Raw genomic sequence first — 57,232 nt, 5'->3', positions numbered from 1 at the left:
TCGGCGAGCGCGATCGCGTCGAGCCCGGACAGACACACCTTGTTGACGGTGAGCGCGGGAACGTTCATCGGAATGCCCGCCTTGACCGCGGCCTGGCGTGCCGGGATCTGGCCCGCACCGGCCTGCAGCACCTGGCCCATGATCACGTACTCGACCTGGTCGCCGCCGATACCGGCCCGGTCCAGCGCGGCCTTGATGGCGATACCGCCGAGGTCGGCCCCGGAGAAGCTCTTCAGCGAGCCGAGGAGGCGGCCCATGGGCGTACGCGCGCCCGCGACGATCACTGAGGTGGTACCGGTCGTTCCTGACATGAGGGGCAGCCCCTTGGGATGAGGAGTGAACGAGGGTTTACATGAATGTACTGAGCGGTACCCCACCCGTCATCCGGCAGCGGGTGTGATGGCGCGCACGTTGCGTAACCATCGGCGGGGCGCTGCACTGGTTCCATGCTGACGCGAATCGACCACATCGGGATCGCCTGTTCCGACCTCGACGCGACCGTCGAGTTCTACCGATCGACCTACGGGTTCGAGGTGTTCCATTCCGAGATCAACGAGGAGCAGGGCGTGCGGGAGGCCATGCTCAAGATCAACGATACGTCCGACGGCGGCGCTTCCTACCTCCAGCTCCTGGAGCCGACACGGGAGGACTCGGCCGTGGGCAAGTGGCTGGCGAAGAACGGGGAGGGCGTCCACCACATCGCCTTCGGCACCGCGGACGTCGACGCCGACGCCGCGGACATCCGGGAGAAGGGGGTCAGGGTGCTCTACGACGAGCCCAGGACCGGGTCCATGGGGTCACGCATCACCTTTCTGCACCCCAAGGACTGCCACGGCGTCCTCACCGAACTGGTCACGTCCGCAGCTGAGCACTGACCACCGGATACCCGGCCCGGTAGAGTGGGCCGTTCCGGGCCGGGGCCGGGTCGGGGCCGCGCCGCGTCCCCAGCCGTTGATCTGTCACCATTCCCCGGGGGACCGCTCGCCGGCGAACGGTACTCGTTGGAGAGTTGCGACCAGGGTTGGGGTCTCCCCTGCTCAGTGGGGCATCCCCTGCTCGAACGAAGTTGAGAGTTTGGGGAAGAAGTTGAGAGCTCGGGGAAGGATGGGACCGCGCAGTGCGGGGCTACGAACGCCAGGAGAGCCACCGAGCTGACGACGACCATCTCTCGCGGTTCGAGGCCGAGATGGACCGGCTGAAGACCGACCGGGAGAAGGCCGTCCAGCACGCCGAGGACCTCGGTTACCAGGTCGAGGTCTTGCGCGCCAAGCTGCACGAGGCTCGGCGCAATCTCGCGACCCGTCCCGCCTACGACAGCGCGGACATCGGTTACCAGGCCGAGCAGTTGCTCCGTAATGCCCAGATCCAGGCCGAGCAGCTGCGGACCGACGCCGAGCGGGAGCTCCGCGACGCCCGTGCGCAGACGCAGCGGATCCTGCAGGAACACGCCGAGCACCAGGCGCGGCTCCAGGCCGAGCTGCACAACGAGGCCGTGCAGCGGCGCCAGCAACTGGACCAGGAGCTGGCCGAGCGCCGCCAGACCGTCGAGTCCCATGTCAACGAGAACGTCGCCTGGGCCGAGCAGCTCAGGGCCCGGACGGAGTCCCAGGCGCGCCGGCTGCTGGAGGAGTCCAGGGCCGAGGCCGAGCAGTCCCTGACGGCCGCGCGCGCCGAGGCGGGCCGGCTGGCCGACGAGACCCGGCAGCGGCTGGGCTCCGAGGCGGAAACCGCCCGTGCCGAGGCGGAGTCGATCCTGCTGCGCGCCCGCAAGGACGCCGAGCGGCTGCTGAGCGCCGCCTCCAGCCAGGCGCAGGAGGCCACCAGCCATGCCGAGCGGCTGCGTTCGTCGACGACGGCCGAGACCGAGCAGACCCGGCAGCAGACCGCCGAGCTGAACCGGGCCGCCGAGCAGCGCATGCAGGAGGCCGAGACCCGGCTGCGGGAGGCCCGGCTGGAGGCCGAGAAGGTCACCGCAGAGGCGAAGGAGGCCGCCGTCAAGCGGCTGGCCGCCGCCGAGTCGCAGAACGAGCAGCGCACCCGTACCGCCAAGTCGGAGATCGCCCGGCTGGTCGGCGAGGCCACCAAGGACACCGAGAACCTCAAGGCGGAGGCCGAGCAGGCGCTCGCCGATGCCCGCGCCGAGGCGGACCGGCTGAAGTCCGAGGCGGCCGAGAAGGCCCGCACGGCCGCCGCCGAGGACGCCGCGGCCCAGCTCGCCAAGGCCGCCAGGGCCGCCGAGGAGGTGCTGACCAAGGCGTCCGAGGACGCGAAGTCCACCACCGGCGCGGCGAGCGAGGAGGCCGACCGGATCCGCCGTGAGGCGGAGGCCGAGGCGGACCGGCTGCGCGGCGAGGCCGCCGAGCAGGCCGATCAGCTCAAGGGCGCGGCCAAGGACGACACCAAGGAGTACCGGGCCAAGACGGTCGAGCTGCAGGAGGAGGCGCGCAGGCTGCGCGGCGAGGCCGAGCAGCTGCGCTCCGAGGCCGTCGCCGAGGGCGAGCGGATCCGCGGCGAGGCCCGTCGCGAGGCCCTGCAGCAGATCGAGGAGGGCGCGAAGTCCGCCGAGGAGCTGCTGTCCAAGGCGAAGACGGACGCGGAGGAGCTGCGCGGCACCGCGTCCACCGAGAGCGAGCGGGTCCGCAACGAGGCGGCCGAGCGGGCGGGCGCGCTGCGCAAGCAGGCCGAGGAGGCGCTGGAACGCGCCCGTGCCGAGGCCGAGGAGCTGCGCGGCGAGTCCGAGGAGCAGGCCCGGTCCACCACCTCCGGGGCCGAGCAGGCCGCGCAGGAGCTGCGCGAGGAGACCGAGCGTGCGGTCGCGGCCCGGCAGGCGGAGGCGGCCGAGGAGCTTGCCCGGCTGCATTCCGAGGCCGAGACCAGGGTCACCACCGCCGAGCAGGCGCTCACCGACGCGCGCGCCGAGGCGGAGCGCATCCGGCGTGAGACGAACGAGGAGTCCGAGCGGCTGCGCGCGGAGGCCGCGGAGCGGCTGCGGGCGCTGCGGGAGCAGGCCGAGACCGAGGCGGAGCGGCTGCGCGACGAGGCCGCGGCGGACGCGGCGCAGTCGCGGGCGGAGGGCGAGTCCACCGCCGTGCGGCTGCGCGGCGAGGCGGCCGCCGAGGCGGAGCGGCTCAAGTCCGAGGCGCAGGAGACCGCCGACCGGGTGCGGTCCGAGGCCGCCGCGGCCGCGGAGCGCGTGGGCGCGGAGGCTGCCGAGGCACTGGCCGCCGCCCAGGAGGAGGCCAACCGCCGCCGCCGGGAGGCCGAGGAGACCCTCGACGGAGCACGCACCGAGGCGAACCAGGAGCGCGAGCGCGCCCGCGAACAGAGCGAGGAGCTCCTCGCCTCCGCCCGCAAGCGGGTCGAGGAGGCGCAGGCCGAGGCGCAGCGCCTGGTGGAGGAGGCGGACAGCCGGGCGACGGAGCTGGTCTCCACGGCCGAGCAGACCGCTCAGCAGGTACGGGATTCGGTCAGCGGGCTGCAGGAGCAGGCCGAGGAGGAGATCGCCGGGCTGCGCTCCACCGCCGAGCATGTCGCGGAACGGACGAAGTCCGAGGCGCAGGAGGAGGCGGACCGGGTCCGCGCCGACGCGCACGCGGAGCGGGAGCGGGCCGGCGAGGACGCGTCCCGGGTGCGCCAGGAGGCGCAGGAGGAGTCCGAGGCCGCGAAGGCGATGGCCGAGCGGACCGTCGCCGACGCGATCAGCGAGTCGGAGCGGCTGCGCGCGGACACCGCGGAGTACAGCCAGCGGATGCGCACCGAGGCGTCCGACGCGCTGGCCTCGGCCGAGCAGGACGCGGCGCGCAGCCGGGCCGAGGCCCGCGAGGACGCCAATCGGATGCGTTCCGACGCGGCGACCCAGGCCGACCGGCTGGTGGGCGAGGCGACGAGCGAGGGCGAGCGGATCCGCACGGAGTCGACGCAGCAGGCCGGCCGGCTCGTCGAGGAGGCGACGCAGCAGGCGGCCCGGGTGGCGGACGAGGCCGCGGACGCGGCCGAGCGGATGCGCGCGGAGGCGGCGGCCACCGTCGGTTCGGCGCAGGAGCACGCGGCCCGTACCCGCGAGGAGTCGGAGCGGGTGCGTGCCGAGGCGGAGGCCGCGGCCGAGCAGATGCGGGCCGAGGCCCGTCAGGAGGCGGACCGGCTGCTGGACGAGGCGCGCGAGGCCGCGGCGAAGCGCCGTGCCGATGCCGCCGAGCAGGCCGACCAACTCGTCGACAAGGCCCAGGAGGAGGCGCTGCGCGCTGCCACCGAGGCCGAGGAGCAGGCCGACACGATGGTCGGCGCGGCCCGCAAGGAGGCCGTGCGGATCACCTCGGAGGCGACCGTCGAGGGCAACTCCCTGGTGGAGCGCGCCCGTACGGACGCGGACGAACTGCTGGTCGGCGCGCGTCGGGACGCCACGGCCATCCGGGAACGGACCGAGGAGCTCAGGGCCCGGATCGAGGGCGAGATCGAGGAGCTGCACGACCGGGCCCGACGGGAGACCTCCGAGCAGATGAAGACGGCGGGCGAGCGCGTCGACAATCTGATGAAGGCGGCGACCGAGCAGCGCGACGAGGCGGCGGCCAAGGCCAAGGAGCTGCTGGCGGAAGCGAATTCGGAGGCGAGCAAGGTCCGGATCGCGGCGGTGAAGCGGGCCGAGTCACTGCTGAAGGAGGCCGAGCAGAAGAAGGCCACGCTGGTCCGCGAGGCCGAGAAGCTGCGGGCCGACGCCGAGGCGGAGGCGAAGCGCACGGTCGACGAGGGCAAGCGCGAGCTCGATCTGCTGGTGCGTCGGCGCGAGGACATCAACACCGAGATCTCCCGAGTCCAGGACGTACTGGAGGCGTTGGAGTCGTTCGAGACGCCGACCAGCGGCAAGGGCTCGGGCAGCGGCGCCGCAGGTGGCGTCAGAGCCGGGGCCGCGGCCGGAACTCGTTCGAGTGGCAAGTCGTCCGAGGGGTAGTCGTCCTGTCATCTCCCGTGCTTCGTCAAGGACGTTCAACCCCGAGAGTGGCAAGAGTTGCGGGGGTCAGCCACTCAAAAGGGGTGTCATTCTCCAGATCAAACGGGCATCCACTCGATGACACGCCGTCCGGGCCCCTAGGATTCCCCCTAACACCTCACCGGTCTCATTCGACAGGAACCTCATGAGCGACCCTTCCTCCCCCTTCGGCTTCGAGCTCGTGCGACGTGGATACGACCGCGGTCAGGTGGACGACCGCATTACCAAGCTCGTCGCCGATCGTGATAGTGCTCTCACCCGCATCACTTCTCTGGAAAAGCGCATCGAGGAGCTCCACCTCGAGACGCAGAACGCCCAGGCCCAGGTGAACGACGCGGAGCCGTCGTACGCCGGCCTCGGCGCACGTGTGGAGAAGATTCTCCGCCTGGCCGAGGAGGAGGCGAAGGACCTGCGCGAGGAGGCCCGTCGCGCCGCCGAGCAGCACCGTGAGCTCGCCGAGTCGGCCGCCCAGCAGGTGCGCAACGACGCCGAGTCGTTCGCCGCCGAGCGCAAGGCGAAGGCCGAGGACGAGGGCGTGCGCATCGTCGAGAAGGCCAAGGGTGAGGCCGGCGCGCTGCGTACGGAAGCCCAGAAGGACGCCGCGCAGAAGCGCGAGGAGGCTGACGCCCTCTTCGAGGAGACCCGTGCCAAGGCCGCCCAGGCCGCCGCGGACTTCGAGACCAACCTGGCCAAGCGCCGCGACCAGTCGGAGCGCGACCTCGCGTCCCGTCAGGCCAAGGCCGAGAAGCGCCTCGCCGAGATCGAGCACCGCGCCGAGCAGCTCCGCCTGGAGGCCGAGAAGCTCCGTACGGACGCCGAGCGTCGGGCCCGTCAGACGGTGGAGACCGCGCAGCGCCAGTCCGAGGACATCGTGGCGGACGCGAACGCGAAGGCCGACCGGATCCGCAGCGAGTCGGAGCGCGAGCTGGCGGCGCTCACCAACCGCCGCGACTCGATCAACGCCCAGCTCACCAACGTCCGCGAGATGCTGGCGACGCTGACCGGTGCGGCGGTGGCCGCCGCCGGTGCCCCGGCCGACGACGAGCCGGCCACCCGCGGCGTCCCGGCCCAGCAGACCCGCTGAGCCACCCGGCGCGGACTCGCTGACCTCTCAGCAGTCCGGCCGACTCCGCAGTACCGCACTTGTACTCCTTGCGCGCCCGGTTCCGCCCTTGTGGTGGCGCCGGGCGCGCGGCCGTTCTAGCGTGAACGCATGATCGAGCTCGATGGTCTCACCAAGCGCTTCGGCAACAAGGTCGCCGTCGACCGGCTCTCGTGCCGGGTCAGGCCAGGAATGGTGACGGGCTTTCTGGGCCCCAACGGGGCGGGCAAATCCACGACGATGCGGATGATGCTCGATCTCGACAACCCGACCAGTGGTTCGGTGCGCATCGACGGCAAGCACTACCGCGACCTGGCGGAGCCCCTCAAGTACATCGGTGCGCTGCTCGACGCCAAGTCGATGCACGGCGGGCGCAGCGCGTACAACAATCTGCTCTGTCTCGCGCAGAGCAACCGCATCCCGGAGAGCCGGGTCGCGGAGGTGCTGGACACCGTGGGTCTGAGCGCGGTGGCGAAGAAGAAGTCCAAGGGCTTCTCGCTCGGCATGGGCCAGCGGCTGGGCATCGCGGCGGCACTGCTCGGCGACCCGCAGGTGCTGCTCTTCGACGAACCCGTCAACGGCCTCGACCCCGAGGGCATCCACTGGATCCGCAATCTGATGAAGGCGCTCGCCGCGGAAGGCCGGACGATCTTCGTCTCTTCGCATCTGATGAGCGAAATGGCACTCACCGCGGACCACTTGATCGTGATCGGCCAGGGCCGGCTGCTCGCCGACACCTCGATGGCCGATTTCATCCACCGGAACTCGCGCAGCTACGTGCGGCTGCGCTCCCCGCAGCAGGAACGGCTGCGCGATGTGCTGCACGAGGAGGGCATGGTCGTGGTGGAGGCGGGCGGCGGCACGTTGGAGATCGACGGCGCCACCACCGAGGCGCTGGGCGAACTCGCCGCCCGGCATCAGATCGTGCTCCACGAGCTCAGCTCCCAGCGGGCTTCGCTGGAGGAGGCGTTCATGCAGATGACGGCGGATTCCGTGGAGTACCACGCGCACTCGGACCTCAGCGAGGCAGCGCCCGTGGGCCCGCACTGGGGCGATCAGTACGACCGGCGGACGGCCGACGGAGGTGCCGGGCACGTCGCGCCGGGCGCACCCGGCACCTCCGGCACCGGCAAGGGAGTGTGACGACGATGGCATCGGTACCCGCGGTCCTCACCTCCGAATGGACCAAGATCCGCACGGTCTCCTCGACCGTCTGGACCCTGATCTCGGCGTTCGTGGTCACCGTCGCGATGAGTGCGGCGCTGTGTGCCCTGATGAACGCACAGTTCAAGGACCTTCCCCCGGCGGAGAGGGCCACCTTCGACCCGACGCTCATCAGCTTCTCCGGGATGGTCCTCGGCCAGCTGGCCATGGTCGTCTTCGGTGTGCTGGTGGTCGGTACGGAGTACAGCTCGGGCATGATCCGCACCTCGCTGGCCGCCGTGCCGCAGCGCGGCTCGTTCCTCTTCAGCAAGGTCGCCGTGGCCGGGGTGCTGGCCCTGGTGGTCGGCATCGTCACCAGCTTCGTCTCGTTCTTTCTCGGACAGGCGCTCCTCGGCGATCACCGCACGGACATCGGTGCGGAACACGTGCTGCGCGCGGTCGTCGGCGGTGGCCTCTACATGGGCCTGATCGGGATCTTCTCGATGGGCGTGGCGGCGATGCTGCGCAGCTCCATGCTGTCGCTCGGCATTCTGATGCCGTTCTTCTTCCTGGTCTCCCAGATCCTGTCGGCGGTACCGGGCGCGAAGAAGGTGGCCCGCTACTTCCCCGACCAGGCCGGGTCCAAGATCATGCAGGTGGTGCCCGACGCCATGAACAGCAATCCGGCCCCGTACGGGCCATGGGGCGGTTTCGGCATTCTGCTCGCCTGGGTGGCGGCGGCACTGGTCGGCGGCTATCTCGTACTGAAGACGCGGGACGCATGACAGGTGCGGGCGGGACGCACCGCCGGTGAGAGCCTCGCACGCCGCGGTCGGAAGCGTCCCGTCCGCTCCGACGCGGAACGATGCGCTCCTGTAACGACTTGGCCGGAACCGTCAAGGCCTGGATATCCTCCTAACTCTTACGGGGGGCGTGCGGCCGAACGGCCTGGGCCCCGACGACGGACAAGAGTCGATGGGGCTGGAGCATGATCGAGGCAGTCGGCCTGACCAAGCGCTATGGCGCGAAGACGGCCGTGTACAACCTTTCCTTCCAGGTGCGGCCGGGTGCCGTCACCGGATTCCTCGGTCCCAACGGGTCGGGCAAGTCCACCACCATGCGCATGATGCTGGGCCTGGACCAACCGACGGCCGGCCATGTCACGATCGGTGGCCACCCCTTCCGCAGCCTGCCGAACGCCCCGCGGCAGGTGGGTGCGCTGCTGGACGCGAAGGCGGTGCACGGCGGCCGCAGCGCCCGTAACCACCTCCTCTCGCTCGCCCAGCTCGCCGGCATCCCGGCCGCCCGGGTCGACGAGGTGCTCGGTGTCGTCGGTCTGCACGAGGTGGCGCGGAAGCGCTCCAAGGGCTTCTCGCTCGGCATGGGCCAGCGGCTCGGCATCGCGGCGGCACTGCTCGGCGACCCGCAGGTGCTGCTCTTCGACGAGCCCGTCAACGGCCTCGACCCCGAGGGCATCCTCTGGGTCCGCAACCTGATGAAGACGCTGGCGTCCGAGGGCCGTACGGTCTTCGTCTCCAGCCATCTGATGAGCGAGATGGCGCTCACCGCCGACCATCTGATCGTGATCGGCCGCGGACAACTGCTCGCCGACATGAGTGTCAAGGACTTCATTTCCGCCAATTCGGCGGACTTCGCCCGGGTGCGGGTCGCGGACGGCGTGCCGGAGCAGCGGGAGAAGCTGACGGCCTCGCTCACCGAGGCGGGCGGCCAGGTCATGCCGGAGCCGGACGGGGCGCTGCGGATCACGGGGCTCGCCCTGCCGCGGATCAGCGATCTGGCCCACGAGTCGGATGTCCGGCTGTGGGAGCTCTCGCCGCACCAGGCCTCGCTGGAGGAGGCGTACATGCGGATGACGCAGGGCGCCGTGGACTACCGCTCGACGGAGGACCAGAAGGCCGGGCTGCAGCAGCCCGTGCACGGCGGCTACGGACCGCAGCCCGGTTACGGGGCGCCGCCCCAGCAGCCGGTCCCGGAGATGCCGCAGCAGGGCTGGTACGCCCCTCCGCCGCCCGGACAGAACCCGTACGCGGGGGCCCCGGCCGCCCCCGAGGCCGCCGCAGCCCCCGCAGACCTGACCAAGAGCGAGACCAGCGAGGACGCCCGATGACCACACCGCCGACCCCGCAGGCGCCGTACCAGCAGCCCCCCGCGCCGCAGGAGAACATGCACGGGCTCTACGCGTCCCCGATCCCGGTGCGCGCGGCCACCCTCGGCGACGCGCTCGCCTCCGAGTGGACCAAGATCCGTTCCGTGCGCTCGACGATGTGGACGCTCGGCGTCCTGGTCGTGCTGCTCCTCGGTTTCGGCATCATGGCGGCGGTCCTGCTGAGCATGACCGACGCCGTCATCGGCGATGTCCCCGAGCTCAGCTTCGGCTTCTTCGGCGTGCTCCTGGGCTCGATCTGTGTGATCACGCTCGGCGTGCTGACCATCGCCTCGGAGTACAGCACGGGCCTGATCCGCACGACGCTGACGGCCTGCCCCAGCCGGAGCCGGGTGCTCACCGCCAAGGCGATCGTCTTCTTCCTGCTCACCTTCACCATCACGACCGTGGTGACCGCCGTGGTCGGTGCGGTGCAGGTGGCCATGCTGGACGGCAAGGAGCCCAGCGGCGACGACTGGCTGCGCGCCACGGTGGGCGTCGGCCTCTACATCGCGCTGCTGGGCCTGCTGTCGCTGGCGATCGGTGCGCTCATCCGGCATTCCGCGGGCGCGATCACGATCATGATCGGGGTGGTGCTGCTGCCGCTCGTGCTGGCGATGTTCATGTTCTCGGACTCGCTGGCCGATCTGCGCCAGGCACTCTTCGAGTACTCGATCCCCAGCCAGCTCAGCGCGTTCTACGACACTTCGGTGACCGGGTCGGGGCCGTCCGGCTGGGACCCGCTGTGGATCATGCTCGGGCTGACGGCCGCTGCCATGGTCGCCGCCTACGCGACGCTGGACCAGCGCGACGTGTGACCGGTCGCCGGCCGGGCCGGCCGCCGAACCTCAGTAGCGAGGCGCGTTCCTGGACCGCTGCACCTGTGTGGTGCGGCGGTCCTTCGCGTTCCAGCAGGCCTTGTGCCAGTGCCTGCGGTCGTCGATGCCGCCGTACTCGGACCAGGCCACCAGGTGCGGGACGCCGGACGGGATCTCCTGGTCGCAGCCCGGACAGCGGTAGCGCTTTCCGGCCGCGCTCGCGCCACTCACCGGGCGGACCGACCACTCCTCGCCCCGCCACTCCTCCGTCCGCCCGCCACCCCCGTACCGGGCACCCGGCTCCACTGCGCTGTCGTGGGGACTCTCGCCGCCTCGGGGGCGGTTGCGGCGCGGGGACACGTGACACCTCACACGGGGCGGGCTGGGCAGTTCCCGTCCAGCGTAGGGCCATTTGGCCGATGCGGGCGTCCCGTACCGTCCGGGGCGGCCTCCCGGAGGGAGTGGGTTACCGGAAAATCGCAACAACCTGTCACCGGACCGTGCCTTTGGCACGTGTCAGACGTTGTTGCCGGTAGGGGAGAGCCGCGTCGGCCGTAAGGAGGCAATTGGCCATGCGTGTGGGAACGTTCGTACTGGCAGCCCAGTTTCCGGGGCAGGGACCCGGAGAAGCGCTGTATCGCGCGATCCGGTCCACCGAGGTCGCGGAGGAATCCGGCCTCGACTCGGCCTGGCTGGCGGAACATCACTTCGTGCCGTACGGGGTCTGTCCGTCCGCCGTCACACTGGCCGCGCTGCTGCTCGGCCGCACCCGGAGGATCCGGGTGGGTACGGCGGTGAGCGTGCTGCCGACCCAGCACCCGGTCGCGCTGGGCGAACAGGCCGCGCTGCTCCATCTCACCAGCGGCGGCAGATTCACGCTCGGCGTCGGCCGGGGCGGCCCCTGGGTGGACCTGGAGGTGTTCGGAGGAGGCCTGGAGGCGTACGAGAAGGGCTTCCCGGAGGACCTGGCGCTGTTGCTGGACTGGCTGCGCGAAGCACGGGTCGCCGGCAACGGCGAGCGCTACGGCTTCCGCGAGGTGGCGGTGGTCCCCCGGGCCGACGAACTGCTCGAACGGGACGGCGGCGAGGGCCCCGGCGGCCCCGAGGTCGTCGTCGCCTGCACCTCCGCGAAGACGGTACGGCTCGCCGCTGAGAACGGTCTGCCGATGCTGCTCGGGATGCACTGCGGTGACGAGGAGAAGGCCGAGATGGTCGCTCTGTGGCGCTCCGCGGCCCTCGCCGCGGGCCGTTCCCCCGAGAGCGTCCGCGAGGCCGGACACGTGTCCGCGGGGGTGGCCCAGATCGCCGACCGTTCCGAGGAGGCCGCGGAGACGCTCGTGAAGGCGATGCCCGGCTGGCTGCGGCAGGGTCTGGACGCCCATGTGACGGTCGACGGCCGGCACCGGGTGATGCGCGACCCGGTCGCCTACACGGAGTTGCTCTGCGGCATTCATCCGGTGGGCCCGCCCCGGCTGGCGGCCGACCGGCTCGCCGCCACGGCCGAGCGGACAGGCATCACCCGCTTCGCGCTCCTGACGGAGGGTTCGGGAGATCTGGCGGCCACGGAGGAGAACGTAGCGCGGCTGGGCACCGAAGTGCTGCCGCTGCTCACATGAGAACTCGTCAGGGGTACGGGGGCCGCCGCCCCGGAGCCGGTCGCGCCTCCCACGCCCCAAAACGGCGCCGGCGGCGTTCGCACATGTCCGGCGGCTCATGGCCGGGGGCGCGACGCCGGGCACGGCATCCCGCGGCCTTGCCGGAACATCCGAACGGGCACCCCGAACTCACGACCTCGTTCGAGCAGGCGTGACTCCGTCCGGGAGTTCCGGCATCGCGCGACGCGCCGCGCGGGACGCCGCGCCCCGTCCGACCCTGATCCGCCGGACAGGCGCGGGAACGCCCCCCTAGGACGACACGGCCTAGCAGTCCCGGAGTTCGGGCGACTGGTTGAGCAACTGGCCCCTCACCGAGGTGAAGCGGGCCAGACGCTCGTCGACCGAGGCGTCCAGCGGGAACACCGCGACGCGGTGGCAGTTCTGGAATGCCAGGCGCACCCCGAAGTGCCGCTGCAGCGCGCCGCGTATCGCATCACTCGCGAGCGCGCGCAGCAGCTGACCACGTGCCTGCTCGTCCGGCGGCGGCGTCTGGTTGTCGGCGAACTCTCCGCCGTCGACCTTCAGCTGAGCCACCAGAGAGCTGATCATCTCCCATGCGTAGGGCAGGGAGGTCCGGACGCAGTCGACGAAGTCGGCTTCGTCGACCTCGCCTCGCTCGGCCTGTTCCAACAGCGCCGGTGAGACGTCGAGCGACATGGGTTCTCCTCTCGCGACCCCGACGCGGGCCGGGGCCTTACGGGCAGGGCAGGAGGACGGCGACGCAGCGTGCACACACGGCGACCTCCCGCTTACACGGTAAGGGCGCAGTCCTGGCCGCACCAGGAGATTGGGAACACAACCGGCCAATAACGAAGGGGAGCAAAGAGGGGCAAGCCCGGAACGCCCCGGTCCGGGGGCGATGGCGGGCGACGGAGGGAGAATCGCGTGGAGCCCCCGTCGTCGAGTAGCGTTGCCGACCATGCGTCTCGTCATCGCCCGCTGCTCCGTGGACTACGCCGGCCGGCTCACGGCCCACCTGCCCTCCGCTCCCCGTCTGATCCTGGTGAAGGCGGACGGGAGTGTTTCGATCCACGCCGACGACAGGGCGTACAAACCGCTCAACTGGATGTCACCGCCGTGCACGCTCAAGGAGGGCACGGACGACACCGCCGGTGTGTGGACCGTGGTGAACAAGGCGGGAGAGAAACTGATCATCACGATGGAGGAGATCCTCCATGACTCGTCCCATGAGCTGGGCGTCGACCCGGGGCTGATCAAGGACGGCGTCGAGGCGCATCTGCAGGAACTCCTCGCTGACCGGATCGAGACACTCGGCGAGGGCTACACCCTGATCCGCCGCGAGTACTTCACCGCCATCGGACCGGTCGACATCCTGTGCCGGGACGCCGACGGGCAGACCGTGGCCGTGGAACTGAAGCGGCGCGGCGACATCGACGGCGTGGAGCAGCTGACCCGCTATCTGGAGCTGCTCAACCGCGACCCCCATCTCGCCCCCGTGAAGGGGATCTTCGCCGCGCAGGAGATCAAGCCGCAGGCCCGGGTGCTGGCGACGGACCGCGGGATCGGCTGTGTGGTGCTCGACTACGACGCGTTGCGCGGCATCGAGGACGACAAGCTTCGCCTGTTCTGACCTTCCGGTCCCTGTCGACGCCGGACGGGCCCGGCCCGTCCGGCGTCCGGCGTTCTTGGGGTGGTTCAGGCCGCCGCCGGACCGCTGTCCGGGCCCGCCGCCGGGGACGAGGCGGCGGGGCCGCTCGCCGAGTCGGAGGTGTCCGGCGAGGTCGGCGGGGGCTCGCTGACCGATTCCGTCGGGTCCGGGGAGTCGGGGTCCGACGGGCTCGGGCTCGGCTTGCCCGGCTTCGTCGGCGTGGGCGACTTCGTCGGGCCGGACGATCCGGTCGGCCTGCCGGACGACGGCTTGCCGCTGGACGGCGTGGACGACGACGGGGTGTCGTCCGGCCCCGTCGGGTCCGTGGACGGCGTGGCGCTCCCGCTCGGCGTCGTCCGGACGTCCGAGGGGCTCGGCGTCCCCGCGCTGTCACCGGTCGTCGCGTCCGCGGGGGCCGGGCCGTCCGTGGAGCCGTCGGCCGGGGCTCCGTCCCCGGTGTCGTCCCGGCCCACCGATTCCTCGGTCGTGACACGGGGATTCCGCGGGGTGTCGCGGTCGCCCGTCATCCCCAGCGCCACCACCGTGCCGAGCACGCCGACGAGGAGCACGCCCGCGCCCGCCGCGGCCAGATTGCGCCGGGCCCCGCGCAGCGCCGCGAACCGACCGCGCCGCGCGCCTTCGGGGGCCGCGGGGGCGTTCTGCCGCGACATCACCGCGGTGACGTCCTCGTACGGCCGCGACAACGCCTGTGTCACGGCCGTCGCGGGACCGGCGACGGGCGGCACGGTCGCTTCGTACGGTGCGACCGGCGTGTCCTCGACGCCCGGGGTGCGGCCGCCGGGCAGCAGACTGCCGGAGAGGTCGGCGACCAGCGCGAGCGCGCGTCGTCCGGCCACCGCGCCCGACTTGTCGGCGAGCACCCCGCGCATGCTGATCGATGTCTCCAGCTCCGCCCTGGCCCGGTCCGGGTTGCCGTCGCAGAGCGCCAGAACACCCAACTCGTGGTGGAAGTACGCCTCTTCGGCGACCTCTCCGGCGATCCTGGCCGCCTCCTGACCGATCCTCAGCGCCCTCTCCCAGGCGCCCCAGTGCAGTCCTGCCGCGAAGGCCGGGGAGGCGCTGCGGGCCAGCAGCACGGCCACGCTGGTCTGTCCCGCCCCGTCGCCCGGGACGAGTCGCGTCATGGCCGCGATGACGGCGTCGGCCTCGGCGGTCACCCGTGCGGGGGTGACCGAGGGGTGGCCGGCCCACCAGGTGTAGTGCTGGGCCGCCGTCCGTGCCCGGTCGGTGCTGTCGTCCCCGTATCCGGCGGCCTCCAGCTGGGTCACGACTCCTGCGGCCAGCCGGTAGCGCGGGCCGGCCGGGGAGAGCAGCCCGCAGCCGGCCAGTTCGCCGAGCGCGGCGTCGGCGTGGGTGTCCCCCACGAGCGCGGGCAGATGTGCCTGGTGCGGTACCTCGCCGCCCAGTGCGACCGCGAAGCGCAGGGTGTCCCGGGCGGGGCCGCTCAGCCGTGAGGCGAGCAGCGCGGCGGGCGCCGCGCCCTCGCCGAGGCTGGGCAGCGGGATGTGGACGCCGTCGACGGCCTCGTCGTGTCCGAAGGGCGCCTCGGCGCTCCGGCCGTCGAGGCCCTCGTAGGCCTCCGGGTCGGCGCGCAGCATGTCGCGCTGGCGCAGCAGGGCACCGGCCTGGACGAAGCGCAGCGGCAGCCCCTCGGACTCGAACCAGAGGTCTCCCGCCCAGTTCGCCTCCTCGTCGGTGAGCGGACGCTCGACGACCCGCTCCAGCAGCTCGAGCGAGGAACCGCGGCCCAGACCCGCGAGGAAGACCTCTTCGAGGTACGAGTCGGCGGTGGGAGCGGCGACATCCGGATCCGTCGCGAACAGGAACGCGCACTCCGGTGTGGCGTCGAGCAGCTCCTCCAGGGCGCCGCCGCCGACCTCCAGGTCGTCGAGTACGACGACGGCGCCGATGCGCCGCACCCCGTCGAGGAGACCGGCGCGGTCGGGCCGGTGCAGCGGTGCGTCATGGACGGCCTCGTAGAGCCCGTACAGCAGGTCGGTGACGGTCCGCTTGCAGCCGGAGAGCCGTACGACTCCGTCGGGCGCGAGGTCCGCGCAGTCGTCGGCGACGGCGTTCAGCAGCGCCGTGCGGCCGGATCCGGCCGGTCCGGTGAGCCGTACCGAGCGGCCGCGGGCCAGCAGGCGCACCAGCCGTTCGCGTTCCTCGGCACGTTCGAGGAGCGGCAGCCGGGGGGCGGGCGGTCCCGGCGGCACGGGCGGCGCGGTGGCGCGTTCGCGGTCGGCGCGCTGGGCCGCGGTGCGCCGGGCCGGGGGCTCGGGCTCCTCCCCCGGCGGGCACAGCTCGACCTCGCTGCCGTCGACCGGGTTGACGGTGAGCAGGTGGGCACCCGATACGAGCCGGACGACACGTGCCTGTTGCGGCGTTTGCTGACCGAAATCCGGACTCATGGGGCCTCCGCCGCCCGGACGGAGCTGGGAGCCCGGGACGGGGCCTCCCCTGCTCGAACGGAGCTGAGAGCTCGGGGAAGGATCGCCGGACGGTCGTCGGCGGTCGGCCTCCTCGCCGAAGCCGTCGTTGTCCCGGCCGTACTCTTCCGGCCCCCGAGGTGTCGGGTCCATCACCAAAGCCCCCAGACGCGTCGCGCACGATTGCCCCTCCCGGCCTCGCACGCCCCGCTGTCGCCTCCGGTCCGGTGTCCGCCCGGTGGGTTCCCGTCAATCGGCGGACGGCCGAACCCTAGACCGTCGTACCGTCTCCGCGCACAGTCGGGGGTCCACGCCGCCCGAAGCGCACGTTCTCGTACGGAATGTGCACCTTCGGCCGACCGTACGGCCGGGGCCGGGCCGCTTCGGGCGGGCCCTCAGACGCGCGGCAGGGAGTCCGCGGCGATTCCGCCCTCGATCGCCAGGATGCGGTGCAGCCGGGTCGCCACGAGCAGGCGCTGCATCTGCGGCGGCACGCCGCGGAGCACCAGTCGTCGTCCGGCCCGTCCGGCCCGGCGGTGCGCGCCCATGATGACGCCGAGCCCGGTGGCGTCCCAGGAATCCAGCTCGGTCAGGTCGAGCACCAGGTCGCCGACTCCGTCGTCGAGGGCCGAGTGCAGGGCCGTACGGGCGTCCGCCGCGCTTCGGACGTCGAGGCGGCCCCCGACGACCAGCTCGGCGTGGTCGCCCCTGATGTGCATATGCGCTCCCCGGGAATTCTCCGTAGAAAGGTTCGTCCGTCTGTTCTGTCTCTCCCACAACTGACTGTGACGGAGACAGGGAAGTTGCCGTCTGTAAGCGAACCGATACCGAATTCACTCCGTGGAGTGACCAAGGCCCGGCAAGGACCCGAGCGGGCCCACCGGATCCGAAAGACGCCCCCCGGACCTCCGGGCCCGACCGACGGCGGATCGGGCGACCGGAGGACCGAAAACGATCAGTACGTGTAGAAGCCCTGCCCGCTCTTGCGGCCGATGTCACCTGCGTCCACCATCCGGCGCATCAGCTCCGGGGCGGCGAACTTCTCGTCCTGCGACTCGGTGTAGATGTTGCTCGTGGCGTGCAGCAGGATGTCGACGCCGGTCAGGTCCGCCGTGGCGAGGGGCCCCATGGCGTGGCCGAAGCCCAGCTTGCACGCGATGTCGATGTCCTCGGCCGAGGCGACGCCCGACTCGTACAGCTTGGCGGCCTCGACGACGAGCGCCGAGATCAGCCGGGTGGTGACGAAGCCGGCCACGTCACGGTTGACGACGATGCAGGTCTTGCCGACGGACTCGGCGAACTCCCGTGCGGCGGCGAGGGTTTCGTCACTGGTTTTGTAGCCGCGGACGAGTTCGCAGAGCTGCATCATCGGGACCGGCGAGAAGAAGTGCACACCGACGACGCGCTCGGGACGCTCCGTCACGGCCGCGATCTTGGTGATCGGGATGGCGGAGGTGTTGGACGCGAGGACGGTGTCGTCCCGGACGATCTTGTCGAGGGCCCGGAAGATCTCGTGCTTCACTTCGAGCTTCTCGAAGACGGCCTCGACGACGACATCCGCGTCGGCGACCGCGTCGAGGTCGGTGGTGGTGGTGATGCGGGCCAGCGCGGCGTCGGCGTCGGCCGCCTCCAGCTTCCCCTTGGAGACGAACTTGTCGTAGGAGGCCTTGATGCCGTCACGACCACGGGTCAGGGCCTCGTCGGTGACGTCCCGCAGCACGACGTCCCAGCCCGCCTGGGCGGAGACCTGCGCGATGCCGGATCCCATGAGTCCGGCTCCGATGACGGCGAGCTTCCTGGCCACGTGTGCACCCCTTGGTTTCTGTTCGCCCCTGCAGCTGGTCCCTGCACGGCCCGGTCCTGACGGTTGTTCGCATGCTCTTCGGCGGAGATTAGTACCCGCGAGGGGCCCTGTGGCCGTGAAGAGATGCGCGTCACGTCTCACATGACGGACATCACACCGGCATGCGTCATTCGGCGGCGCGCCGGGCGTAGTTGAGGACCTTCTCGCCGAGGAGGTCCTCGATCTCGTCGAGCAGGACGAGCGCGTCGCGGGACACCTCGGCGGCCCCGCGGCCCGCCACCATCTCACGGCCGATGTACCCCATGAGCGTGCTCTGCACCCAGGAGAGCTGACCCGCCACCAGGACCGGGGTCGGGTCGCCGGCCTCGGCTCCGGATTCCTCCTGGAGCGTCGTCTCCAGATGCAGCAGCGCCTCCTGCTGCACCTGCCAGAGGCGGGCCTTGAGCCCGTCGGCACCCTCGACGACCCGCGCGAAGTGCGCGTACCCCTCCATCAGACCGACGGCGGGCGACACGCCCTCCACCTGGATGCGCAGTTCGCGCAGGACGGCGTCGGCCGCGGACTCGCCCTTGTCGCGGCCCCGGACGTAGCGGGAGAGGCGGTCGACGATGCCGCGACTGCGGTCCAGGAAGAGGTCCTCCTTGGCCGGGAAGTAGTTGTAGACCGTGTTCACCGAGACGTCGGCGGCGCGGGCGATCTCGGCGATCGTGACCGCATCGAAGCCCCGTTCCAGGAAGAGACCGGTCGCCACGTCCGAGAGGTGCTGCCTGGTCTGGCGCTTCTTGCGCTCCCTGAGTCCCTCAGCCATGGGCCCATCGTAGAGCCCTCATGGGGTCCATGAATATTTGGAGTCATTGCATTTTTTCATTGACTCTGTTTTTGTAGTCGCTATGTCAATCATCAGCACGGCCGGCCTCGCCCGGACCTTCGACACCAGGAGCGGCCCGGTGACGGCCGTACGCTCCATCGATCTGAAGGTCGCGAGCGGTGAGATCGTCGGCCTCCTCGGTCCCAACGGAGCGGGCAAGACCACCACCCTCCGCATGCTCACCACGCTGCTCGCCCCCACCGGTGGCGCGGCCACCGTCGCCGGCTGCGACCTGCTCGAAGATCCGGCGGGCGTGCGGGAGAAGTGCGGCTACGTCGCCCAGTCCGGCGGCGTCGATCCCCACATCACCGTGCGGGAGGAACTGGTCACCCAGGGCCGGATGTACCGGCTCGGAAAGTCCGCCGCGGCGGACCGCGCCGGAGAACTCGCCGACGGCCTGGGCCTGACGGAGCTGCTCGACCGGCGGACGGCCACGCTCTCCGGGGGCCAGCGGCGGCGGCTCGACATCGCGATGGGGCTCACCCACCGCCCCGCCGTGCTCTTCCTCGACGAGCCGACCACCGGACTCGACCCGGGCAGCCGTGCCGATCTGTGGGCGCTGGTCCGCCGGCTGCGCGACGAATCCGGCACGACCGTCGTGCTCACCACCCACTACCTCGACGAGGCGGACGCACTCGCCGACCGGCTGGTCGTGGTCGACGACGGCCGAGTGGCGGCGGAGGGCACACCCGCCGCCCTGAAGACCCGGTACGCGGGCTCGGCCGACGCCTCGCTCCAGGACGCCTTCCTCGCGATCACCGGGCGTTCGGCCATGCCCGCCGATACGGCTCCCGTCGCCGTCTAGTGCCGTGACCGGAAAGGGTCACCGGCCGCCGGCGCCGCACGGCACCCCGCCGCGTTGCCGCATCACCCGAGTGCGGCCGGCACGAGGGCGATCCTCCGCCTCGCGACGCACCGCGCCGGACGCCGCGAGCCTCCCGGCCACAGCACCGTCCCCGCCGACCCGAAGGAATCCGATGCTTCTCCACGACACCGCGCTCGTCTTCGGCCGGTACGCCCGGCAGACCCTGCGCTCCAGGTTCCAGATCCTCTTCGGCATCCTCATGCCTCTGCTGTACCTGCTCTTCTTCGGCCCGCTGCTCACCGGACTGCCACTCGGTCCCACCGGTGACTCCTGGCAGATCCTGGTCCCCGGACTGCTGCTCCAACTCGGCCTGTTCGGAGCCTCGTTCGCCGGGTTCGCCGTCATCATCGACAACTCGAACGGGGTGGTGGAGCGGATGCGGGTGACCCCGGTCAGCCGGACCGCCCTGCTGCTGGGCCGGGTCCTGCGGGATGCGCTGCTGTTCATGTTCCAGGCGGTGCTGCTGGTCCTCGCCGCCCTGGTCATGGGGTTGCGCGCCCCGCTGTGGGGGGTGCTGATCGGCTTCGCGTTCGTCGGACTTCTGACGGTCTCGCTGGCCTCCCTGTCGTACGCCCTGGCCATGAAGGTCCGTACGCCGCAGGAGTTCGGACCGGTGATCAACTCGGTCACCATGCCGGCCATGCTGCTCTCCGGCCTGATGCTGCCGATGACGCTGGGCCCCGGCTGGCTGGACGTGCTCTCCCACCTCACCCCGTTCCGCTATCTCGTGGACGCGGTACGGGACGCGTACGTGGGCTCGTACGCCACCGCGCACATGCTGTACGGCGTCCTGGTGGCGCTCGGCTTCGCGGCGCTCGCCGTCACGGTGGGCGCACGTGTCTTCCGCCGGGCCGGGGTGTGAGCAGGCCTCTCGTCGGGATCGTGCCGGGCTCGGTCCGAACGAAAGACCCTAGGCTGGTCACATGGTCAACCTGACACGTATCTACACCCGCACCGGCGATCAGGGCACCACCGCCCTCGGCGACATGAGCCGGACCGCCAAGACCGATCTGCGGATCTCGGCGTACGCCGACACCAACGAGGCCAACGCCGTCATCGGTACGGCGATCGCCCTCGGCCAACTCCCCGAGGACGTCGTGAAGGTCCTCGTCCGTGTGCAGAACGACCTGTTCGACGTGGGCGCCGATCTGTCGACCCCGGTCGTCGAGAACCCCGCGTACCCGCCGCTGCGGGTCGAGCAGAGTTACGTCGACAAACTGGAGGCGGACTGCGACCACTTCCTGGAGGAGCTGGAGAAGCTGCGCAGCTTCATCCTGCCGGGCGGTACGCCGGGGGCGGCGCTGTTGCACCAGGCGTGCACCGTGGTCCGGCGCGCGGAGCGGTCCACCTGGGCGGCGCTGGAGGTGCACGGCGAGGTGATGAACGCCCTGACGGCGACGTATCTCAACCGGCTCTCCGACCTGCTGTTCATCCTCGCGAGGACGGCGAACAAGGAGGTCGGCGACGTGCTGTGGGTACCGGGCGGCGAGCGGTAGCCATGCGTGCCGAAGACGCCGGACGGGCCCGGTCCGCAGCGCCCGTCCGGCCGTTCAGCGCCGCGCTCCCTCCCGTTTCGGGAACAGCGTGTAGCTCCCCGCGATCACCACATTGAGCCCGATCACGAACAGCATCCTCTGCTGCCACGCCTGGAGGGACGACACGTCCCCGTCCCCGCCCACGTACCAGATCGCCGCCTGCAGCAGTGCCAGCGCCACCACCGCCGCGACCGTCCAGCGCGCCGCGGTCCGCCACTCGTACGCCGCGCGCTCCATCCCGTACTTCGGCGGCTTCACCGGCGGCGGACCGCCCGCGAAGCGGTGGGCGACCCGGGCGTCGACCCAGCGGATCGTGGAGTGGCCGAGCCCCACCGTGAAGCCGATGTAGACCGCGGCGAGTCCGTGCTTCCAGTCGGGCTCCGCCCCGTTCTTCAGGTCGATGGCCGTCACCACGAGCAGCACGACCTCCAGCAGCGGCTCGCACAGCAGCACGGCCGCACCCAGTCGCGGCTTCCTCGCCGGGTACCGCAGCACGAGCCCCACGGCCAGCAACACCCAGAAGCCGACTTCACAGAGCACGATCAGCGTGACGATCACGGCACTTCTCCTTCCCGTCCCCTCCAGCCTTCCGTCCGGGAAGCCCGGAATCGTCGTCACCAGTGACGAACCGCGACTGCATCCTTCGATGTACTCGTACCTCACCCCCCATAGGGAGGTCCGGGGCCGGGCCGCCGTGTTGGATGGGAGGGTGCTCTCCCTCGCCCGCCCGCACCGCCACGACGTGCTCATCGCCGCCACCGGTCTGTTCGGTGGCCTGTTCCTGTGGCTGCTCGGGCTGCACACGCAGGGCGACCGGGCCTTCGTCGCACCGTGGGTCTCCCTACTGCCGCTCACCGTCGTCTCGGGCCTCGAACTGGTACGCAGGACCGCTCCACAGACGGCACTGGTCGTCGGTACGTTCGCGCTGATCGCGGACCAGTTCACGATCGGGAACCTGGCGACGGTGATGATGTTCACCGACCTCATGTACGCGGCCGTGCTGTACGGGACACCGTCCGCCGCCCGCCGTATTCCGGTGACCACGATCCTGATCACGGTCGCGGTCACCATCGGATTCCTGGCGTGGTTCCGCAATCCCCAGGCACTGCTCATCGGCGTCGTCACCGGCATGGTCTCGTTCCTGCCCGCCATCACCGGGGTCAGCGTCCGCAACCACCGGGACGCCGCCGAGGCCGCCCGGCTGCGCGCCGACCAGACCGCGCTGCTGGCCGAGATGGACCGCACCCAGGCGGTGACCGCCGAACGCGCCCGGATGGCACGCGAATTGCACGACATGGTGGCCAACCACCTCTCCGCCATCGCCATCCACTCCACCGCCGCGCTCTCCATCGACGAGCCGGAGACCTCGCGCGAAGCACTCGGGGTGATCCGGGAGAACAGCGTCGACGGGCTCGCCGAGATGCGCCGGCTGATCGGACTGCTGCGCACCGGCGAAGCGGCCGGCGAGCCGAGCGCCTCACCGACGCTCGCCTCGCTGGACGCGCTGGTCGAACAGACCCGTACGAACGCCGCGTCGAGCGGACTGACCTGCACCTTCGAGGACACTCGTGGCGAGCGGGGACCGCTGCCCGCGCCGGTCGAGCTGGCCGCGTACCGGATCGTCCAGGAGTCCCTGACCAACGCGCTCAAGCACGCCGCACCGGGCCCGGTCGTGGTGCGTCTGGGCCGGGACGGGCCGCTGCTCACCGTGGAGGTCAGCAGTGTGCTCGGGGACCGCACCGGGCCGCGCGCGCCCGGATCGGGGGCCGGCCTGGTGGGGATGCGGGAGCGGGTGGCCCTGCTGGGCGGCGCGATCGAGGCGGGGCCGGCCCGCCCCGGCGGCGGCACGGAGACCTGGCGGGTGCGGGCCGAACTGCCCGCGGAGGAAGGGATGATGGAAGCATGACGATCCGGGTTGTGGTCGCCGAGGACCAGTCGGCCGTCCGGGCCGGGCTGGTGCTCATTCTGCGCAGCGCACCGGACATCGACGTCGTCGGCGAGGCCGGGGACGGCGAGGAGGCGGTGCGCCTGGCACGCGAACTGCGTCCGGACGTGGTGCTGATGGATGTGTCGATGCCTCGCCTGGACGGGGTGGCGGCGACCGGGCAGGTGGTGGCCGAGCAACTGGCGGACGTGCTGGTGCTGACGACGTTCGATCTGGACGAGTACGTCTTCGGGGCACTGCGGGCGGGGGCGGCGGGCTTCCTGCTGAAGAACACCGAGGCGCGCGATCTGCTCGAAGCGGTACGCACCGTGGCGCGCGGCGAGGGCCTGATCGCCCCGGCCGTGACGCGCCGTCTGATCGCGGAGTTCGCCGGGACCACCCCCGTACGGGTGGCGAACGCACCCGACCCCGCGGTCCTCGACGCCCTCACCCGGCGGGAGCGGGAAGTGCTCGGCTGCCTCGGCGCGGGACTGTCGAATGCCGAGATCGCGGTCCGCCTCTCGATGGCCGAGGCGACGGTGAAGACGCATGTCAGCCGGTTGCTGGGCAAGCTGGAGCTGCGCAGCCGGGTCCAGGCGGCCGTGCTGGCGCAGGAGTTGGGCATCTGAGGCGACAAGACATGTCAGTACGCGGCGACTTCGCGTAAGCGCGAGCATGAGCATGATCGCCGGGAGCTGAAGAGCCGTTCCTTCTCCGGCGCCGCCCCTCACATGGCTCCGCCGTGCCCCGATCCCCCACTGTGCGGCCGCGCGCGCACTCGGCCCCGCCCCTCTCCGGCCCGGACCGCCGCACTCCTCCGATCACGATCTTTGGTCTGGACCTCTTGACGATTGGTCCAGACCTTCCTAATCTCACCGGACACACTGCGGTGAGCGCGCCATGACAAGGCGCACTCAGGGCGGCGCAGGGTTTGCAGTCCACGGACCACCCCCCGTTTGTCCGGACCTCACCCGAGGAGCACCGTTGAGCACTGAAACCCCCCTACGCCGGACCCGATTCAGACTCGGGACCGGAAGAGCCACCAGATCCAGAGCGGTCGCGGGACTCACCGCGCTGCTTCTTCCGCTCGCCGCGATGGTCGGCCTGGCCTCCCCCGCCGAAGCCGCCACCTCGGCAACCGCCACGTACCTCAAGAAGTCCGACTGGGGCAATGGCTTCGAGGGACAGTGGACGGTGAAGAACACCGGCACCACCGCCCTCTCCTCCTGGACCATCGAGTGGGACTTCCCCTCGGGCACCGCGGTGGGCTCCGCCTGGGACGCCACCGTCACCAGCTCCGGAAACCACTGGACCGCCAAGAACCTCGGCTGGAACGGCTCGGTCGCACCCGGCGCCAGCGTCTCCTTCGGCTTCAACGGCACCGGCTCCGGCGCCCCCACCGGCTGCAAGCTGAACGGCGCCTCCTGCGACGGCGGCAGCGTCCCCGGTGACAACGCCCCCTCGGCGCCCGGCACCCCCACCGCGAGCGCCGTCACCGACACCTCGGTGAAGCTCAGCTGGACCGCCGCGACCGACGACAACGGCATCAAGAACTACGACGTCCTGCGCGACGGCGCCGTCGTCTCGACGGTCACCGGTACGACGTACACCGACTCCGGTCTCAAGGCCGGAACCGACTACTCGTACACCGTGCAGGCCCGTGACACCGCCGGCCAGACCGGTCCGGTCAGCGGCGCGGTCAAGGTCCGCACCACCGGTGGCGGCGGCAACCCCGACCCCGGCACCGGCGGCAAGGTCAACCTCGGTTACTTCACCGACTGGGGCGTCTACGGCCGGAACTACCACGTCAAGAACCTGGACACCTCGGGTTCCGCCGCGAAGATCACGCACATCAACTACGCCTTCGGCAACGTGACCGGCGGCAAGTGCGCGATCGGCGACGCCTACGCCGACTACGACATGGCGTACACCGCCGACAAGTCCGTCGACGGCGTCGCCGACACCTGGGACCAGCCGCTCCGCGGCAGCTTCAACCAGCTGCGCAAGCTCAAGGCGAAGTACCCGAACATCAAGGTCCTGTGGTCCTTCGGCGGCTGGACCTGGTCCGGCGGCTTCGGCGAGGCCGCGAAGAACCCGGCCGCCTTCGCCGAGTCCTGCTACAACCTGGTGGAGGACCCCCGCTGGGCCGATGTCTTCGACGGCATCGACATCGACTGGGAGTACCCCAACGCCTGCGGTCTGACCTGCGACACCAGCGGCCCGGCCGCGCTGAAGGGCATCACCTCGGCCCTGCGCGCGAAGTTCGGGGCCAAGAACCTGGTGACGGCCGCCATCACCGCCGACGCCTCCACCGGCGGCAAGATTGACGCCACCGACTACGCGGGCGCCGCCCAGTCGCTGGACTGGTACAACGTGATGACGTACGACTTCTTCGGCGCCTGGGACGCGAAGGGCCCGACCGCCCCGCACTCCCCGCTCACCTCCTACAACGGCATTCCGCAGGCCGGCTTCAACTCCGCCGACGCCATCGCCAAGCTGAAGGCCCAGGGCGTCCCCGCCTCGAAGCTGCTGCTCGGCATCGGCTTCTACGGCCGCGGCTGGACCGGGGTCACCCAGGACGCGCCCGGCGGCACCGCGACCGGCGCCGCACCCGGCACCTACGAGGCGGGCATCGAGGACTACAAGGTCCTGAAGACCAGCTGCCCCGCCACCGGCACCGTCGCCGGTACGGCGTACGCGCACTGCGGCACCAACTGGTGGAGCTACGACACCCCGGCCACCATCGCGTCCAAGATGACCTGGGCGAAGGGCCAGGGTCTGGGAGGCGCGTTCTTCTGGGAGTTCAGTGGTGACACCACCAACGGTGAACTCGTCAGCGCGATCAACAACGGTCTGAAGTAACCCCCGCGCGGTTGCGCGCAACACCCCGGAAAACGACCGGGGAGACGGGTCCGCCCCCTGTCTCCCCGGTTCTTCGTGCGTTGCCGTACGGGACCTCGCGGGCCGACGCCGCACGGGGCCGTCAGCCCGCGCACGCCCTTGCCCTCACCCGGGAGGTGAGGTGCTCCCCTCCGCGAGCCCCTGGTTACGCCACGTTGACCCGCTGGCCGGGCGGAGCCGCCTCCAGCCAGGCGAGGAATCCGGTCAGCGCGTCCTCGCTCATGGCCAGCTCCAGGCGGGTCTCACGGTGGAGACAGCCGAGCACCACGGCGTCGGACAGGAGCGCCAGCTCCTCCTCGCCCTCGGGCAGCCGACGGGCGATCACCTCGATCGCGGAACGCTCCAGGACCCGACGCGGGCGGGGAGCGTACGAGAAGACCCGGAACCAGTTGATCCGGTCGCCGCTGTACCGGGCGACCCCGTACACCCAGCCCTTGCCGGAGTAATCGGGCTCCTCCGGCACATTCCATCGCAGGCTGCAGTCGAAGGTCCCGCCGGAGCGCTGAATCAGCCGCCGGCGCAGACCGAAGACGAAGAGACCAACCGCGACCAGTGCGACGACCAGCCCGCCCACCCACAGCGCGAGGAACATCTCCACCGACCTCCTCGCATCGTCGAGTAACGGATACCGCCAGAACCGCACCTGCACCTGCATCGCCTCAGCCGCGGCACGGTCTGGAGTGGTCTCCAGCTCGGGCCGCGGCTGAGGGTAAAGCTACGTTGTCGCGGAGCGCTAGCGCACCGCCACCGCACGCAGTCGCACTTCGGCGCGCCGCTCGGAAGCGGCGTCCGTGTCCGACTTCGCACGCTCCAGCGCACGCTCGGCGCGCTGGACATCGATCTCGTCCGCCAGCTCCGCGATCTCCGCGAGCAGCGAGAGCTTGTCGTCCGCGAACGAGATGAAACCGCCGTGCACAGCGGCGACCACGGTCGCGCCGTCGCTCGTACGGATCGTCACCGGGCCCGATTCCAGCACACCCAGAAGCGGCTGGTGACCGGGCATGACGCCGATGTCGCCGGACGTGGTGCGCGCGACGACCAGGGTGGCCTCGCCGGACCAGACACTGCGGTCCGCGGCGACCAGCTCGACGTGCAGCTCAGCAGCCAAGGGTGGCTCCTCGGGTCACCACCCGGCCGTTCGAGCCGGGTGTTGGGTCAATTCTACGGGGCGTGGTGAGGGGGACGGGACGCACCCGCCCCCCTCGGTGAGCCATGGGCTCAGGAGACGCCGAGCTCCTTGGCGTTGGCCTTGAGGTCCTCGATGCCACCGCACATGAAGAACGCCTGCTCCGGGAAGTGGTCGTACTCACCGTCGGCGATCGCGTTGAACGCGGCGATCGACTCGTCGAGCGGAACGTCCGAACCGTCCACGCCGGTGAACTGCTTGGCGACGTGGGTGTTCTGGGACAGGAAGCGCTCGATGCGACGGGCGCGGAAGACCGTGAGCTTGTCCTCCTCGCCGAGCTCGTCCATACCGAGAATGGCGATGATGTCCTGGAGGTCCTTGTACTTCTGCAGGATTCCCTTGACCCGCATGGCGGTGTCGTAGTGGTCCTGCGCGATGTAGCGCGGGTCCAGGATCCGGGACGTGGAGTCCAGCGGGTCCACGGCCGGGTAGATGCCCTTCTCGGAGATCGGACGGGAGAGAACCGTCGTCGCGTCGAGGTGGGCGAAGGTGGTGGCCGGGGCCGGGTCGGTCAGGTCGTCCGCGGGGACGTAGATCGCCTGCATCGAGGTGATCGAGTGACCACGGGTCGACGTGATGCGCTCCTGCAGCAGACCCATCTCGTCGGCCAGGTTCGGCTGGTAACCCACCGCGGACGGCATACGGCCGAGCAGGGTGGACACCTCGGAGCCGGCCTGGGTGTACCGGAAGATGTTGTCGATGAAGAAGAGCACGTCCTGCTTCTGCACATCGCGGAAGTACTCCGCCATGGTCAGACCGGCCAGCGCCACACGAAGACGCGTGCCCGGCGGCTCGTCCATCTGACCGAAGACGAGCGCCGTCTTGTCGATGACGCCGGAGTCGGCCATCTCCTCGATGAGGTCGTTGCCCTCACGGGTACGCTCACCGACGCCCGCGAACACCGACACACCGTCGTGGTTGTTGGCGACGCGGTAGATCATTTCCTGGATCAGAACGGTCTTGCCGACACCGGCACCACCGAACAGACCGATCTTTCCACCCTTGACGTACGGGGTGAGCAGGTCGATGACCTTGACACCGGTCTCGAACATCTCGGTCTTGGACTCGAGCTGGTCGAAGTTGGGCGCCTTGCGGTGGATCGGCCAGCGCTCGGTGACCTCGGCCTCGGCCTCGGGCTTGTTCAGGATCTGACCAAGGGTGTTGAACACCTTGCCCTTGGTGATGTCGCCGACCGGGACCGTGATGCCGGTGCCCGTGTCGGTCACCGGGGCCTGGCGGACCAGACCGTCGGTGGGCTGCATCGAGATCGCGCGGATCACACCGTCGCCGAGGTGCTGGGCGACCTCGAGCGTCAGCGTCTTGAGCTTGCCGTCCTCGGCCGGGTCGGCCACCTCGACGGTCAGCGCGTTGTAGATGTCCGGCATCGCGTCGACGGGGAACTCCACGTCGACGACCGGGCCGATGACCCGGGCGACGCGGCCCGTGGCAACGGCCGTCTCAACTGTCGTCGTCATTACTTGTCACTCCCCGCGGTCGCGTCGGCCAGTGCACTGGCACCACCGACGATCTCGCTGATTTCCTGGGTGATTTCGGCCTGGCGGGCCGCGTTGGCAAGCCGGGAGAGGCTCTTGATGAGCTCACCGGCGTTGTCGGTGGCCGACTTCATCGCGCGGCGGCGGGCGGCGTGCTCGGAAGCAGCGGCCTGCAGCAGCGCGTTGTAGATCCGGCTCTCGACGTACCGCGGAAGCAGGGCGTCGAGGACGTCCTCCGCCGACGGCTCGAAGTCGAAGAGCGGCAGGATCTCGCCCTTGCCGTCCTCCTCCTTCGCGGCGTCCAGACTGAGCGGCAGCATCCGGTTGTCCACCGGGTTCTGCGTCATCATCGACACGAACTCCGTGAAGACGATGTGCAGCTCGTCCACGCCGCCCTCGGCGGTCTCCTTGGTGACCGCTTCGATCAGCGGGGCCGCGGCCCGCTTCGCATCCGCATACGTCGGGCTGTCGGTGAAGCCCGTCCACGATTCCTCGATCTTGCGCTCGCGGAATCCGTAGTAGGCGACACCCTTGCGGCCGATCACATACGTGACGACCTCCTTGCCCTCACCGCGCAGCCGCTCGGTCAGTCGCTCCGCGGCCTTGATGGCGTTGGAGGAGTAACCGCCGGCCAGACCGCGGTCGCTCGTGATGAGCAGGACCGCGGCCCGCGCCGGAGCGTCGGCCTCGGTGGTCAGCGGGTGCTTGGTGGTGGAGCCGGTCGCGACCGCGGTCACCGCGCGGGTGAGCTCGGTCGCGTACGGCGTCGACGCCGCCACCTGGCGCTGCGCCTTGACGATGCGCGAAGCGGCGATCATCTCCATCGCCTTGGTGATCTTCTTCGTGGCGGTGACGGAGCGAATGCGGCGCTTGTAAACGCGAAGCTGAGCGCCCATCGATCAGCCCTCGCCCAGGAGCTTGCCGTCCGAGGTCTCGAACTGCTGCTTGAAGGCGGCGACCGCGTCGGCAATCGCCTGCAGCGTGTCGTCGGACATCTTGGCGCCCTCGGCGATGCTGGTCAGGAGGTCCTTGCGCTCACGGCGCAGGTACTCCAGCAGCTCGGTCTCGAAGCGACGGATGTCCTCGACCGGGACGTCGTCCATCTTGCCGTTGGTGCCGGCCCAGATGGAGACGACCTGCTCCTCGACCGGGAACGGGGCGTACTGCGGCTGCTTCAGCAGCTCGACCATGCGCTTACCGCGCTCCAGCGACGCCTTCGAGGCCGCGTCCAGGTCGGAACCGAAGGCGGCGAACGCCTCCAGCTCGCGGTACTGGGCGAGGTCGACGCGGAGTCGGCCGGAGACCTGGCGCATGGCCTTGTGCTGGGCGGAGCCACCGACACGGGAGACCGAGATACCGACGTTCAGGGCCGGACGCTGACCGGCGTTGAACAGGTCGGACTCCAGGAAGCACTGGCCGTCGGTGATGGAGATGACGTTGGTCGGGATGAACGCCGACACGTCGTTCGCCTTGGTCTCGACGATCGGGAGACCCGTCATCGAACCGGCGCCCATCTCGTCGGAGAGCTTCGCGCAGCGCTCCAGCAGACGCGAGTGGAGGTAGAAGACGTCGCCCGGGTAGGCCTCGCGGCCCGGCGGACGGCGCAGCAGGAGCGACACGGCGCGGTAGGCGTCGGCCTGCTTCGAGAGGTCGTCGAAGATGATCAGGACGTGCTTGCCCTGGTACATCCAGTGCTGACCGATGGCCGAACCGGTGTACGGCGCCAGGTACTTGAAGCCGGCCGGGTCGGACGCCGGGGCGGCGACGATGGTCGTGTACTCGAGCGCGCCGGCCTCTTCCAGGGCACCACGCACGGAGGCGACGGTGGAACCCTTCTGACCGATGGCGACGTAGATGCAGCGCACCTGCTTGTTCACGTCACCCGAGCGCCAGTTGTCGCGCTGGTTGATGATCGTGTCGACGGCCAGAGCGGTCTTACCCGTCTGACGGTCGCCAATGATCAGCTGACGCTGGCCGCGGCCGATCGGCACCATGGCGTCGACGGCCTTGTAGCCGGTCTGCATCGGCTCGTGCACCGACTTACGGACCATGACGCCAGGGGCCTGCAGCTCGAGGGCGCGACGGCCGTCGGTCGCGATCTCGCCGAGACCGTCGATCGGGTTGCCGAGCGGGTCGACGACGCGGCCGAGGTAGCCCTCGCCGACGCCGACGGAGAGCACCTCACCGGTGCGCTGCACCGGCTGGCCCTCTTCGATGCCGCTGAACTCGCCGAGGACGATCGCACCGATCTCGCGCTCCTCGAGGTTGAGGGCGAGACCGAGGGTGCCGTCCTCGAACTTCAGCAGCTCGTTCGCCATGGCCGAGGGAAGACCCTCGACCTTCGCGATGCCGTCGCCGGCAACGCTGACCGTACCGACCTCCTCGCGCGAGGCCGCGTCCGGCTTGTACGACTGGACAAAGTTCTCCAGCGCGTCCCGGATCTCCTCCGGCCGGATCGTGAGCTCCGCCATCTGGGTTCCCTGCTCTCCTTGTTGGGCCCGAAGTTTCTTAAGGGGGTCTGGGGGCCGACCCCCAGGAATCTTCTGCAGTTTCTGCACGGCCCAACCGGGCCGCTGGTCTTGCTCTGTTCTGTTGCTGCGCTGTGCTCGTCAGCCGGCCATGCGACGGGTCGCCTCGTCGAGGCGCTCCGCGATGGTGCCGTCGATGACCTCGTCACCGACCCGCACCGCGATCCCGCCGAGGACCGTGGGGTCCACGTCGAGGTTCAGGTGCATCGGACGACCGTAGATCTTCGCCAGTGCGGCGCCGAGACGCTGCTTCTGCCGATCGCTCAGCGGCACTGCCGAGGTGACCACGGCGACCATCCGGTCCCGGCGCTCCGCGGCAAGCTTGGAGAGGGACTCGAGTCCCGCTTCCAGGCTACGTCCACGCGGCTGGGTGACAAGCCGCACGACGACCCGCTCGGTGGCGGGCCGTGCCTTGCCGCCGAGCAGGCTGCGCAGCAGCTCGCCCTTGGCGGCGGGGGACGCGGACCGGCTGGTGAGCGCGGCGCGCAGCTCCTTGTCGGAGGCCACGATCCGGCCGAACCGGAACAGCTCGTCCTCGACGTCGTCGAGGTCTCCGCTGCGCTGGGCGGCGGTGAGGTCCGCGGTGTTCGCCAGTTCCTCGACCGAGTCGACCAGGTCACGCGACTGCGACCAGCGGGAGCGGACCATGCCGGAGATCAGGTCGACGGTCTCGCCGCCCACCTGGCCACTCAGCAGTCGTCCGGCCAGCTCCGCCTTGGCCTCGCCGGGCTGCGACGGGTCGGTCAGGACCCGTCGCAGGGAGACCTCGCGCTGGAGCAGCGCCGTTACGGCGGCCAGCTCCTCGGCGAGCTTCGCCGCGTCGACCGACGTGTTGTCGGTCAGCGCGTCGAGACGCTCACGTGCGGCAGCCAGTGCCTCGCGGCTCGCGCCGTTCATCGGACAGCCTCGGCCTTCGCCTCGAGCTCGTCGAGGAAACGGTCGACGGTGCCGCTCTGCCGGGCGTGGTCCTCGAGGGACTCGCCGACGAGCTTGCCGGCCAGGTCGGTGGCGAGCTTGCCCACGTCCTGACGCAGCGCGGAAGCCGCGGCCTTGCGGTCGGCTTCGATCTGGGCGTGGCCGGCAGCGATGATCTCCTCGCGCTGCCGCTGGCCTTCCGCCCGCATCTCCTGCAGGATCACGGCGCCCTGCTCCTGAGCCTCCTGGCGCAGGCGCGCGGCTTCGTGGCGGGCCTCGGCGAGCTGAGCCTTGTACTGCTCGAGCACGCTCTGGGCCTCGGTCTGGGCCGCATCGGCCTTTTCGATACCGCCTTCGATGGCCTCGCGGCGCTCTTCCAGAACCTTGTTGATGTTCGGGAGGAGCTTCTTGGCGAGGAAGCCGAAGACGATGACAAAGGCGATGAAGCCAATGACGAGCTCAGGGATCGGCGGGACGAGCGGGTTTTCCGGCTTCTCCGCCGCGAGCTGAACCAGAGGGTTCACGTCAGTGCCTTCCGTCGAATGGTCTGTTCCCGACCAGTCAGGAGGTCGGGTAGACGAACGGCATGACCAGACCGATCAGGGCGAGCGCCTCACAAAAGGCGAAGCCGAGGATCTGGTTGGCGCGGATCAGGCCGGCAGCCTCGGGCTGACGGGCGAGAGCCTGCGTGCCGTTGCCGAAGATGATGCCGACGCCGACGCCGGGGCCGATGGCGGACAGGCCGTAACCAACGGAGCTGAGGGAACCGGTGACGGCGGCAAGGGTCTGGGACATGCCAGTTCTTCCTTCTCTTTCACGGACCGGCGGGGGTTGGCCACCGGACGACTGGGGGTATGGGAGGCGCGATCAGTGGTGCTCGGCGACAGCGCCCTGGACGAAGGTGCACGCCAGGAGCACGAAGACGTACGCCTGAACGGCCTGGATGAAGAGCTCGAAGGCCGTCATCACGAGGACCATCACGAACGAGACACCTGCGTAGGCGATACCGATGCCGTTGAGCAGGTACCAGCTGGCGATGGTGAAGAGCAGCAGCAGCGTGTGGCCCGCGAACATGTTCGCGAAGAGTCGGACCGCGTGCGTGAAGGGGCGGACCAGGACGTTCGAGAAGAACTCGATGACCATGATCAGCGGCAGGACCGCGCCGAGCGACTTGTCGTAGCCGGTCAGGTTCTTGAGGCCGCCGACGAAGCCGTGCCTCTTGAACGTGACGCTCATCCAGAGGACGTAGACGATCAAGGCCAGAGCGGCCGGGTACGCGATGATCGACGTCACCGGGAACTGGGCGAGCGGGATGATCGACCAGAGGTTCATCATCCACACGAAGAAGAAGATCGAGACCATCAGCGGGACGTACTTCTCGCCCTCGCGCTTGCCGAGCGTCTCGTAGACGATGCCGCGGCGCACGAAGTCGTATCCGGCCTCGGCGACCATCTGCAGCTTGCCCGGAACGACCTTCGGCTTACGGAAGGCGGCCCAGAAGAAGCCGACGATGATGACCGTACCGAGGAGCGCCAGCAGCATCGTCTTGTTGAAGTAGATGTTGCTGTCCGCGTCACCGAAGATCGGCTCGAACAGGAAAGAGTGCAAGCCAGGACCCGGGAAACCACAACCGGAGAAGATGTGGCAATCGGTCTCGAAGGCGAGCACCTGTGTCGGGTCAGCACTCACCGCGGGCTCCTTCAGCGTGGCGCATAGGTACGGCAACCTCGTTGTGTCGGCGCGGCGCGCAGCCGCGGTTCGGCACTGGACTGGTGTTACGGATGTGTGAGCGGCAGTCAGGCATTGAGCCTCGCGATCGAGCAGGCGTCAGCTCACATGCCCGCGCCCGCAGTGCCGCAGTTGGAACCGGACGATAGCAGGGTCCCGGACTTGCACTTATTCCGCCCCTACCCTTCACGTCTTGGACCCGGTGTTCTTGGGCTTCTCACCCTTGTCCTTGTCGGATTCGGGTTCGACGTAAAGGATCTTGGCCTTCATGTGCGCACGCGTCTGCGCGCCGATCCACACGAGGGTCGTCGCGACCAGCGTGATCGCGAAGGCCTTCGGGTTGAACATCGTGGTGTTCTTGAATGCGGCGACGAAAATGAACAACAGGAGGAGCTGAGTCGTATACAGCATCAGCCCCATCGCCTGGAACAGGTGGGGGAGGGACCGCGCGGTCCGCTGCAGGACCATGAGTCCGATCCCCATGAAGAGGATCACCACGATCGTCGCAACGGCCGCGCCCAGGGCTCCCTTGCCGCCTGCGACGCCACCGCTGACGGCGGCAGCAACAGCGCCGGCGACAGCGGTGGGTACGGCGGCTTGAAGGAGAGTCCGGACGTCGTTGGACGGCATGGCGGCAGCTCCGCTTGCTGGGGGTGGGCAGTGTGTCGTCATGGACGAGCGTAGGCCTGGTTCGAGTCGATGCCTCGGGCCGATGGACCGTGGTACTCAGGTCCTTCAACTCCGTCACCGGGCTTCGTGAACGGTATCACAAACTATTTGATGAGGTCTTTACCAAGAAAGTGTGCTTGCTGTCACACGTGAGAGTGAACATGCGCGTGTGAGCAAGACAACTCAATATCTTGCCTGGTATTGCCCCTCGATGACCGAATCGTCAGCGCCTGGAATCAGCCCTATCTCTGTCCGAAAAACGCGAACGGGGGCCAATGGCGGTCGCCCCGTTGACGCCGGAGACTCCCACGACGACCGGTGTGCGCTCCTGCCCCTCGTGCTCCTCCCGCCCCATCTGCGTGTCCAGGGGCCGCTGTTGGGCTCCGTCCGCCGATGAGCGCGCCGCCTCGGGCATCGTGCCCCGGCCGCGGTGACGACGATAGCGCGGCGGTACGAAGCGTTCCGCCCAGTACGGCGCGTGCGGCGTGAAACGCGGCATCAGCAGCAGTACGAGGCCCAGCGCGCTCAGCCCCATGATGACCAGCACGATCCACAGGGACGCAGAGTGCACGGAGTAGCCGACGGCGCCGAAGGCGATCAGGGCCGACCAGAAGTACATGATCAGCACGGACCTGCTGTGCGAATGCCCGATCTCCAGCAGCCGGTGGTGCAGATGCCCGCGGTCCGCGGCGAACGGCGACTGACCGTTCCAGGTGCGCCGCACGATCGCCAGCAGCAGGTCGGCGGCCGGGATCGCGATGATGGTCAGCGGCAGCAGCAACGGGATGAAGACCGGCAGCATCGCGTGGGTGGCCTCGCGCTCGCTGCCCGCGAAGAGCTTCATGGTGTCCGGGTCGACCTGCCCGGTGACCGAGATCGCCCCGGCCGCCAGCACCAGGCCGATCAGCATCGAGCCCGAGTCGCCCATGAAGATCCGGGCCGGATGCATGTTGTGCGGCAGGAAGCCCAGGCACATGCCCATCAGGATGGCCGTGAAGAGTGTCGCCGGAGCCGCCGCCTCGATCATGTGCCCGTACCAGAGCCGGTACGTGTACAGGAAGAACGCCGCGGAAGCGATGCAGACCATGCCCGCCGCGAGACCGTCCAGACCGTCGACGAAGTTGACCGCGTTGATGGTGATGACGACCAGGGCGACCGTGAGCAGCGTGCCCTGCCACTGGGTGAGGGCGACGGTGCCGACGCCGGGGATCGGCAGCCACAGAATCGTCAGGCCCTGGATCACCATCACCGCGGCGGCGATCATCTGCCCGCCGAGCTTGATCAGCGCGTCGATCTCGAACTTGTCGTCCAGAACACCGATCAGCCAGATCAACGCGGCGCCGGAGAGCAGCGCCCGCGGCTCGTTGGAGAGTTTGAAGACCCAGTCGAGGTTGTACAGATGCGCCGCGACGATCAGTCCGGCACACAGCCCGCCGAACATGGCGATGCCACCGAGCCTGGGTGTGGGTTCCCGGTGGACGTCGCGCGCACGGATCGCGGGCATCGCCCCGACCGCGATGGCGAACTTCCGCACCGGGCCGGTCAGCAGATAGGTCACCGCGGCCGTGACACAGAGCGTCAGCAGGTAATCACGCACGGGCTGCCCCACAGAATTCGCCGGCCATCTCAGCCCTCACCTTAACTACGTCGGACTCATGGTCGAGGACACCGAGACCGGGCCGATGGTTGCATGGGACGCGTCTACCCCGGATAGGGCGGATATTTCCTGGCCAGTTCCCGGACCTCGGCGCGGATGTCGCCCTCCTCACGCACGGCCGCCCCGAAGAGCACCGCCAGCCGTGCCATGTCGGCGTCGCCCATGCCCTGGGTGGTGACGGCGGCGGTGCCGAGCCTGATGCCCCGGGCGTCCCCGTAAGGAAGCGCGCAGGTGTCCAGCACCAGGCCCGCCGCCATCAGCCGGGCACGCGCGACGGGACCGTCGACACCCAGTGGGGCCGGGTCCGCGACGATCAGATGGGTGTCCGTGCCGCCGGTGGTGACGTCGAAGCCCTCGGCCTCCAGACCTGCGGCCAGCACCCGGGCATGGGCCACCACCCGATGGGCGTACGCCGTGAACGCCCCGGTGGCCGCCTCCCCGAACGCGACGGCCTTCGCGGCGACCGTGTGCATCTGCGCGCCACCCTGCGTGAAGGGGAACACCGCCCGGTCGATCCGCTCGGCCAGCTCCGCGCCGCACAGGATCATCCCGCCGCGCGGACCGCGCAGCACCTTGTGCGTGGTCGCGCAGACCACGTCGGCGTACGGGACGGGACTCGGCGCCGCTCCCCCGGCGATCAGTCCCATCGGGTGCGCGGCATCGGCGATCAGGTACGCGCCCACCTCGTCGGCGATCTCCCGGAACAGCTCGTAGTCGGGATGGCGGGGGTAGGAGATCGAGCCGCTGACGATCGCCTTCGGGCGGTGCGCGCGCGCCAGGGTGCGCACCTGTTCGTAGTCGATCAGGCCGCTCTCGGAGTCCACCCCGTATCCGATGAACTCGAACCAGCGGCCGGAGAAGTTCGCGGGCGAGCCATGGGTGAGATGTCCGCCGTACGGGAGTCCCATCGCCAGCACCGTGTCGCCGGGGCGCAACAGGGCCGCGTAGGCGGCGAGGACGGCGGAGGACCCGGAGTGCGCCTGGACGTTGGCGTGTTCGGCGCCGAAGAGCGCGGTGGCCCGCCGGCAGGCGATGCGTTCGGCCGCGTCGGCCTGGTCGCAGCCGCCGTGGTGGCGGGCGCCGGGGTAGCCCTCGGCGTACTTGTTGGCGAGCGGCGAGCCGAGTGCGGCGAGGACCGCGGGCGAGGTGAAGTTCTCGGCGGCGATCAGCTGCAGGGTGCTGGACTGCCGGTGCAGCTCCTCCAGCAGCACGGCGGCGATCTCCGGGTCCTCCCGGAGCAGGGCACCGAAGTCCTGCGGCAGGGCGGCCCCGGCGGCAAAGGGGGGTGCGGCGGGAGTGGTGACCGGCATCGATGAACTCCGGGCCTGGAGAGGGTGCGCTGGCGTCAGCTCCAATGTAGGCCCGTGACGGGCCTCCTGCCCGCTGTGCGGCGACGTCGTACACCCGTTGGGCCCTGGGGTACCCGGCCGACGCGTACGGCCGTCAGAGTGGCGCGGGAGCGCACCGGTCAGTGCGGGGCCGGCACCCCGGTCAGCGCGGTGACGACCGGGTCGAGGGCCTGGTTGATCTCGTCGCCGATGGACCGGAAGAACGTGATCGGGGCGCCGTACGGGTCGTACACCTCGTCGGCCTCGGCGGTGGGGGCCAGCAGCCAGCCGCGCAGCGCGGCCGCGGCCCGGACCAGTGCGCGGGCGCGCTCGACCACGCCCTCGTCGCGCGGGTCGGGCAGCGTGGCGGGGTCTATGGCCCGGACCAGCCGGGTGAATTCCTTGAGGGTGAAGGTCCGCAGCCCGGCCGAGTGACCCATCGAGATCACCTGTGCCCGGTGGTCGCGGGTGGCGGTGAGCACCAGGTCGGCGCGGATCACGTGTTCGTCGAGCAGTTCCCGGCCGACGAAGCCGGAGGTGTCGGCGCCGAAGTCGGCGAGGACGATCTCCGCGTTGGCCTCCATGGGGGCGCCTTCGTGGCCCCAGGTGCCCGCGCTCTCCACGATCAGCCCGCCCTGACGCGGATCGCCGAGGCGGTCCACCAGGGCGTGCCGGGTCAGCCGCTCGGTGATCGGTGAGCGGCAGACGTTGCCGGTGCTGACGTGGAGGATGCGGAAGGTGTCGGACCGCCCCGCTATGCCACGCCCCTCAGGGGCGGTCAATTGGCCACCTCAAGGTCGGGTACCACCTTGCGGAGCTCCTCCACGGAGAGCGCGCCGGCGCGCAGCAGCACGGGAATCCTGCCGGTCACGTCGACGATCGACGACGGCACGATGCCGGGCGTCGGGCCGCCGTCGAGGTAGACGGAGACGGAGTCGCCGAGCATCTCCTGGGCCGCGTCGCAGTCCTCGGGGGCCGGGTGTCCGGTGAGGTTGGCGCTGGAGACGGCCATCGGGCCGACCTCGGTGAGCAACTCGATGGCGACCGGGTGCAGCGGCATCCGGACGGCGACGGTGCCGCGGGTGTCACCGAGGTCCCACTGCAGCGACGGCTGGTGCTTGGCGACGAGCGTGAGGGCGCCGGGCCAGAAGGCGTCGACGAGCTCCCAGGCCTGCTCGGAGAAGTCGGTGACCAGCCCGTGCAGCGTGTTCGGGGAGCCGATCAGGACGGGCGTGGGCATGTTGCGGCCGCGCCCCTTGGCCTCCAGCAGGTCGGCGACGCCCTCGGAACTGAAGGCGTCCGCGCCGATCCCGTACACGGTGTCGGTGGGCAGCACGACCAGTTCACCGCGGCGGACGGCCGACGCGGCCTCACGCAGACCCGTCGTACGGTCGGTCGCGTCGTTGCAGTCGTATCGCCGTGCCATCAGCCGGCCTCCTCAAGCATGTACGGGTATGACGGGTACGGGTCGTGCGGGTGGCGGCCGCCGGTCACGGCATGGCCTTGCGGGCCGTGGCGAACCGCGGCCGGTTGTTCAGGTCGGGGTGGTCGGCCGCGTCGGCCCAGCCGCGTTCCTCGGTGAAGATCCACGGCACCTGGCCGCCCTGGGTGTCGGCGTGCTCGATGACGACGAGGCCGCCGGGGCGCAGCAGGCGGTGTGCGGTGCGTTCGATGCCGCGGATGGTGTCGAGGCCGTCCTCGCCGGAGAACAGGGCCATCTCCGGGTCGTGGTCGCGGGCCTCGGGTGCCACGTACTCCCATTCGGTGAGCGGGATGTACGGCGGATTGGAGATGACCAGGTCGACCTGGCCGTCGAGCTCGGGAAGAGCCGTGAGCGCGTCTCCGTGGTGGACGGTGACCCTGGACCCCTCGGCATTCTTCCTGGTCCATCTGAGGGCGTCGTCGGAGAGCTCCACGGCGTGCACCCGGGAGCGCGGCACCTCCTGGGCCATGGCCAGGGCGATGGCGCCCGATCCGCTGCAGAGGTCGACGACGACCGGCTCGACGACGTCCATCGCGCGCACCGCGTCTATCGCCCAGCCGACGACCGATTCGGTCTCCGGCCGGGGCACGAAGACGCCGGGGCCCACCTGGAGCTCCAGGTAGCGGAAGAAGGCGCGTCCGGTGATGTGCTGCAGCGGTTCGCGGGCCTCGCGGCGGGCGATGGCCTCCCAGTAGCGGGCGTCGAAGTCCGAGTCCGGCACACGGTGCAGCTCGCCCCGCTTGACGCCGTGCACGAACGCGGCGAGCTCCTCCGCGTCGAATCGCGGTGAAGGCACACCGGCGTCGGCCAGCCGCTGGGTGGCCTGGGCCACCTCGGCGAGCAGCAGGTTCATCGCGGTTCTCCGTACGGGGTTACGGGCGGGGCGGGTCTTGCTCTTATGCGGCGGCGAGCTTGGCGGCGGAGTCGGCGTCGACACAGGCCTGGATCACGGAATCCAGGTCGCCGTCGAGCACCTGGTCCAAGTTGTACGCCTTGAAGCCGACGCGGTGGTCCGAGATCCGGTTTTCCGGGAAGTTGTACGTACGGATCTTCTCGGAACGGTCGACCGTGCGCACCTGACTGCGCCGTACGTCCGAGGCTTCCTGCTCGGCGGCCTCCTGCGCGGCCGCGAGCAGACGCGAACGCAGGATGCGCATGGCCTGCTCCTTGTTCTGGAGCTGGCTCTTCTCGTTCTGGCAGGAGGCGACGACCCCGGTCGGCAGGTGGGTGATGCGGACCGCCGAGTCCGTGGTGTTGACGGACTGGCCGCCCGGACCCGAGGAGCGGTAGACGTCGATACGGAGATCGTTGGCGTGGATCTCGACGTCGACCTCCTCGGCCTCGGGCGTGACGAGCACGCCGGCGGCGGAGGTGTGGATGCGGCCCTGGGACTCGGTGGACGGCACCCGCTGCACGCGGTGCACGCCGCCCTCGTACTTCAGCCGGGCCCACACGCCCTGACCGGGCTCGGTGGCGCCGTTGCCGCCCTTGGTCTTCACGGCGACCTGGACATCCTTGTAGCCGCCGAGCTCGGACTCGGTGGAATCGATGATCTCGGTCTTCCAGCCGACGCGCTCGGCGTAGCGCAGATACATCCGCAGCAGGTCACCGGCGAACAGGGCGGACTCGTCGCCGCCCGCGCCCGCCTTGATCTCCAGGAGCACGTCCTTGTCGTCGCTGGGGTCGCGCGGGACCAGGAGGAGGCGGAGCTTCTCGGTGAGCTCTTCGCGCTGCTTCTCCAGATCCTTCACCTCGGCGGCGAAGTCGGGGTCGTCGGCGGCGAGTTCACGGGCCGTCTCGATGTCGTCCCCGGCCTGCTTCCAGGAGCGGTACGTGCCGACGATCGGGGTCAGCTCGGCGTAGCGCTTGTTGAGCCTGCGCGCGTTGGCCTGGTCGGCGTGGACCGCCGGGTCCGCGAGCTGCTTCTCGAGATCGGCCTGTTCACCGATCAGTTCCTCGACCGCCTCGAACATCTTCGGGCTCCTGGTTTCTTCACTCAAACGTGCCTGCTGGACGGCGTGATGCCGGCCGGGCGGGGATACGGGCCGCGCACCCCCGGCCGGAAAAAACGCCGGTTCCGACGCCCCCGGAAAGAGGGCGCCGAGAACCGGCGCAGTGGCTCGCTACTTGCTGGCGGAGCCGGCAGCCTTGCCGAAGCGGGCCTCGAAGCGGGCCACGCGGCCACCGGTGTCGAGGATCTTCTGCTTGCCCGTGTAGAACGGGTGGCACTCGGAGCAGACGTCGGCGCGGATGGTGCCGCCGTCGATGGTGCTCCGGGTCGTGAACGACGCGCCACAGGTGCAGCTGACCTGCGTCTCGACGTACTCGGGGTGGATGTCGCGCTTCAAGGGTTTCTCCTAGGTTCGGGAGGGCACCGGGTCGTCCGCGCGGATTGCGCGTCCGTGAACCGGGGCCGACGTACCAGTCTGCCAGGACCGGCCGTATCTCCCAAAACCGGGGGCGGGCCGCAACTATTCCCGGCCCGCCCGGTCACCGCACGACGCTGCCCGCCACGCCCTTGTCGCCCGCCGACTTCTCGGTGGCGGAGGCAGGGATCGCCTTGTCCTGTTCGAGCGCCGACCACACCTGCTTCGCGGACTCCTCCAGCGGCACGACGCGGTTCGGGTCGGCCGGGTCGTACTGCACGGGCAGGGTGACCATGTGGACGTTCTTCGCGCCGAGCCCCTTGAGGCCGTTGGCGAAGCCGGTGAGCTGCTGGACCGAGCCCAGGTCGGAGTCGGTGGTGATGGCCTTCGTCGCCGTGTCCGCGAGGTCGAAGAGGGTCTTCGGGTTCGAGAACACCCCGACGCTCCTGACCTGTTCCATGAGCGCCTTGATGAATGCCTGCTGGAGCTGGATGCGGCCGAGGTCGCTGCCGTCGCCGACGCTCTTGCGGGTGCGGACGAGTCCCAGCGACTGCTCGCCGTCGAGGGTGTGGGTGCCCGGCTCCAGATCGAGGTGGCTCTTGGAGTCGTGGATCGCGCGGGTGGTGGTGATCTTCACGCCGCCCAGCTGGTCGATGAGCTTCTTGAAGCCGGTGAAGTCGACTTCGAGGTAGTGGTCCATGCGGATGCCGGACATGGACTCGACGGTCTTGACCGCGCAGGCCGGTCCGCCGACCTCGTACGCCGTGTTGAACATCGCGCGCTGCTGGCCCGCGACGGGCTTCCCCGTCGTGTCACTGGTGCATTCCGGGCGGGTGACGAGGGTGTCGCGCGGGATGGAGACGACCGAGGCCGTCCTGTGGCCCTTGTTGACGTGCACGACCATCGCGGTGTCGGAACGGGCCGTACCCTCGTCGGCGCCGTACTCGGAGTTCGCGCCGGAACGGGAATCGGAGCCGAGCACGAGAATGTCCTCGGAGCCGTTGTCGACGTTGTGGGGACGGTCCTTGCCGAGCGCCGCGTTGATGTCGACGGCCTTGAGATTGCCGTTGAGCTTGAAGTAGGCGTACCCGAGTCCGCCGCCGCCGACGATCACGGCGACTGCCAGGGTCCAGATCGCCGCCACCTTCGCCCGGTGGCGTCGGGACGGCCTCCTCCGGCGTCTGCCGGTGGGACGTATTCGGCCGCCGCTCCCGGTCTGCTCGGTCATCCGTCTCCTTCGGTCGTCAGCTGCTCCCGGCTACCCCCTGCAGCGGTGTTCGGGCACTGAGTCGTCGACTTTGGCGACTTGTCGTCACTTCGTACGACGTCGCGGTACGGAGAAGGGTTGCACAGCGCCCTGTCACGCCCGCGCGAGGACAAAAGGGACGTGGAGCCTTGACGAACCACTGGTGATCCCACGCTCACCTGCGGTTTCTTGCCCTGTACAGACATCACGGCGGCAACCGCCGGCGCGACCGTCATGTGGCGAAGGTCTCGGATCGGCCGAAAAGACCGGATCGGTTGCGTCGTGTGCGCGGACGCCACGACACAGGGCCGCCCCCGTCACCGGAGTGACGGGGGCGGCCCTGTTGTTCGGCCCTGCTGTCCGGCCTCTGTCGTTCGGCCGGTCCGGGTGCGACGTCAGTCGTTGCCGTTGCCCGGGGCCGGCGTCGTCTTCTGGATCTGGAGCAGGAACTCCGCGTTGGACTGGGTCTTCTTCATCCGGTCCAGGAGGAGCTCGATCGCCTGCTGCTGGTCGAGCGCGTGCAGCACCCGGCGCAGCTTCCACACGATCGCCAACTCCTCGCCGCCCAGGAGGATTTCTTCCTTACGGGTGCTGGACGCGTCGACGTCCACCGCCGGGAAGATGCGCTTGTCCGAGAGCTTCCGGTCGAGCTTGAGCTCCATGTTGCCGGTGCCCTTGAACTCCTCGAAGATCACCTCGTCCATCCGCGAACCGGTCTCGACCAGCGCGGTGGCCAGGATGGTCAGCGAACCGCCGTCCTCGATGTTGCGCGCGGCACCGAAGAAGCGCTTCGGCGGGTAGAGCGCGGTCGAGTCGACACCACCGGACAGGATGCGGCCGGAGGCGGGGGCCGCGAGGTTGTACGCGCGGCCCAGGCGGGTGATGGAGTCCAGCAGGACGACCACGTCGTGACCCAGCTCGACGAGACGCTTGGCGCGCTCGATGGCCAGCTCGGCGACGGTGGTGTGGTCCTCGGCGGGACGGTCGAAGGTCGAGGAGATGACCTCGCCCTTCACCGACCGCTGCATGTCGGTGACCTCTTCCGGACGCTCGTCGACCAGGACGACCATCAGGTGGCACTCGGGGCTGTTGACCGTGATGGCGTTGGCGATCGCCTGCAGGATCATGGTCTTGCCGGTCTTCGGCGGGGCCACGATCAGGCCTCGCTGGCCCTTGCCGATCGGCGCGACCAGGTCGATGATCCGCGTCGTCAGGACGTTGGAGTCGGTCTCCAGGCGAAGCCGGTCCTGCGGGTAGAGCGGGGTCAGCTTCTGGAACTCCGGGCGGCCGCGTCCGGTCTCGGGCGCCATGCCGTTGACCGAGTCGAGGCGGACCAGTGCGTTGAACTTCTCGCGCCGCTCCCCGTCCTTCGGCTGGCGCACCGCGCCGGTGACGTGGTCACCCTTGCGCAGGCCGTTCTTGCGGACCTGGGCGAGCGAGACGTACACGTCGTTCGGGCCCGGCAGGTAGCCGGAGGTCCGGATGAACGCGTAGTTGTCGAGGATGTCCAGGATGCCCGCGACGGGGATCAGGACGTCGTCGTCGGAGACGGGAACCTCGTTGGCGAAGTCCTCGCGGCCACGACGGCCACGACGGTCACGGTAGCGGCCACGGCGACCGCGACGGCCGCCCGCCTCGTCGTCGTAACCGTCGTCCTGCGGTCCGCCGCCCTGCTGGCCCTGGCGCTGCTGACGCTGGCCGCCCTGCTGGCCCTGCTCGTCACCCTTGCCACGACGGTCGCGCTGGCGGTCGCGACGCTCCCCGCGCTCGCCGCGTTCCTGACGGTCGCCGCGGTCGCCGCGCTGTCCGCGGTCCTGACGGTCGCCACGGCGGCCCTCGGCCGTGTCCGCGGCGGCTTCGGCCTTCGCGTCGGCACGCTCGTCGCTCTTCGGCTCGGCCTGAGCCTCCGCCTTGGCCTCGGCGGCCGGCTTGCTCTCCGCCTTGCCCTCCGGGCTGCCCGCCTGAGCCGTCGCACGGCGCCGACGGCGCTCGCCCGTGGGCTGGTCGTCGCTGGCCGGCTGGCCGGGGATGTCGATCTGCTGCTGGGCCGCGGCCTTCTCGGCGGGTGCGGCGGCCGCGGGCTCGTCCCGGGTGCGCGCCTTGGAGGTGGCACGGCGCTTCGGCTTGGTCTCGGCGTCCGCGGCGGGCGCGGCGGCCTTGGGCGCCGCGGCGCTACCGGCCTGCGCCTCCTTGATGACCTCGATCAGCTGGCCCTTGCGCATCCGCGCAGTGCCCTTGATGCCGAGGCCGGACGCGACCTGCTGCAGCTCGGCCAGGACCATGCCGTCAAGGCCGGTGCCGGAGCGGCGGCGCCGTGCGGTGGTGCCAGTGGCAGCACCTTCGGCGGGCGCAGCACTGTCGACGTTCTTGTCGGCAGTCACGCCCATCAGATCGGTGGTGTCGCTCACGAAGGGTCCTTCCCTGGAGCGGACGTCGGCCTTCTGGCTCGGCGACCGGTTGTGCTGTCCGACTGCGGTCTTTTTCTTGCGGACCGTGCCGGGGCGGTGGTCCGCCGGGTACGGCGGAGAGATGAAGGTGTGCATGGGTCCGGCGCGAGCATCCCCCTGCTCGGCCCACTCCTGGACAAGCGAGGGGTGTCGTGCCGGTTCCGGAGCGTGCACGAAACTGCTCAGGCAGGCTGCTCAGGCAGTTGGGGAGGCTCCCGGAAGAAATGTGGTCCCCGAAAGGGACACGAAGCAACGCGCCACATAGACGTCGGTTGCAGACTTGAGGTTAACACTACCGGCTCCAACAAACATTCCCCCTCTCACTCACCGGCAATCACTTCTCGGCTACGGGGCGAGCGGCAGCACACTCGCACCCGGGGCGTCGAGCGTGAGCCGATTGGCCGCCCATCCCTCGCCCGCCAGCCGTGCGACCTTGTCGGCCGCACCGTCCTCGGCCAGTGCGAGCACGGTCGGCCCGGCACCGGAGATGACCGCGGGCACGCCGTCGGCACGCAGTCGGTTCACGAGTTCCACGCTCTGCGGCATGGCCGGGGCGCGGTACTCCTGGTGCAGCCGGTCCTCGGTGGCGGTGAGCAGCAGCTCGGGGCGCCTGGTCACGGCCTCGACGAGAAGCGCGGCACGACCGGCGTTGAAGGCGGCGTCGACATGCGGGACCGAGCGCGGCAGCAGCCCGCGGGCCGTCTCGGTCAGGACCGGCTTGCCGGGGACGAAAACCACCGGAACGATGGAATCTGCGGGATCCATCCTGATCGCGTGGGCCGATCCGCCGTCCATCCAGGCGAGTGTGAAACCGCCGAGCAGGCAGGCCGCGACATTGTCGGGGTGCCCCTCGATCTCGGTGGCGAGTTCCAGCAGCGCCGCGTCGTCGAGCCGGGCGTCACCGCCCGTCGTCACGGCCCGGGCGGCGACGATGCCGGCGCAGATGGCGGCGGAGGAGGATCCCAGGCCGCGCCCGTGCGGAATGCGGTTGGCGCAGACGATCTCCAGGCCGCGGGGCTGCCCGCCGAGCAGGTCGAAGGCGGTGCGCAGGGAGCGTACGAGGAGGTGGCTCTCGTCACGGGGCAGCGTGTCCGCGCCCTCACCGGCGATATCGATGTGCAGTCCGGAGTCGGCTACGCGGACGACGACGTCGTCGTACAGCCCCAGCGAGAGGCCGAAGGCGTCGAAACCGGGGCCCAGGTTGGCGCTGGTCGCGGGGACGCGCACCCGGACGGCGGCGGCTCGGAAGGCGGGACCGGCCATCGGTTGGACGACTCTCCTTGTGAGGCAGCGGGGGGTGGTGGAGCGATTTCTCGACAATGGCGGAAGTCGTGGCGACGGGGAGTGGGATTCCGGGGAAACCGACGGCCACAACGGCCCTTGCACCGCGGCACATGCGGCGGGGCGGGTTGGGTACAGCTTATCGAAGGAAGGTTCTGTGGCGACATAGGGCGCACAGGAGGCGCACGATGCGTGTCGCCCGCCTCCTATGCGCTCTCCGCCCCGAAAAAGGACGGTTGAGCTGGATTCTTACCGGGATTGCCGCCGACGGTGAGCCGGGCGCCCGGCGGGCCGGGCCGGGCTCCCGCCGACGGCCGAACCGGATCCCCGTCGAGAGGTCCGAAGACTTACGCGAGACCCAGCTTCTCGGCGGCGGTGGCCGCGTCGACCGGGACCGTGACCGGCTGCGGAGCGCCCGCGACGGCCCAGTCGGGGTCCTTGAGCCCATTGCCGGTGACCGTGCACACGATCTTCTGGCCGGGGTCGACCTTGCCCTCTTCGGCGGCCTTCAGCAGGCCGGCGACGGACGCGGCCGAGGCGGGCTCGACGAAGACACCCTCCCGGGAGGCCAACAGCCGGTAGGCGGCCAGAATCTGGCGGTCCGTCACCTCATCGATGAAACCGCCCGATTCGTCCCGGGCGTTCAGCGCGTACTGCCAGGAGGCCGGGTTGCCGATCCGGATCGCGGTGGCGATGGTCGACGGGTCCTTGACGACCTCGCCGCGGACGATGGGTGCGGAGCCGGAGGCCTGGAAGCCCCACATGCGCGGGGTGTGCGTGGACAGACCGTCCCCCGCGTACTCCTTGTAACCCTTCCAGTACGCGGTGATGTTGCCCGCGTTGCCGACCGGGAGGACGTGGATGTCCGGCGCGTCGCCGAGCGCGTCGACGATCTCGAACGCGGCGGTCTTCTGGCCCTCGATACGGACCGGGTTGACCGAATTGACCAGCGCCACCGGGTAGTTGTCCGAGAGCGAGCGCGCCAGGGTCAGGCAGTCGTCGAAGTTGCCGTCGACCTGGAGGATCTTGGCGCCGTGCACGAGCGCCTGGCCCATCTTGCCGAGCGCGATCTTGCCCTGCGGCACGAGGACGGCGCACACCATGCCGGCCCGCACCGCGTACGCGGCGGCGGAGGCGGAGGTGTTGCCGGTGGAGGCGCAGATGACGGCCTGTGCGCCCTCCTCCTTGGCCCGGGTGATCGCCATCGTCATACCGCGATCCTTGAAGGAACCGGTGGGGTTGGCGCCCTCGACCTTGAGGTGCACCTCGCAGCCCGTGCGCTCGGAGAGGACCTGAGCGGGGACGAGCGGCGTACCGCCCTCACGGAGCGTGACGACCGGCGTCGTGCTCGTGACCGGAAGGCGGTCCCGGTACTCCTCGATGATGCCGCGCCACTGGTGGGTGCCCTTGCTGGTCATGGGTCCTTACTCCCCTTCAACACGCATGATGCTGGCGACACCGCGCACGGTGTCGAGCTTGCGCAGCGCCTCGACGGTCGCCGAGAGGGCGGCGTCGGGCGCGCGGTGGGTGACGACGACGAGAGATGCCTCGCCGCCTCCGCCCACCCGTCGCCCGCCGCCACCCTGCTCGATGGCGACTTCGTCGCCGCTGCCTGAATTTCTGCCCTGCTGGCGGACGGTGTCGATGGATACGCCCTGTTCGGCGAAGACCGTCGCGACCTGGGCGAGCACGCCGGGCTTGTCGGCCACGTCGAGGCTGATGTGGTACCGCGTGACGACCTCGCCCATGGGGCTGACCGGCAGACGCGTGTACGCGGACTCGCCGGGGCCGGTGGCCTCGTTGAGTTTGTTGCGGCAGACCGCGACCAGGTCGCCGAGGACCGCGGACGCGGTCGGCGAACCACCGGCGCCGGGACCGTAGAACATCAGCTGCCCGGCCGCCTCGGCCTCGACGAAGACCGCGTTGTACGCCTCACGGACCGAGGCCAGCGGGTGGCTCAGCGGAATCATCGCGGGATGCACACGCGCGGTGACGGACTGCCCGTCGGCGGCGCGCTCGCAGATGGCGAGGAGCTTGACGGTGCAGCCCATGCGGCGGGCGGAGACGATGTCGGCGGCGGTGACCTCGGTGATGCCCTCGCGGTGCACATCACCGATCCTGACCCGGGTGTGGAAGGCGATTCCGGCAAGGATCGCGGCCTTGGCGGCGGCGTCGAAGCCCTCGACGTCGGCGGTCGGGTCGGCCTCGGCGTATCCGAGGGCGGTGGCCTCGTCGAGCGCCTCGGAGTATCCGGCTCCGCTGGTGTCCATCCGGTCGAGGATGAAGTTGGTGGTGCCGTTCACGATGCCGAGGACCCGGTTGACCTTGTCACCGGCGAGGGACTCGCGCAGCGGCCGTACGAGCGGGATGGCGCCGGCCACGGCGGCCTCGTAGTAGAGGTCCCGGCCGTGCTGCTCGGCGGCGCCGTGCAGTGCGGCACCGTCCTCGGCCAGCAGCGCCTTGTTGGCGGAGACGACGCTCGCGCCGTGCTCGAAGGCGGTGGTGATGAGCGTGCGGGCGGGCTCGATGCCCCCGATGACCTCGATGACGACGTCGATGTCGCCCCGTTTGACCAGGGCGGTCGCATCGGTGGTGATCAGTGCGGGATCGATGCCCTCGCGTACCTTGGAAGGCCGGCGCACGGCGACACCGGCGAGCTCGACCGGCGCGCCGATGCGCGCGGCAAGGTCGGCGGCCTGCGTCGTCATGATGCGCGCAACCTCTGAGCCGACCACTCCACAGCCCAGCAGCGCCACCTTCAGCGGACGCGTACGCATCATCCGACCTCGTTTCCTTTACTTCTGATGTGTGGACCAGTCTCACTCACCGGACGGGAGTTTCTGCCACCCGTCCGGATCCTGAGACATCTATTTCATCAGCCGACATCGAGACGCAGGAGATCTTCCTCCGTCTCGCGCCTGACGATGACACGGGCCCGACCGTCGCGCACGGCGACGACGGGCGGGCGCAGGGCGTGGTTGTAGTTGCTCGCCATCGAGCGGCAGTAGGCACCGGTGGCGGGCACGGCGATCAGGTCGCCGGGAGCCAGGTCGGACGGCAGGAAGGCGTCCTTGACCACGATGTCGCCGCTCTCGCAGTGCTTGCCGACGACGCGGACGAGCATCGGCTCGGCTTCGGAGGTGCGCGAGACGAGCGCGACGCTGTACTCGGCGTCGTAGAGCGCGGTGCGGATGTTGTCCGACATGCCGCCGTCGACGCTGACGTACGTACGCAGCCCCTCCAGGGGCTTGATCGTGCCGACCTCGTACAGCGTGAACGCGGTCGGGCCGACGATGGCGCGGCCCGGCTCGACGGAGATCCGCGGGGTGGCGAGCCCGGCCGCCTCGCATTCGCGGGTCACGATGTCGCCGAGCGCCTTGGCGATCTCGTGCGGCTCTCGCGGGTCGTCCTCGGATGTGTAGGCGATCCCCAGTCCGCCGCCCAGGTCGATCTCGGGCAGCTCGATCCCGTGCTCGTCGCGCACCTCGGCGAGCAGCTGCACCACGCGCCGGGCGGAGACCTCGAAACCGGCCATGTCGAAGATCTGCGAGCCGATGTGCGAGTGGATGCCGATGAGATCGAGCCCGTCGAGGGTGAGCGCCCGGCGCACCGCCTCGGCGGCCCGGCCGTCGGCCAGCGCGATCCCGAACTTCTGGTCCTCGTGCGCGGTGGCGATGAACTCGTGGGTGTGCGCCTCGACGCCGACGGTCACCCGGATCTGTACGCGCTGCCGCTTGCCGAGCCGCTGCGCGACGTGCGCGACCCGGGCGATCTCCTGGAAGGAGTCGAGCACGATCCGCCCGACGCCGACGGTGACCGCCCGCTCGATCTCCTCGACGGTCTTGTTGTTGCCGTGAAAGGCGATGCGCTCGGCGGGCATCCCGGCGTCCAGCGCGCAGGTCAGCTCTCCCCCGGAGCAGACGTCGAGGTTGAGCCCCTCCTCCTTGAGCCAGCGCACGACGGCCCGCGACAGGAACGCCTTTCCGGCGTAAAAAACATCGGCGTCCCGTCCGAAGGCGTCGGCCCAGGCCCGGCAGCGGGCCCGGAAGTCGCTCTCGTCGAGGAAGTAGGCCGGGGTGCCGAACTCCTCGGCCAGTCGCGTCACTTCGATCCCGCCGACGGTGACCGTGCCGTGCTCGTCACGGGCGACCGTACGGGCCCAGACCTTCTCGTCCAGGGCATTGAGATCGGCGGGCGGGGCCGTGTAGTGCCCTTCCGTCATGACATCGGCGTGGCGGGGCCCGGCGGGGTGTGCGGATCGGCTCATCGTGTTGCTCTGTTCTCTCGGGTCTCTCAGAGGACTTCGGGTGCGCTGATGCCGAGCAGGGACAGGCCGCCTGCCAGCACCGTCCCGGCGGCTTCGGCGAGGGCGAGCCGGGAACGGTGGGCGGCCGAGGGTTTCTCGTCACCGACGGGCAGTGGCCGGGCGCCGTCGTGGAAGTCGAAGAATGCCTGCGCGACCGCTTCCAGCTGCCGGGCGACCCGGTCGGGCTCGCGGTGGCGGGCGGCCGCGGCGAGCACACCGGGATGGTCGGCGAGGAGAGCCCCGAGCACGGGCGCGTCCACGCCCTCCTCGTATGCGGCACGGAAACCGAGCTGCTCGGCGTTCCGGCTCAGGGCGCGGGTCCTGGCGTGGGCGTACCGCACCCGGAACAGCGGATTGCTCTCCCCCTGCACGAGCAGTTCGTCGCTCCCGGTGCACCGGGGCCGGTCGTGCGGGGCGGCCCGCAGCAGTGCCCAGCGCGCGGCATCGTTCCCGAGCCGCTCGAAGAGATCGCGGTCGGAGGCGGGCACGGCCACCACATGCAGTGCCTCGCCGTCGGCCGTACGCTCCCCGACCTCCGCGCCCCGGGCCCGGAGCAGCCGCTCCACGGTCTCGGTGACGACGCGGGCGCGCGGCTCGTCGACGGACGCGAAGGACACGGCGGTACCGACGAGGTCGTCCCCGTACCCGTACTCCGCGCCGCGCTCGTCGACGGCCCGGACGAGCGCGCCCAGCCGGTCGGCGCCGTCGAGCAGGGTGAAGTTCAGAAACCCGGGTCCGGTGACCTCGACGCCGCCGATCCCCGGCGCCTCCTGCACCCGCGCCCGGAGGATCTCGGCCACTTCCCTGGCCGGCAGCGCGGCGGGCCGGGCCAGCTGGAGGGCGACGGCACAGGCGTAGTCCCCACGCCCGCCGGGCCGGGTCCGCTCCACCCGCACGCACGCGGGCACGGGCGCGCGCAAGGCGTCCTCGTCGACCGCGCGGCGTACGGCGTGCAGCACGGTCCTGGAGAGATCGGCGGGGGTCACAGGACAAGCGTATGGGAGGAAGGGGGGCATCCCGCGACCCGGTTTCGCCATGCGGTCACCCTGCGGTGCTCTCCGCCTTCCCGGCGCCGTGTCTGCCGTCGAGCGACGGCGGATCGTCCCGGTCCATCAACTGCCGTACGAGCCGCACGAGCTCGTTCGGCTCGAAGGGCTTCGCCAGGAAGGCGTCGACCCCTGCGGCGACCCCGCTGTCCACCTCGAAAGGAGTGCAGGCACTGATGATCGCCACGGGCAGATGTCTGGTCTGCGGATCTGAGCGCAGTCTGGTGGCGGTCTGCAGACCGTCCAGCCTGGGCATGACGACGTCGAGCGTGATCACATCGGGGCGGACCCGATGAACCAGATCCAGACACTCGACACCATCGGCCGCGGTCACGACCTCGAAGCCCTCAAGCTCAAGATTGACCCTGATCAACTGCCGGATGACCTCGTTGTCGTCGACAACGAGCACGCGGCCGCACGCCCCTGACACACTCCGAGAGTAGGCGGGACGTAGGGGCTGCGTCCGGGTTTTGCCTATTTCCGACCTCGGACGAGTGGTGCGAGGGGTGGCCGGATGCGCCCCAACCGCACCGCACGCCCCCGTCGGGACCAGCGCCACCGGCCCCGACGGCCCGGAAATACCTGTTCACGGACACCCCGCCGAAGCTGGTAGTGTTTCACCCGTCGCCGAGCAACACAGCGATACGCCCTCGTAGCTCAGGGGATAGAGCATCGGCCTCCGGAGCCGTGTGCGCAGGTTCGAATCCTGCCGAGGGCACCTTGCACAAGGTGCCGAATTGACCCACTGATCAGCAGAAACGCTGAACAGTGGGTCTTTTTTCATGCCCTCTGTTCTCATTCCCTCCGAAGGCTGCCGGACGACGGCCGTCGCACCTGGCGTCCCGGACTCGGGCAACCACTCCCGATCTGCGGGTTCTCCCGAGGCGAGACGGGAGCGGTGGCGACGGGACGTGACGTCGTCCGGGACCCGCACCCGGCAGTCGTTCGTCGCCCAACTGCGTGAGGACACAAGGGGAAGTGGCCTTCCGGACGGCGTACGGGGACTGCCTATCCTGAACGGGCATCGCCCACCAGCCACCTCCCCGGAGCCCTGCCTCATGCCCACCCGTCAGGCCCGCATCACGCCGCTCACGCGCAGGTCCATGGAGATCCTCGCCGAACACCCCGGGGGCATGCACCACGCGGAGCTGTGGAAGCAGGTGAGGGAAGAACTTCCGCTGACGGCCGAGGACGCGGAGACCTACGACGACGGGCAGGAGAAGGGCGAGAACGCCTGGCGGTGGCAGACGTCCGATCTCGTCATCGCCGGCTGTCTGCGCAAGAACAACGGGCTGTGGCGGATCACCAACCTCGGCCGGGCCGCGCTGCGCGACCATCCCGAGGCGGTCTCCTTCTACGGAACGGCCAAGAAGGCGCTCGCCTACTGGAAGCGTCACAAGCACGGATTCGCGTACGCGAGCCGCCTCGTCGGCGCCATTCCGGCCGGCCGATGGCTGGCGCTCGGCGACCTGTCCACCGCCACCGGCTGCGACCGCGAGCCGCTCAGCCGCTGGCTCTGGGGCATTCGTCCGTCCAACGCACACCGGGTGCTGGACTCCGACGGCCGGCCCGCTCCCGAGGTCCTGTCCGACGCGGCGGAGACCGAGGCCGTCCTGCGGGAGATCGCCGAGGAGCAAGGACGCACGGACGTCACGGCACCCGGGCCCGATACCCGTATCGATGTCGCCGGTCTCCAGCCCTACCTTCTCCCCCAGGATCCCCGGGGGGCGCAGTCCGCCAGCGCCTGGCTGGTACGGGGCGGCGTCAGCGGGCAGGGCAGGAACGTGGCGGCGCGGTGGCTGGCGGACGGCTACTGCTCACTGGTCGCGTCCCGGCTCGGCCGGGTGGCCACGCCGATCACCCGGGAGGAACTTCGGCTGCGGGTCGAGGACCGGTACGCCCACCTCTCGTACAACAAGCGCGGGGAGCTGGCCGCCGAGTTCGACCTGTTCCTCAACCGCATGCACGAGGACGATCTCGTATGTGCCACCAGTGGCGGAAGGCTGTTCCTCGGCCGGGTCACCGGCGGGCCGGAGTGGGTGTCGAGCCCCGACGAGCACAGCTGCCTGCGCCGTGCCGTCGAGTGGAGCGGTCTGGAGATCGCCCACGAGGAACTGCCGGAGGAGCTGCGCGGGCGGCTGCAGAGCCAGCACGATGTGGTCGACCTGACCGGCGCGATCGACCTCGTCCGGGAGCTGTCCAGCACACACCGGGATTCCGCGGCTCCGGAGGTGCCCGATGACGAATCGGCTCTGCTGCCCGCGACCACCGCCTCGGCGTCCTCGCGCCCCGGTGCCGAGCTGCCCCTCCCGGCTGCCGAGCTGGCAGCCAAACTGCTGGTCGGTGAGGAGTGGCTGCGTGAGGTGCGTGACCTGCTGCAGGACCGACAGCAGCTGATCTTCCATGGACCGCCCGGCACCGGTAAGACCTACCTGGCGCAGCACATCGCCGAGCACCTGGCCGGTGATCCGCGCGCGGTCAAACTGGTCCAGTTCCATCCCTCGTACGCCTACGAGGACTTCTTCGAAGGCTTCAGGCCGGTCGTCCAGGACGGCAGTACGACAGGCGCGCTGACCTTCGAGCTGCGGTCGGGGCCGTTCCGGCAGCTGGTCGATCTCGCGGACGGGGATCCGGACACGCCGTACTTCCTGATCATCGACGAGATCAACCGGGCCAACCTGGCCAAGGTGTTCGGCGAGCTGTACTTCCTCCTGGAGTACCGCGACAGCACGATCGACCTGCAGTACTCGGGCGAGTTCCGGCTGCCGCGGAACATCTTCGTCATCGGGACGATGAACACCGCCGACCGTTCCATCGCCCTGGTCGACGCGGCCATGAGGCGACGCTTCGCCTTCCTTGCGCTGCATCCCGATGAGGAGCCGACCCGGGACCTGCTGGCGCGGTGGGTCGAGAAGAAGGAGGAGTCCGGGGAGATCAGCCCGAGCGAGGACGTGCCCGCGCTGCACCGTGAGCTGAACCGGCGGATCGAGGACAGAGACTTCAAGATCGGGCCGTCGTACCTGATGCGGACGTCCGTCTACGACGAGGGGGGCTTGGAGCGGGTGTGGAAGACGGCCGTCCTGCCGCTCCTCGAAGAGCACCACCACGGCGACGAACTGGTCGACGTCCGGGCCCGCTACGGACTGCCCGACCTGCGGAGGGTTGTCAGCCGGCCGTCCCGGGCCGCCGAGCCCCCGGCCCCGGCGCCGTGACCGGGGACCGCCCGGTACACCGCATCGACCTGCTGGAGCACGGTCCGTGGACCGAGGTACAGCTGGCGCCCGAGGCCGGCCGCATGCTGGCCGGTTCCGGTGTCGTGGACGCACGGCCCGACCCGTACTCCGCCGGCACCGGCACTGCCTGGCAGCTGCGCGGACTGGGCAAGGTCGGTGCGATCCGGCTGGGCGGGGTGGAGGTGCACATCGCGCCCAAGCTGCCTGTCCGTCGGTTGTTCTTCCTGCTCGGTTACGCAGCTGATCCGGTGAAGCCCTGGTGGGACGACCCCGGGGAGGTGCAGGTGGGCGACGAGCACGAGGTGCTGCCCGCGCTGGCCGCCGCTTTCGTACGGCAGGCAGAACGAGCGCTGCGCCAGGGTTTGCTGCAGGGATACCGCACCACGGACAGCGCACTGACCGTCGTACGCGGACGGATCCGGGAGGGTGACCAGACAAGGAGACGCTTCGGGGTACCCCTGCCCCTGGAGGTCACGTACGACGAGTACACGACAGACATAGCCGAGAACCAGCTGTTGCTGGCGGCGAGCGCACGCCTGCTTCGGCTCCCGGGCGTGCCGCGCCCCGTCCGTCTCGGACTGTCCCGGGTACGTGCCCGGCTGGCGGAGGTCTCCGCGCTCTCCCCCGGTCGTCAACCGCCGAGATGGCGTCCGTCCAGGCTGAACGCCCGCTACCACTCCGCGCTGCGCCTGGCCGAATTGGTGCTGGCCGGCCGCTCTGCCGAACAGCAGGGCGCGGGAACCCGGCTGGACGGCTTCGTCCTGGATCTGGCCTCGGTCTTCGAGGACTTCGTCTGCACGGCGCTGTCCCGGGCTCTGCTCCCCCACGGGGGACGATCGGTCGCCCAGGCACGCCATCACCTGGACGAGGCCGACGGGATCCTGATCAAACCGGACCTGGTCTGGTACGACGGGACGGGGCGGCCGCTGGGGGTCGCGGACGCCAAGTACAAGGCGGAGAAGCGGGAGGGATTCCCCGGCTCGGATCTCTATCAGATGCTGGCCTATTGCACCGTGCTCGGGCTGCCACACGGCCATCTCGTCTACGCGAAGGGCAACGAGCCACAACAGCGGCACGTGGTCCGCGGGACGGGCACAGTGCTCACCCAGCACGCCCTCGACCTGGCCCAGGAGCCGACGGCCGTCCTGAACGGCGTGTCCGCGATCGCCGCGGTCATGGCCGGAGATCCGGCCTGAGGACCCATATGGGCAGGGCGACGGGCGGCACCCACTGATGTGCGAGCAGTCGCGAATCCGCAGGCATCGTCGGCGCGGGCCCGAGTGTCAGCCCTCCTCGTCGAGGTTGTGCCACCTGTCAGGCCGGATCAGGGAGCGAGGTCTCGGGGAGCGGGGTCCGGTGCTGTGGATCGCCAGGCGGAGGAGGGCGAGCAGGCCGGCCGCGACGATCTGCGTTTCCTCCACGTCGGCACCTCGCTCACAAGCCCTCGTCCTCCGGGCCGCCGGAACCGACCTGCTCCGCCCGCAACGCCAGGTCCTGCAGCACATCGGCGGAGGACACGTCCGTCTGTCCGGAGTCGTGCACCTGGGCCAGCATCGCGAAGGCCAGGGTGAACGCACCGACCAGCTGCTCCACCGCGCCCCCGACCTCCCGGCCGACGACCGCCGCGACCTCTTCGATCGAGGCGTCCTCGGGGATCGTGATCCGAGGCATCGTCTCGTTCAGGAGCGCGGTCACCACGCTCGAATCCGTTTGCACGTCGTCGCGGTCGACGTTCTCTTCGAGGAGCCGACGGATCTCGCCCGCCTCCGTGAGGATGCCCACCACGCGCTTCACCACTTCGCTCTGCTCCATGCCGTGAGCATAGGCGTGGAGCCGTGCGGGCGGTGATCACTCGGCGTTTCCCGACGCCGTCGGTTCGGTCGGACCATGCCTTGTGCCTGTACCTGTACCCGTGCCCGTGCCTGTTCGCCGAGTACCGGTCGAAGGGGTCCGTGACGGCGTCCGGCGGAATGCTCGGGTCGTCCTCGCCTCGGCAACGCCGTCGGCCGGGAGGCACTGCTCGATCGGCGCCGCACCGTCCGCTTCCGTCTCGTACGCGGGGAGGCGGGTACCCCGGCAGGTTCCCGTCGCCGCAGCAGACTCCTTCAGCTTCTCGAAGGCCCTCACGAGACGGTGATCGCGAGCGCCGGGAAGCGAGACGTGATCACGGACTACGCCGAACACCGTGCCGCTCCGCTGCGCCTCGAAGCCTTCTCCGAGACCGCCCTGGTCAACTCCACTGAGGGACATCTTCATCAGGACAGTCCTCTGTGCAGGTCCGCGAGGGCTGGGTCGCGTGCAGCGCTGTGGTGCAGGTTGTTGGAGTCGCGGAGGTGGTTCGCGTCCGGGTCCTTGGAGCGGGGCCGGGGGCCGCGGGGGGGGGCCCCCCCCCCCCCCCGGCCCCCCCCCCCCCTCCGGGCCACCGCCGCCCCCGTTGCCGGTTGCCCTGCAAAAGGGGCCTTAACACCCTTGGGTCCATATAGAACCGGGCCACCTCGGCG

52 protein-coding genes and 1 tRNA gene (1 of these 53 running past the window's edge) are annotated in these 57,232 nt (G+C 70.1%); 18 read left to right on the top strand and 35 right to left on the bottom strand.

The genetic code is table 11. From position 1 onward, the window contains the following. A protein-coding gene (locus tag ACIRP2_RS12795; RefSeq protein WP_404249236.1) for an acetyl-CoA C-acetyltransferase crosses the window boundary here: on the bottom strand, window positions 1-311 show its beginning. The gene continues 889 nt to the left of window position 1, outside the view; only the first 311 of its 1,200 coding nucleotides appear in the window; the start codon lies at window positions 309-311; the stop codon falls past the left edge of the window. Window positions 312-446: 135 nt separating this feature from the next. On the opposite strand from ACIRP2_RS12795, the gene mce reads away from it, so the two are divergent. The 7 genes from mce (at window position 447) to ACIRP2_RS12760 (ending at window position 10,211) form a co-directional block, all read left to right on the top strand. After that, window positions 447-875 carry a methylmalonyl-CoA epimerase gene (mce, locus tag ACIRP2_RS12790; protein ID WP_351084960.1) on the top strand — a complete coding sequence of 143 codons (429 nt, stop codon included), beginning with the start codon at window positions 447-449 and terminating at the stop codon, window positions 873-875. Window positions 876-1,117: 242 nt separating this feature from the next. Next, a complete protein-coding gene (scy, locus tag ACIRP2_RS12785; RefSeq protein ID WP_404249233.1) occupies window positions 1,118-4,945 on the top strand; it encodes a polarized growth protein Scy in 3,828 nt (1,275 codons plus the stop codon). 184 nt (window positions 4,946-5,129) lie between these two features. Next, complete coding sequence (locus ACIRP2_RS12780; protein ID WP_351084964.1) at window positions 5,130-6,068, top strand: cellulose-binding protein; 939 nt, start codon at window positions 5,130-5,132, stop codon at window positions 6,066-6,068. Between the two features lie 129 nt (window positions 6,069-6,197). Then, complete coding sequence (locus tag ACIRP2_RS12775; RefSeq protein WP_404249230.1) at window positions 6,198-7,229, top strand: ATP-binding cassette domain-containing protein; 1,032 nt, start codon at window positions 6,198-6,200, stop codon at window positions 7,227-7,229. A gap of 5 nt (window positions 7,230-7,234) precedes the next feature. Continuing rightward, window positions 7,235-8,014, top strand: coding sequence for an ABC transporter permease subunit (locus ACIRP2_RS12770; RefSeq protein ID WP_404249228.1), 780 nt, complete (start codon window positions 7,235-7,237; stop codon window positions 8,012-8,014). A 203-nt stretch (window positions 8,015-8,217) separates the two neighbouring features. Continuing rightward, window positions 8,218-9,357 carry an ABC transporter ATP-binding protein gene (locus ACIRP2_RS12765; RefSeq protein ID WP_404249226.1) on the top strand — a complete coding sequence of 380 codons (1,140 nt, stop codon included), beginning with the start codon at window positions 8,218-8,220 and terminating at the stop codon, window positions 9,355-9,357. Continuing rightward, window positions 9,354-10,211 carry an ABC transporter permease subunit gene (locus ACIRP2_RS12760; protein WP_404249224.1) on the top strand — a complete coding sequence of 286 codons (858 nt, stop codon included), beginning with the start codon at window positions 9,354-9,356 and terminating at the stop codon, window positions 10,209-10,211. Before ACIRP2_RS12765 ends, ACIRP2_RS12760 begins: the two co-directional genes overlap by 4 nt. A gap of 30 nt (window positions 10,212-10,241) precedes the next feature. Here ACIRP2_RS12760 and ACIRP2_RS12755 read toward each other — a convergent pair whose 3' ends face one another. Next, on the bottom strand, window positions 10,242-10,571 hold the full coding sequence (locus tag ACIRP2_RS12755) for an ATP/GTP-binding protein (RefSeq protein WP_376560080.1): 330 nt from the start codon (window positions 10,569-10,571) through the stop codon (window positions 10,242-10,244). 212 nt (window positions 10,572-10,783) lie between these two features. On the opposite strand from ACIRP2_RS12755, the gene ACIRP2_RS12750 reads away from it, so the two are divergent. Next, complete coding sequence (locus ACIRP2_RS12750) at window positions 10,784-11,827, top strand: LLM class flavin-dependent oxidoreductase (protein WP_404249222.1); 1,044 nt, start codon at window positions 10,784-10,786, stop codon at window positions 11,825-11,827. Window positions 11,828-12,130: 303 nt separating this feature from the next. Here ACIRP2_RS12750 and ACIRP2_RS12745 read toward each other — a convergent pair whose 3' ends face one another. Beyond that, window positions 12,131-12,523 (bottom strand): SCO5389 family protein, encoded by a 393-nt coding sequence (locus ACIRP2_RS12745; RefSeq protein ID WP_030971516.1) that lies wholly within the window; start codon window positions 12,521-12,523, stop codon window positions 12,131-12,133. Window positions 12,524-12,785: 262 nt separating this feature from the next. Here ACIRP2_RS12745 and nucS point away from each other — a divergent pair, with 262 nt between their 5' ends. Then, on the top strand, window positions 12,786-13,457 hold the full coding sequence (nucS, locus tag ACIRP2_RS12740; protein WP_365690084.1) for an endonuclease NucS: 672 nt from the start codon (window positions 12,786-12,788) through the stop codon (window positions 13,455-13,457). A 65-nt stretch (window positions 13,458-13,522) separates the two neighbouring features. On the opposite strand, the gene ACIRP2_RS12735 is transcribed toward nucS, so the two are convergent. The 4 genes from ACIRP2_RS12735 to ACIRP2_RS12720 form a co-directional block, all read right to left on the bottom strand. Continuing rightward, on the bottom strand, window positions 13,523-16,075 hold the full coding sequence (locus ACIRP2_RS12735; protein ID WP_404249220.1) for an ATP-binding protein: 2,553 nt from the start codon (window positions 16,073-16,075) through the stop codon (window positions 13,523-13,525). Window positions 16,076-16,317: 242 nt separating this feature from the next. Further along, window positions 16,318-16,641, bottom strand: coding sequence for an STAS domain-containing protein (locus ACIRP2_RS12730; protein WP_072486732.1), 324 nt, complete (start codon window positions 16,639-16,641; stop codon window positions 16,318-16,320). Between the two features lie 236 nt (window positions 16,642-16,877). After that, a complete protein-coding gene (locus ACIRP2_RS12725) occupies window positions 16,878-17,726 on the bottom strand; it encodes a 3-hydroxyacyl-CoA dehydrogenase family protein (RefSeq protein WP_404249218.1) in 849 nt (282 codons plus the stop codon). Between the two features lie 166 nt (window positions 17,727-17,892). Beyond that, window positions 17,893-18,534, bottom strand: a complete 642-nt coding sequence (locus ACIRP2_RS12720; RefSeq protein ID WP_404249216.1) for a TetR/AcrR family transcriptional regulator — start codon at window positions 18,532-18,534, stop codon at window positions 17,893-17,895. Between the two features lie 82 nt (window positions 18,535-18,616). Between ACIRP2_RS12720 and ACIRP2_RS12715 the strand changes: the two genes are divergently transcribed. The 3 genes from ACIRP2_RS12715 to ACIRP2_RS12705 all read left to right on the top strand — a co-directional run bounded on the left by ACIRP2_RS12715 (window position 18,617) and on the right by ACIRP2_RS12705 (window position 20,955). Further along, window positions 18,617-19,399: an ABC transporter ATP-binding protein gene (locus ACIRP2_RS12715; protein WP_404249214.1), complete on the top strand. Its 783-nt coding sequence runs from the start codon at window positions 18,617-18,619 to the stop codon at window positions 19,397-19,399. Window positions 19,400-19,571: 172 nt separating this feature from the next. Then, on the top strand, window positions 19,572-20,321 hold the full coding sequence (locus tag ACIRP2_RS12710) for an ABC transporter permease (RefSeq protein ID WP_404249212.1): 750 nt from the start codon (window positions 19,572-19,574) through the stop codon (window positions 20,319-20,321). Window positions 20,322-20,382: 61 nt separating this feature from the next. Beyond that, window positions 20,383-20,955 (top strand): cob(I)yrinic acid a,c-diamide adenosyltransferase, encoded by a 573-nt coding sequence (locus ACIRP2_RS12705; protein WP_404249210.1) that lies wholly within the window; start codon window positions 20,383-20,385, stop codon window positions 20,953-20,955. 54 nt (window positions 20,956-21,009) lie between these two features. Here the strand turns inward: ACIRP2_RS12705 and ACIRP2_RS12700 are convergent, their stop codons facing one another. Next, entirely contained in the window at window positions 21,010-21,552 is a 543-nt protein-coding gene (locus ACIRP2_RS12700) for a hypothetical protein (RefSeq protein WP_404249208.1), read from the bottom strand. A gap of 151 nt (window positions 21,553-21,703) precedes the next feature. Here ACIRP2_RS12700 and ACIRP2_RS12695 point away from each other — a divergent pair, with 151 nt between their 5' ends. From ACIRP2_RS12695 to ACIRP2_RS12685, 3 genes are all read left to right on the top strand, one after another. Then, on the top strand, window positions 21,704-22,900 hold the full coding sequence (locus ACIRP2_RS12695) for a sensor histidine kinase (protein ID WP_404249500.1): 1,197 nt from the start codon (window positions 21,704-21,706) through the stop codon (window positions 22,898-22,900). After that, complete coding sequence (locus ACIRP2_RS12690; protein WP_404249206.1) at window positions 22,897-23,547, top strand: response regulator; 651 nt, start codon at window positions 22,897-22,899, stop codon at window positions 23,545-23,547. Before ACIRP2_RS12695 ends, ACIRP2_RS12690 begins: the two co-directional genes overlap by 4 nt. Before the next feature lie 355 nt (window positions 23,548-23,902). Further along, on the top strand, window positions 23,903-25,780 hold the full coding sequence (locus ACIRP2_RS12685; RefSeq protein WP_404249204.1) for a glycosyl hydrolase family 18 protein: 1,878 nt from the start codon (window positions 23,903-23,905) through the stop codon (window positions 25,778-25,780). Between the two features lie 184 nt (window positions 25,781-25,964). On the opposite strand, the gene ACIRP2_RS12680 is transcribed toward ACIRP2_RS12685, so the two are convergent. The 25 genes from ACIRP2_RS12680 to ACIRP2_RS12560 form a co-directional block, all read right to left on the bottom strand. Further along, window positions 25,965-26,411, bottom strand: coding sequence for a DUF2550 domain-containing protein (locus ACIRP2_RS12680; RefSeq protein WP_404249498.1), 447 nt, complete (start codon window positions 26,409-26,411; stop codon window positions 25,965-25,967). A 141-nt stretch (window positions 26,412-26,552) separates the two neighbouring features. Further along, window positions 26,553-26,927 (bottom strand): F0F1 ATP synthase subunit epsilon, encoded by a 375-nt coding sequence (locus ACIRP2_RS12675; protein ID WP_124716359.1) that lies wholly within the window; start codon window positions 26,925-26,927, stop codon window positions 26,553-26,555. 110 nt (window positions 26,928-27,037) lie between these two features. Further along, on the bottom strand, window positions 27,038-28,480 hold the full coding sequence (gene atpD, locus ACIRP2_RS12670; RefSeq protein ID WP_404249202.1) for a F0F1 ATP synthase subunit beta: 1,443 nt from the start codon (window positions 28,478-28,480) through the stop codon (window positions 27,038-27,040). Beyond that, window positions 28,480-29,394 (bottom strand): F0F1 ATP synthase subunit gamma, encoded by a 915-nt coding sequence (locus ACIRP2_RS12665; protein ID WP_351077762.1) that lies wholly within the window; start codon window positions 29,392-29,394, stop codon window positions 28,480-28,482. Before ACIRP2_RS12665 ends, atpD begins: the two co-directional genes overlap by 1 nt. Window positions 29,395-29,397: 3 nt before the next feature. Then, window positions 29,398-30,969 carry a F0F1 ATP synthase subunit alpha gene (atpA, locus tag ACIRP2_RS12660; RefSeq protein ID WP_404249200.1) on the bottom strand — a complete coding sequence of 524 codons (1,572 nt, stop codon included), beginning with the start codon at window positions 30,967-30,969 and terminating at the stop codon, window positions 29,398-29,400. 138 nt (window positions 30,970-31,107) lie between these two features. Continuing rightward, window positions 31,108-31,923, bottom strand: a complete 816-nt coding sequence (locus ACIRP2_RS12655) for a F0F1 ATP synthase subunit delta (protein ID WP_404249198.1) — start codon at window positions 31,921-31,923, stop codon at window positions 31,108-31,110. Continuing rightward, window positions 31,920-32,465, bottom strand: a complete 546-nt coding sequence (locus tag ACIRP2_RS12650) for a F0F1 ATP synthase subunit B (protein ID WP_072483719.1) — start codon at window positions 32,463-32,465, stop codon at window positions 31,920-31,922. Before ACIRP2_RS12650 ends, ACIRP2_RS12655 begins: the two co-directional genes overlap by 4 nt. Before the next feature lie 37 nt (window positions 32,466-32,502). After that, window positions 32,503-32,736, bottom strand: coding sequence for a F0F1 ATP synthase subunit C (locus ACIRP2_RS12645; protein WP_072483720.1), 234 nt, complete (start codon window positions 32,734-32,736; stop codon window positions 32,503-32,505). 72 nt (window positions 32,737-32,808) lie between these two features. After that, the gene (gene atpB, locus ACIRP2_RS12640; protein WP_404249496.1) at window positions 32,809-33,645 is read right to left on the bottom strand and encodes a F0F1 ATP synthase subunit A; all 837 of its coding nucleotides are present in this window, start codon (window positions 33,643-33,645) and stop codon (window positions 32,809-32,811) included. A gap of 210 nt (window positions 33,646-33,855) precedes the next feature. Beyond that, window positions 33,856-34,299 carry a hypothetical protein gene (locus ACIRP2_RS12635; RefSeq protein ID WP_404249196.1) on the bottom strand — a complete coding sequence of 148 codons (444 nt, stop codon included), beginning with the start codon at window positions 34,297-34,299 and terminating at the stop codon, window positions 33,856-33,858. Between the two features lie 262 nt (window positions 34,300-34,561). Next, the gene (locus tag ACIRP2_RS12630; protein WP_404249194.1) at window positions 34,562-35,947 is read right to left on the bottom strand and encodes an MraY family glycosyltransferase; all 1,386 of its coding nucleotides are present in this window, start codon (window positions 35,945-35,947) and stop codon (window positions 34,562-34,564) included. Window positions 35,948-36,039: 92 nt separating this feature from the next. Continuing rightward, on the bottom strand, window positions 36,040-37,305 hold the full coding sequence (gene glyA / locus ACIRP2_RS12625) for a serine hydroxymethyltransferase (RefSeq protein ID WP_404249192.1): 1,266 nt from the start codon (window positions 37,303-37,305) through the stop codon (window positions 36,040-36,042). A gap of 158 nt (window positions 37,306-37,463) precedes the next feature. Next, window positions 37,464-38,105 carry a protein-tyrosine-phosphatase gene (locus ACIRP2_RS12620; RefSeq protein ID WP_404249190.1) on the bottom strand — a complete coding sequence of 214 codons (642 nt, stop codon included), beginning with the start codon at window positions 38,103-38,105 and terminating at the stop codon, window positions 37,464-37,466. Beyond that, window positions 38,102-38,749 (bottom strand): L-threonylcarbamoyladenylate synthase, encoded by a 648-nt coding sequence (locus ACIRP2_RS12615; RefSeq protein ID WP_376213626.1) that lies wholly within the window; start codon window positions 38,747-38,749, stop codon window positions 38,102-38,104. The genes ACIRP2_RS12620 and ACIRP2_RS12615 overlap by 4 nt, the downstream gene beginning before the upstream one ends. A gap of 64 nt (window positions 38,750-38,813) precedes the next feature. Then, window positions 38,814-39,659, bottom strand: coding sequence for a peptide chain release factor N(5)-glutamine methyltransferase (gene prmC, locus ACIRP2_RS12610; protein WP_365690095.1), 846 nt, complete (start codon window positions 39,657-39,659; stop codon window positions 38,814-38,816). Window positions 39,660-39,702: 43 nt separating this feature from the next. Continuing rightward, the gene (gene prfA, locus ACIRP2_RS12605) at window positions 39,703-40,779 is read right to left on the bottom strand and encodes a peptide chain release factor 1 (protein ID WP_361440727.1); all 1,077 of its coding nucleotides are present in this window, start codon (window positions 40,777-40,779) and stop codon (window positions 39,703-39,705) included. Window positions 40,780-40,929: 150 nt separating this feature from the next. Then, window positions 40,930-41,154 (bottom strand): 50S ribosomal protein L31, encoded by a 225-nt coding sequence (rpmE, locus tag ACIRP2_RS12600; RefSeq protein ID WP_019764351.1) that lies wholly within the window; start codon window positions 41,152-41,154, stop codon window positions 40,930-40,932. Window positions 41,155-41,296: 142 nt separating this feature from the next. Further along, a complete protein-coding gene (locus ACIRP2_RS12595) occupies window positions 41,297-42,400 on the bottom strand; it encodes an LCP family protein (protein WP_404249186.1) in 1,104 nt (367 codons plus the stop codon). Window positions 42,401-42,813: 413 nt separating this feature from the next. Beyond that, complete coding sequence (rho, locus tag ACIRP2_RS12590; protein ID WP_404249184.1) at window positions 42,814-44,826, bottom strand: transcription termination factor Rho; 2,013 nt, start codon at window positions 44,824-44,826, stop codon at window positions 42,814-42,816. Between the two features lie 384 nt (window positions 44,827-45,210). Beyond that, the gene (gene thrB / locus ACIRP2_RS12585; protein ID WP_391741813.1) at window positions 45,211-46,128 is read right to left on the bottom strand and encodes a homoserine kinase; all 918 of its coding nucleotides are present in this window, start codon (window positions 46,126-46,128) and stop codon (window positions 45,211-45,213) included. A 365-nt stretch (window positions 46,129-46,493) separates the two neighbouring features. Next, window positions 46,494-47,564: a threonine synthase gene (gene thrC / locus ACIRP2_RS12580; RefSeq protein ID WP_404249182.1), complete on the bottom strand. Its 1,071-nt coding sequence runs from the start codon at window positions 47,562-47,564 to the stop codon at window positions 46,494-46,496. 6 nt (window positions 47,565-47,570) lie between these two features. Next, the gene (locus ACIRP2_RS12575; protein ID WP_404249180.1) at window positions 47,571-48,926 is read right to left on the bottom strand and encodes a homoserine dehydrogenase; all 1,356 of its coding nucleotides are present in this window, start codon (window positions 48,924-48,926) and stop codon (window positions 47,571-47,573) included. A gap of 95 nt (window positions 48,927-49,021) precedes the next feature. Next, window positions 49,022-50,413: a diaminopimelate decarboxylase gene (gene lysA / locus ACIRP2_RS12570; RefSeq protein WP_404249178.1), complete on the bottom strand. Its 1,392-nt coding sequence runs from the start codon at window positions 50,411-50,413 to the stop codon at window positions 49,022-49,024. A 26-nt stretch (window positions 50,414-50,439) separates the two neighbouring features. Next, the gene (gene nrtL / locus ACIRP2_RS12565; RefSeq protein ID WP_404249176.1) at window positions 50,440-51,438 is read right to left on the bottom strand and encodes an ArgS-related anticodon-binding protein NrtL; all 999 of its coding nucleotides are present in this window, start codon (window positions 51,436-51,438) and stop codon (window positions 50,440-50,442) included. Window positions 51,439-51,493: 55 nt separating this feature from the next. Beyond that, on the bottom strand, window positions 51,494-51,928 hold the full coding sequence (locus ACIRP2_RS12560; RefSeq protein ID WP_404249174.1) for a response regulator: 435 nt from the start codon (window positions 51,926-51,928) through the stop codon (window positions 51,494-51,496). 216 nt (window positions 51,929-52,144) lie between these two features. Between ACIRP2_RS12560 and ACIRP2_RS12555 the strand changes: the two genes are divergently transcribed. The 3 genes from ACIRP2_RS12555 (at window position 52,145) to ACIRP2_RS12545 (ending at window position 55,927) form a co-directional block, all read left to right on the top strand. Then, a tRNA-Arg gene (locus ACIRP2_RS12555) sits at window positions 52,145-52,216 on the top strand. Between the two features lie 340 nt (window positions 52,217-52,556). Beyond that, window positions 52,557-54,710, top strand: a complete 2,154-nt coding sequence (locus tag ACIRP2_RS12550) for an AAA family ATPase (protein WP_404249171.1) — start codon at window positions 52,557-52,559, stop codon at window positions 54,708-54,710. Beyond that, entirely contained in the window at window positions 54,707-55,927 is a 1,221-nt protein-coding gene (locus tag ACIRP2_RS12545) for an McrC family protein (protein WP_404249169.1), read from the top strand. Before ACIRP2_RS12550 ends, ACIRP2_RS12545 begins: the two co-directional genes overlap by 4 nt. An 87-nt stretch (window positions 55,928-56,014) precedes the next feature. Here ACIRP2_RS12545 and ACIRP2_RS12540 read toward each other — a convergent pair whose 3' ends face one another. Continuing rightward, on the bottom strand, window positions 56,015-56,152 hold the full coding sequence (locus ACIRP2_RS12540) for a hypothetical protein (RefSeq protein ID WP_404249167.1): 138 nt from the start codon (window positions 56,150-56,152) through the stop codon (window positions 56,015-56,017). Window positions 56,153-56,165: 13 nt separating this feature from the next. Continuing rightward, window positions 56,166-56,543, bottom strand: a complete 378-nt coding sequence (locus ACIRP2_RS12535; RefSeq protein WP_404249165.1) for a hypothetical protein — start codon at window positions 56,541-56,543, stop codon at window positions 56,166-56,168. Window positions 56,544-57,232: the final 689 nt, after the last annotated feature.

Origin of the sequence: Streptomyces sp. NPDC101194 (assembly GCF_044767885.1) — a bacterium.
Taxonomy (GTDB): domain Bacteria; phylum Actinomycetota; class Actinomycetes; order Streptomycetales; family Streptomycetaceae; genus Streptomyces.
The sequence above is the reverse complement of the archived record's forward strand: the minus strand, read 5'-3'. Positions and strand labels throughout refer to the sequence as shown.

Coding starts and splice junctions, on each gene's coding strand:
- thrB (WP_391741813.1), bottom strand. CDS start 46,128: ATGGCCGGTCCCGCCTTCCGAGCCGCCGCCGTCCGGGTGCGCGTCCCC.
- ACIRP2_RS12775 (WP_404249230.1), top strand. CDS start 6,198: ATGATCGAGCTCGATGGTCTCACCAAGCGCTTCGGCAACAAGGTCGCC.
- ACIRP2_RS12745 (WP_030971516.1), bottom strand. CDS start 12,523: ATGTCGCTCGACGTCTCACCGGCGCTGTTGGAACAGGCCGAGCGAGGC.
- ACIRP2_RS12645 (WP_072483720.1), bottom strand. CDS start 32,736: ATGTCCCAGACCCTTGCCGCCGTCACCGGTTCCCTCAGCTCCGTTGGT.
- ACIRP2_RS12715 (WP_404249214.1), top strand. CDS start 18,617: ATGTCAATCATCAGCACGGCCGGCCTCGCCCGGACCTTCGACACCAGG.
- prfA (WP_361440727.1), bottom strand. CDS start 40,779: ATGTTCGAGGCGGTCGAGGAACTGATCGGTGAACAGGCCGATCTCGAG.
- ACIRP2_RS12550 (WP_404249171.1), top strand. CDS start 52,557: ATGCCCACCCGTCAGGCCCGCATCACGCCGCTCACGCGCAGGTCCATG.
- lysA (WP_404249178.1), bottom strand. CDS start 50,413: ATGAGCCGATCCGCACACCCCGCCGGGCCCCGCCACGCCGATGTCATG.
- ACIRP2_RS12665 (WP_351077762.1), bottom strand. CDS start 29,394: ATGGGCGCTCAGCTTCGCGTTTACAAGCGCCGCATTCGCTCCGTCACC.
- ACIRP2_RS12765 (WP_404249226.1), top strand. CDS start 8,218: ATGATCGAGGCAGTCGGCCTGACCAAGCGCTATGGCGCGAAGACGGCC.
- atpA (WP_404249200.1), bottom strand. CDS start 30,969: ATGGCGGAGCTCACGATCCGGCCGGAGGAGATCCGGGACGCGCTGGAG.
- ACIRP2_RS12735 (WP_404249220.1), bottom strand. CDS start 16,075: ATGGACCCGACACCTCGGGGGCCGGAAGAGTACGGCCGGGACAACGAC.
- ACIRP2_RS12710 (WP_404249212.1), top strand. CDS start 19,572: ATGCTTCTCCACGACACCGCGCTCGTCTTCGGCCGGTACGCCCGGCAG.
- ACIRP2_RS12705 (WP_404249210.1), top strand. CDS start 20,383: ATGGTCAACCTGACACGTATCTACACCCGCACCGGCGATCAGGGCACC.
- mce (WP_351084960.1), top strand. CDS start 447: ATGCTGACGCGAATCGACCACATCGGGATCGCCTGTTCCGACCTCGAC.
- ACIRP2_RS12730 (WP_072486732.1), bottom strand. CDS start 16,641: ATGCACATCAGGGGCGACCACGCCGAGCTGGTCGTCGGGGGCCGCCTC.
- prmC (WP_365690095.1), bottom strand. CDS start 39,659: ATGAACCTGCTGCTCGCCGAGGTGGCCCAGGCCACCCAGCGGCTGGCC.
- ACIRP2_RS12760 (WP_404249224.1), top strand. CDS start 9,354: ATGACCACACCGCCGACCCCGCAGGCGCCGTACCAGCAGCCCCCCGCG.
- ACIRP2_RS12535 (WP_404249165.1), bottom strand. CDS start 56,543: ATGGAGCAGAGCGAAGTGGTGAAGCGCGTGGTGGGCATCCTCACGGAG.
- ACIRP2_RS12655 (WP_404249198.1), bottom strand. CDS start 31,923: ATGAACGGCGCGAGCCGCGAGGCACTGGCTGCCGCACGTGAGCGTCTC.
- ACIRP2_RS12750 (WP_404249222.1), top strand. CDS start 10,784: ATGCGTGTGGGAACGTTCGTACTGGCAGCCCAGTTTCCGGGGCAGGGA.
- ACIRP2_RS12690 (WP_404249206.1), top strand. CDS start 22,897: ATGACGATCCGGGTTGTGGTCGCCGAGGACCAGTCGGCCGTCCGGGCC.
- nucS (WP_365690084.1), top strand. CDS start 12,786: ATGCGTCTCGTCATCGCCCGCTGCTCCGTGGACTACGCCGGCCGGCTC.
- ACIRP2_RS12780 (WP_351084964.1), top strand. CDS start 5,130: ATGAGCGACCCTTCCTCCCCCTTCGGCTTCGAGCTCGTGCGACGTGGA.
- ACIRP2_RS12595 (WP_404249186.1), bottom strand. CDS start 42,400: ATGACCGAGCAGACCGGGAGCGGCGGCCGAATACGTCCCACCGGCAGA.
- glyA (WP_404249192.1), bottom strand. CDS start 37,305: ATGCCGGTCACCACTCCCGCCGCACCCCCCTTTGCCGCCGGGGCCGCC.
- ACIRP2_RS12615 (WP_376213626.1), bottom strand. CDS start 38,749: ATGGCACGGCGATACGACTGCAACGACGCGACCGACCGTACGACGGGT.
- ACIRP2_RS12575 (WP_404249180.1), bottom strand. CDS start 48,926: ATGATGCGTACGCGTCCGCTGAAGGTGGCGCTGCTGGGCTGTGGAGTG.
- ACIRP2_RS12770 (WP_404249228.1), top strand. CDS start 7,235: ATGGCATCGGTACCCGCGGTCCTCACCTCCGAATGGACCAAGATCCGC.
- atpD (WP_404249202.1), bottom strand. CDS start 28,480: ATGACGACGACAGTTGAGACGGCCGTTGCCACGGGCCGCGTCGCCCGG.
- ACIRP2_RS12720 (WP_404249216.1), bottom strand. CDS start 18,534: ATGGCTGAGGGACTCAGGGAGCGCAAGAAGCGCCAGACCAGGCAGCAC.
- ACIRP2_RS12635 (WP_404249196.1), bottom strand. CDS start 34,299: ATGCCGTCCAACGACGTCCGGACTCTCCTTCAAGCCGCCGTACCCACC.
- thrC (WP_404249182.1), bottom strand. CDS start 47,564: ATGACCAGCAAGGGCACCCACCAGTGGCGCGGCATCATCGAGGAGTAC.
- ACIRP2_RS12680 (WP_404249498.1), bottom strand. CDS start 26,411: ATGTTCCTCGCGCTGTGGGTGGGCGGGCTGGTCGTCGCACTGGTCGCG.